Origin of the sequence: Nonomuraea sp. NPDC048826, assembly GCF_043198225.1 — a bacterium.
Taxonomy (GTDB): Bacteria; Actinomycetota; Actinomycetes; order Streptosporangiales; family Streptosporangiaceae; genus Nonomuraea.
Window position 1 is genome coordinate 110,037 of record NZ_JBICUQ010000006.1, and the last position, 57,671, is coordinate 167,707.

General features: G+C 71.6%; 46 protein-coding genes and 1 pseudogene (2 of these 47 cut by a window edge). 21 read left to right on the forward strand and 26 right to left on the reverse strand.

Features of this window, described 5'->3' with window-relative positions:
• A protein-coding gene (locus tag ACGFI7_RS22330) for an alpha/beta hydrolase (RefSeq protein WP_393407418.1) crosses the window boundary here: on the forward strand, positions 1–1,406 show its 3' portion. 166 nt of this gene lie to the left of the window's left edge; the window shows 1,406 of its 1,572 coding nt (coding positions 167–1,572); the start codon falls outside the window, past its left edge; the stop codon is at positions 1,404–1,406.
• An 18-nt stretch (positions 1,407–1,424) separates the two neighbouring features.
• On the opposite strand, the gene ACGFI7_RS22335 is transcribed toward ACGFI7_RS22330, so the two are convergent.
• Complete coding sequence (locus ACGFI7_RS22335) at positions 1,425–2,444, reverse strand: methyltransferase (protein WP_393407420.1); 1,020 nt, start codon at positions 2,442–2,444, stop codon at positions 1,425–1,427.
• 122 nt (positions 2,445–2,566) lie between these two features.
• On the opposite strand from ACGFI7_RS22335, the gene ACGFI7_RS22340 reads away from it, so the two are divergent.
• From ACGFI7_RS22340 to ACGFI7_RS22365, 6 genes are all read left to right on the forward strand, one after another.
• Positions 2,567–3,853: a M16 family metallopeptidase gene (locus tag ACGFI7_RS22340; protein ID WP_393407423.1), complete on the forward strand. Its 1,287-nt coding sequence runs from the start codon at positions 2,567–2,569 to the stop codon at positions 3,851–3,853.
• Positions 3,854–4,060: 207 nt separating this feature from the next.
• Positions 4,061–4,327 (forward strand): hypothetical protein, encoded by a 267-nt coding sequence (locus tag ACGFI7_RS22345; RefSeq protein ID WP_393407426.1) that lies wholly within the window; start codon positions 4,061–4,063, stop codon positions 4,325–4,327.
• Positions 4,328–4,338: 11 nt separating this feature from the next.
• Positions 4,339–4,605, forward strand: coding sequence for a hypothetical protein (locus ACGFI7_RS22350; protein WP_393407429.1), 267 nt, complete (start codon positions 4,339–4,341; stop codon positions 4,603–4,605).
• Positions 4,606–4,639: 34 nt separating this feature from the next.
• Positions 4,640–4,900, forward strand: coding sequence for a hypothetical protein (locus ACGFI7_RS22355; RefSeq protein ID WP_393407432.1), 261 nt, complete (start codon positions 4,640–4,642; stop codon positions 4,898–4,900).
• Positions 4,901–4,966: 66 nt separating this feature from the next.
• Positions 4,967–5,371: a hypothetical protein gene (locus ACGFI7_RS22360; RefSeq protein ID WP_393407434.1), complete on the forward strand. Its 405-nt coding sequence runs from the start codon at positions 4,967–4,969 to the stop codon at positions 5,369–5,371.
• On the forward strand, positions 5,368–5,952 hold the full coding sequence (locus tag ACGFI7_RS22365) for a hypothetical protein (RefSeq protein ID WP_393407437.1): 585 nt from the start codon (positions 5,368–5,370) through the stop codon (positions 5,950–5,952). The genes ACGFI7_RS22360 and ACGFI7_RS22365 overlap by 4 nt, the downstream gene beginning before the upstream one ends.
• Here the strand turns inward: ACGFI7_RS22365 and ACGFI7_RS22370 are convergent.
• From ACGFI7_RS22370 to ACGFI7_RS22430, 13 genes are all read right to left on the reverse strand, one after another.
• Positions 5,909–7,108 carry a cytochrome P450 gene (locus tag ACGFI7_RS22370; protein WP_393407439.1) on the reverse strand — a complete coding sequence of 400 codons (1,200 nt, stop codon included), beginning with the start codon at positions 7,106–7,108 and terminating at the stop codon, positions 5,909–5,911. The two genes, ACGFI7_RS22365 and ACGFI7_RS22370, sit on opposite strands and share 44 nt — an antisense overlap.
• Complete coding sequence (locus tag ACGFI7_RS22375; protein ID WP_393407442.1) at positions 7,105–8,358, reverse strand: NAD(P)/FAD-dependent oxidoreductase; 1,254 nt, start codon at positions 8,356–8,358, stop codon at positions 7,105–7,107. Before ACGFI7_RS22375 ends, ACGFI7_RS22370 begins: the two co-directional genes overlap by 4 nt.
• Complete coding sequence (locus ACGFI7_RS22380) at positions 8,345–8,752, reverse strand: thiol-disulfide oxidoreductase DCC family protein (RefSeq protein ID WP_393407445.1); 408 nt, start codon at positions 8,750–8,752, stop codon at positions 8,345–8,347. Before ACGFI7_RS22380 ends, ACGFI7_RS22375 begins: the two co-directional genes overlap by 14 nt.
• A complete protein-coding gene (locus tag ACGFI7_RS22385; RefSeq protein WP_393407448.1) occupies positions 8,730–9,461 on the reverse strand; it encodes a LuxR C-terminal-related transcriptional regulator in 732 nt (243 codons plus the stop codon). Before ACGFI7_RS22385 ends, ACGFI7_RS22380 begins: the two co-directional genes overlap by 23 nt.
• Positions 9,461–10,012, reverse strand: a complete 552-nt coding sequence (locus ACGFI7_RS22390; RefSeq protein ID WP_393407450.1) for a hypothetical protein — start codon at positions 10,010–10,012, stop codon at positions 9,461–9,463. Before ACGFI7_RS22390 ends, ACGFI7_RS22385 begins: the two co-directional genes overlap by 1 nt.
• On the reverse strand, positions 10,009–10,995 hold the full coding sequence (locus ACGFI7_RS22395; RefSeq protein WP_393407452.1) for an alpha/beta fold hydrolase: 987 nt from the start codon (positions 10,993–10,995) through the stop codon (positions 10,009–10,011). Before ACGFI7_RS22395 ends, ACGFI7_RS22390 begins: the two co-directional genes overlap by 4 nt.
• Before the next feature lie 2 nt (positions 10,996–10,997).
• Positions 10,998–12,743, reverse strand: a complete 1,746-nt coding sequence (locus ACGFI7_RS22400; RefSeq protein WP_393407454.1) for an ABC transporter ATP-binding protein — start codon at positions 12,741–12,743, stop codon at positions 10,998–11,000.
• Positions 12,740–13,609: a hypothetical protein gene (locus ACGFI7_RS22405; protein WP_393407456.1), complete on the reverse strand. Its 870-nt coding sequence runs from the start codon at positions 13,607–13,609 to the stop codon at positions 12,740–12,742. Before ACGFI7_RS22405 ends, ACGFI7_RS22400 begins: the two co-directional genes overlap by 4 nt.
• Before the next feature lie 103 nt (positions 13,610–13,712).
• Positions 13,713–13,970, reverse strand: coding sequence for a hypothetical protein (locus ACGFI7_RS22410; RefSeq protein ID WP_393407458.1), 258 nt, complete (start codon positions 13,968–13,970; stop codon positions 13,713–13,715).
• Between the two features lie 208 nt (positions 13,971–14,178).
• Complete coding sequence (locus ACGFI7_RS22415) at positions 14,179–17,004, reverse strand: thioester reductase domain-containing protein (protein WP_393407461.1); 2,826 nt, start codon at positions 17,002–17,004, stop codon at positions 14,179–14,181.
• Positions 17,004–17,720, reverse strand: coding sequence for a thioesterase II family protein (locus tag ACGFI7_RS22420; RefSeq protein WP_393407463.1), 717 nt, complete (start codon positions 17,718–17,720; stop codon positions 17,004–17,006). The genes ACGFI7_RS22415 and ACGFI7_RS22420 overlap by 1 nt, the downstream gene beginning before the upstream one ends.
• Positions 17,717–18,871, reverse strand: coding sequence for an acyl-CoA dehydrogenase family protein (locus tag ACGFI7_RS22425; protein ID WP_393407466.1), 1,155 nt, complete (start codon positions 18,869–18,871; stop codon positions 17,717–17,719). The genes ACGFI7_RS22420 and ACGFI7_RS22425 overlap by 4 nt, the downstream gene beginning before the upstream one ends.
• Positions 18,868–25,254: an amino acid adenylation domain-containing protein gene (locus ACGFI7_RS22430; protein ID WP_393407468.1), complete on the reverse strand. Its 6,387-nt coding sequence runs from the start codon at positions 25,252–25,254 to the stop codon at positions 18,868–18,870. Before ACGFI7_RS22430 ends, ACGFI7_RS22425 begins: the two co-directional genes overlap by 4 nt.
• 354 nt (positions 25,255–25,608) lie before the next feature.
• On the opposite strand from ACGFI7_RS22430, the pseudogene ACGFI7_RS22435 reads away from it, so the two are divergent.
• Positions 25,609–26,760 (forward strand): annotated as a pseudogene (locus tag ACGFI7_RS22435) (cation:proton antiporter); the annotation flags it as partial.
• A 50-nt stretch (positions 26,761–26,810) separates the two neighbouring features.
• Here the strand turns inward: ACGFI7_RS22435 and ACGFI7_RS22440 are convergent.
• Together ACGFI7_RS22440 and ACGFI7_RS22445 are read right to left on the reverse strand one after the other, a co-directional pair.
• The gene (locus tag ACGFI7_RS22440; RefSeq protein WP_393407470.1) at positions 26,811–27,623 is read right to left on the reverse strand and encodes an ABC transporter permease; all 813 of its coding nucleotides are present in this window, start codon (positions 27,621–27,623) and stop codon (positions 26,811–26,813) included.
• A gap of 12 nt (positions 27,624–27,635) precedes the next feature.
• Complete coding sequence (locus ACGFI7_RS22445) at positions 27,636–28,616, reverse strand: ATP-binding cassette domain-containing protein (RefSeq protein WP_393407473.1); 981 nt, start codon at positions 28,614–28,616, stop codon at positions 27,636–27,638.
• 105 nt (positions 28,617–28,721) lie between these two features.
• Here ACGFI7_RS22445 and ACGFI7_RS22450 point away from each other — a divergent pair, with 105 nt between their 5' ends.
• From ACGFI7_RS22450 to ACGFI7_RS22465, 4 genes are all read left to right on the forward strand, one after another.
• Entirely contained in the window at positions 28,722–29,336 is a 615-nt protein-coding gene (locus ACGFI7_RS22450; protein WP_393408585.1) for a TetR/AcrR family transcriptional regulator, read from the forward strand.
• 213 nt (positions 29,337–29,549) lie between these two features.
• Positions 29,550–30,830: an MFS transporter gene (locus tag ACGFI7_RS22455; RefSeq protein WP_393407476.1), complete on the forward strand. Its 1,281-nt coding sequence runs from the start codon at positions 29,550–29,552 to the stop codon at positions 30,828–30,830.
• Positions 30,831–30,838: 8 nt separating this feature from the next.
• Positions 30,839–31,501, forward strand: coding sequence for a response regulator transcription factor (locus tag ACGFI7_RS22460; RefSeq protein WP_393407479.1), 663 nt, complete (start codon positions 30,839–30,841; stop codon positions 31,499–31,501).
• 41 nt (positions 31,502–31,542) lie between these two features.
• Positions 31,543–32,844, forward strand: a complete 1,302-nt coding sequence (locus ACGFI7_RS22465; RefSeq protein ID WP_393407481.1) for a histidine kinase dimerization/phospho-acceptor domain-containing protein — start codon at positions 31,543–31,545, stop codon at positions 32,842–32,844.
• Here the strand turns inward: ACGFI7_RS22465 and ACGFI7_RS22470 are convergent.
• The gene (locus tag ACGFI7_RS22470) at positions 32,835–33,680 is read right to left on the reverse strand and encodes a TAXI family TRAP transporter solute-binding subunit (RefSeq protein WP_393407484.1); all 846 of its coding nucleotides are present in this window, start codon (positions 33,678–33,680) and stop codon (positions 32,835–32,837) included. The genes ACGFI7_RS22465 and ACGFI7_RS22470 overlap by 10 nt on opposite strands.
• 235 nt (positions 33,681–33,915) lie before the next feature.
• On the opposite strand from ACGFI7_RS22470, the gene ACGFI7_RS22475 reads away from it, so the two are divergent.
• Entirely contained in the window at positions 33,916–35,358 is a 1,443-nt protein-coding gene (locus tag ACGFI7_RS22475; RefSeq protein WP_393407485.1) for a serine hydrolase domain-containing protein, read from the forward strand.
• Between the two features lie 69 nt (positions 35,359–35,427).
• Here the strand turns inward: ACGFI7_RS22475 and ACGFI7_RS22480 are convergent, their stop codons facing one another.
• From ACGFI7_RS22480 to ACGFI7_RS22500, 5 genes are all read right to left on the reverse strand, one after another.
• Positions 35,428–36,783, reverse strand: a complete 1,356-nt coding sequence (locus tag ACGFI7_RS22480) for an FAD/NAD(P)-binding protein (RefSeq protein WP_393407486.1) — start codon at positions 36,781–36,783, stop codon at positions 35,428–35,430.
• Positions 36,784–36,852: 69 nt separating this feature from the next.
• On the reverse strand, positions 36,853–39,333 hold the full coding sequence (locus ACGFI7_RS22485) for an SCO7613 C-terminal domain-containing membrane protein (RefSeq protein ID WP_393407488.1): 2,481 nt from the start codon (positions 39,331–39,333) through the stop codon (positions 36,853–36,855).
• A gap of 844 nt (positions 39,334–40,177) precedes the next feature.
• Complete coding sequence (locus tag ACGFI7_RS22490; protein ID WP_393407490.1) at positions 40,178–41,431, reverse strand: cytochrome P450; 1,254 nt, start codon at positions 41,429–41,431, stop codon at positions 40,178–40,180.
• 201 nt (positions 41,432–41,632) lie between these two features.
• Entirely contained in the window at positions 41,633–43,003 is a 1,371-nt protein-coding gene (locus ACGFI7_RS22495) for a pyridoxal phosphate-dependent decarboxylase family protein (protein WP_393407492.1), read from the reverse strand.
• Between the two features lie 273 nt (positions 43,004–43,276).
• The gene (locus ACGFI7_RS22500) at positions 43,277–43,918 is read right to left on the reverse strand and encodes a helix-turn-helix domain-containing protein (RefSeq protein ID WP_393407494.1); all 642 of its coding nucleotides are present in this window, start codon (positions 43,916–43,918) and stop codon (positions 43,277–43,279) included.
• Positions 43,919–44,150: 232 nt separating this feature from the next.
• Between ACGFI7_RS22500 and ACGFI7_RS22505 the strand changes: the two genes are divergently transcribed.
• The 3 genes from ACGFI7_RS22505 to ACGFI7_RS22515 all read left to right on the forward strand — a co-directional run bounded on the left by ACGFI7_RS22505 (position 44,151) and on the right by ACGFI7_RS22515 (position 47,033).
• Positions 44,151–44,597, forward strand: coding sequence for a hypothetical protein (locus ACGFI7_RS22505; protein ID WP_393407496.1), 447 nt, complete (start codon positions 44,151–44,153; stop codon positions 44,595–44,597).
• 363 nt (positions 44,598–44,960) lie between these two features.
• Positions 44,961–45,590 carry a hypothetical protein gene (locus ACGFI7_RS22510; protein ID WP_393407499.1) on the forward strand — a complete coding sequence of 210 codons (630 nt, stop codon included), beginning with the start codon at positions 44,961–44,963 and terminating at the stop codon, positions 45,588–45,590.
• Positions 45,591–45,728: 138 nt separating this feature from the next.
• Positions 45,729–47,033: a family 43 glycosylhydrolase gene (locus ACGFI7_RS22515; protein WP_393407501.1), complete on the forward strand. Its 1,305-nt coding sequence runs from the start codon at positions 45,729–45,731 to the stop codon at positions 47,031–47,033.
• Positions 47,034–47,040: 7 nt separating this feature from the next.
• On the opposite strand, the gene ACGFI7_RS22520 is transcribed toward ACGFI7_RS22515, so the two are convergent.
• Positions 47,041–48,498, reverse strand: a complete 1,458-nt coding sequence (locus ACGFI7_RS22520; protein ID WP_393407504.1) for an RICIN domain-containing protein — start codon at positions 48,496–48,498, stop codon at positions 47,041–47,043.
• A 286-nt stretch (positions 48,499–48,784) separates the two neighbouring features.
• Here ACGFI7_RS22520 and ACGFI7_RS22525 point away from each other — a divergent pair, with 286 nt between their 5' ends.
• On the forward strand, positions 48,785–50,092 hold the full coding sequence (locus ACGFI7_RS22525) for an RICIN domain-containing protein (protein ID WP_393407506.1): 1,308 nt from the start codon (positions 48,785–48,787) through the stop codon (positions 50,090–50,092).
• Between the two features lie 25 nt (positions 50,093–50,117).
• Positions 50,118–51,575, forward strand: a complete 1,458-nt coding sequence (locus ACGFI7_RS22530) for an RICIN domain-containing protein (RefSeq protein WP_393407508.1) — start codon at positions 50,118–50,120, stop codon at positions 51,573–51,575.
• Here the strand turns inward: ACGFI7_RS22530 and ACGFI7_RS22535 are convergent.
• On the reverse strand, positions 51,558–52,196 hold the full coding sequence (locus ACGFI7_RS22535) for a TetR/AcrR family transcriptional regulator (protein ID WP_393407510.1): 639 nt from the start codon (positions 52,194–52,196) through the stop codon (positions 51,558–51,560). The two genes, ACGFI7_RS22530 and ACGFI7_RS22535, sit on opposite strands and share 18 nt — an antisense overlap.
• Before the next feature lie 125 nt (positions 52,197–52,321).
• Here ACGFI7_RS22535 and ACGFI7_RS22540 point away from each other — a divergent pair, with 125 nt between their 5' ends.
• Together ACGFI7_RS22540 and ACGFI7_RS22545 are read left to right on the forward strand one after the other, a co-directional pair.
• Positions 52,322–53,704, forward strand: a complete 1,383-nt coding sequence (locus ACGFI7_RS22540) for a DHA2 family efflux MFS transporter permease subunit (protein WP_393407512.1) — start codon at positions 52,322–52,324, stop codon at positions 53,702–53,704.
• Between the two features lie 41 nt (positions 53,705–53,745).
• Positions 53,746–54,345, forward strand: coding sequence for a short chain dehydrogenase (locus ACGFI7_RS22545; RefSeq protein ID WP_393407514.1), 600 nt, complete (start codon positions 53,746–53,748; stop codon positions 54,343–54,345).
• A gap of 9 nt (positions 54,346–54,354) precedes the next feature.
• Here the strand turns inward: ACGFI7_RS22545 and ACGFI7_RS22550 are convergent, their stop codons facing one another.
• The gene (locus ACGFI7_RS22550; protein ID WP_393407516.1) at positions 54,355–55,527 is read right to left on the reverse strand and encodes a DUF418 domain-containing protein; all 1,173 of its coding nucleotides are present in this window, start codon (positions 55,525–55,527) and stop codon (positions 54,355–54,357) included.
• An 83-nt stretch (positions 55,528–55,610) separates the two neighbouring features.
• On the opposite strand from ACGFI7_RS22550, the gene ACGFI7_RS22555 reads away from it, so the two are divergent.
• Positions 55,611–56,201, forward strand: coding sequence for a TetR/AcrR family transcriptional regulator (locus ACGFI7_RS22555; RefSeq protein ID WP_393407518.1), 591 nt, complete (start codon positions 55,611–55,613; stop codon positions 56,199–56,201).
• A gap of 19 nt (positions 56,202–56,220) precedes the next feature.
• On the opposite strand, the gene ACGFI7_RS22560 is transcribed toward ACGFI7_RS22555, so the two are convergent.
• Positions 56,221–57,671, reverse strand: partial view of an FtsX-like permease family protein gene (locus tag ACGFI7_RS22560; RefSeq protein WP_393408587.1) — the 3' portion only. The gene runs 886 nt beyond the window's last position; the window shows 1,451 of its 2,337 coding nt (coding positions 887–2,337); its start codon lies off the right edge, out of view; the stop codon is at positions 56,221–56,223.

The window sequence follows — 57,671 nt, forward strand, 5'->3', positions numbered from 1 at the left end:
ACGCCGCGCCGGACGGCGCCACGGTGCGGATCGCGCTGGCGCGCAAGGCCGCCACGGCGCCGCCCGAACAGCGGCTGGGCACCTTGATGATCAACGCCGGCGGCCCCGGACAGGCCGGGCGCACGCTGGCCGCGGCACTCACCGTGCTCATGCCCGCCGACCTGGCGGCCCGCTACGACATCGTCGGCTACGACCCGCGCGGCACCGGCGCGAGCGAGCCCCGGATGAGCTGCGACCCTGACCGCTTCGCCCCCGTGCAGCCCGACACCGTGCCGCGCTCCCCCGCCGACGAGCGGGCCCAGATCGAGGTGGCCCGCGGGTACGCCGCCGCCTGCGCGGCCGCGCACGGCGATCTGCTGCCGTACATGCGCACCGCCGACAACGCCGACGACCTGGACGCGCTGCGCCGGGCGCTCGGCCAGGACCGCGTCTCCTACCTCGGCTACGGGTACGGCTCCTACCTCGGCGCCGTCTTCGCCTCCCGGCACCCCGGCACCGTCGGCCGCATGGTCCTCGACGGCGTGGTCCGGCCGAGTGACGTCTGGTACGAGCACGGCCTGGAGCACGCCACCGCGATGAACGACCGGGCCCGCGACTTCTTCGCCTGGGTCGCCCGCCACGACTCCGCCTACGCGCTCGGCGGCACGCCCGCGAAGGTCGAGCGGGCCTACTACGCCGCCAGGGACCGGGTCCGCGCCCAGCCCGCCGGTCAGGTCGTCGGCCCGCGCGAGTTCGACGGCGCCTTCCTGGCGGCCGGCTACGAGACGACGTGGTGGCCGATGCTGGCGACCGCGCTGTCGTCCTTCTCCCGCGGCGACGAGCAGCCGCTGGTGGACGCCTACCGGTTCCTGGCGCTCCCGGACGACAACGACTACGCCGTGCACAGCGCGACCCAGTGCGCGGACGCGCCGTGGCCGCGCGACTGGAACCGCTGGCGGCACGACGCCCGCCGGCTGCACCAGCGCTCGCCCTTCCTGGGCTGGACGCACGTCTGGTACAACGCCCCGTGCGCGTTCTGGCCGGTCAAGACCCGGTCGGCGGACCGGATCTCGGGGCGGGCGGTCGAGAGCGCGCTGCTCGTGCAGCCCACCGAGGACGCGGGCGCGCCCTGGCCGGGCGCGCTGGAGATGCACGCCAAGCTGCCGGCCTCGCGGCTGCTCGTGGAGCGCGGAGGCAAGAGCCACGCCGTGTCGTTCCTGCGCGGCAACGCGTGCGTCGACGGGCACGTGGCGGCCTATCTGGCCGACGGCACCCTGCCGGGCAGCCGGCCCGGGCCCGACGCCTTCTGCGACACCGTGCCCGAACCGGTCCCGGCGGCCCAGGCCGACGCGGGCCTCGCGGCGAAATCCGCGATCCCGGACGTCGGGACGCCGCTCTCGCCGCACCTGCTCGGCCGCATCCGCTGACGCGGCCGCCCAGATGGTTCACGTACGGACGTACTCGATGACGTGATAGCCGGACAGCGGCGTCCGGCGCGTCTCGACCGGCGTGAGCCCCGCGCGCTCGGCCAGGCGGTGGATCTCCTCCGGCCGCCTGGCCCGCCCGCTCTGCACCACCAACTGGAACAGATCCAGAAATGTCATGACCTTGTCGTCGGCTCCGGCCGTGGCGCACGTGTCCACCACGACCACCCGGCCCTCCGAGGGCACGACCTCGGCGCAGCGCAGCAGGATCGCCACCGCGTCGTCGTCCTCCCAGTCGGGGACGACGTTGGCGAGCAGGTAGACGTCGTACCCCTCGGGGAGCGGCGCGAAGAAGCTGCCCTCGGCGATCACGCAGCGGTCGCCCACCCCCGCCGCGGCCAGCGTCCCGGCCGCGGCCCGCGCCGTCTCGGCCCGTTCCACCAGGGCGGCGCGCAGTCCCGGATGGGCCCGCAGGATCGCGGCGGTCAGCTCGCCGGTGCCGCCGCCCACGTCGGCCACGCTGCCGGCGCGCTTCCACACCTCGTCCTGCGCGATCTCGCCGGCGTACCCGGCGGCCATCGCCGTGGAGGCCGCCGAGGCGCGCCGCGACAGCTCCGGGTCCGCCGCCATGTCCTCGTAGAACGGGCGGCCGAACACGCGGCGGTAGGCGTCGCCGCCGTGCCGGACGGTGTCGATCAGGCGGGCCTGGGCCGCCGCGATCCTGCCCTGCGGGCCGTCGTGGTCGAGCAGCTCGTGCATCCCCCACGGGTGTCCCGGCGACAGCAGCGACGCCGCCCGGTTGACCGCGAAGACGCCGGGCCTGATCTCCTCGAAGACGCCCCGGCTGCTGAGGTAGCGCAGCAGGCGTTCCAGCGCGTCGGGGTCGGCGCCGCGGGCGGTGGCGAGCTCGGCGGCGGTGGAGCCGCCCGGCGCGACCGCGTCGGCCAGCCGCAGCGTCGCGGCGACGCGCACGGCGTAGGGGGCCATCAGATCCAGCGCGGCGGTGACCAGGGCCAGCGCTTCCTCGTCTCGCTCTGTCATGGCCCGAGCGTGACACCGTGGCTCCGGTGAGGGACCGCCTGCCCGGAACGGATTCCGGCGAGCCCGGACGGGCAGCCCGATCGGGCAGTCCCGGGCTCCGGCCGCCGGGTTAGCGTGCCGGTGTGCCGGCCACACCGCATCTGCGCCGTACCGTGCTTCCGAGCGGGCTCCGGGTGATCACCGAAAGGACGCCCGGCGAGCACGCCGCCGCCTTCGGCGTGTGGGCCGCCACCGGCTCGCGCGACGAGTCCGACGCCTGCCACGGCGCCTCGCACTTCCTGGAGCACGTCGTCTTCAAGGGCACCGGCAGCCGCACCGGCGAGCGGATCTCCGTCGAGATGGACGCCACCGGCGGCGAGTCCAACGCGCTCACCGCCAAGGAGCACACCGCCTATTACGCCAAGGTGCTGCTGGACGACCTGCCCGGGACCGCCGACCTGGTCTGCGACCTGGTGGCCGACCCGGTGCTGGACGAGGCCGACCTGGAGATCGAGCGGGGGGTGCTGCTGAACGAGCTGGCCATGCAGCGCGACGACCCGTTCCAGGCGGTGCAGCAGGAGCTGGCGTACGCGCTCTTCGCCGACGCCCGGCTGGCCCGGCCCGCCGGCGGCACGGAGGCCACGGTCGGCGCGATGAAGCGCGACGTGGTGGCCGCCTTCCACGCCGAGCACTACGTACCCGAGAAGCTCGTGGTCGTGGCGGCGGGCGACCTCGACCACGAGCGGGTCGCGGACCTGGCCGCCGCCCGGCTGCTGCGGCGCTTCGGCGACCGGCGGCGCGACCCCGTGCCGCCGCGGCCAGGCTCCGACAGCGTTCCCGCGTTGCCCGCCCGCTGCGTGGTGCTGCCGCGGAGCGTGGAGCTGGCCTCGCTGGTGGCCGGTGTGCCCGGCATCGCGCAGGGGCACGAGGCCCGCTACGCGATGGCCGTGCTGTCCACCGCGGTCGGCGGCGGCATCTCCGCCCGGCTGTTCAAGGAGCTGCGCGAGCGGCGCGGGCTGGCGTACGCGCTGGGCAGCCACGTGCAGACGCACTCCGACGCGGGCGCGTTCGTCGTCCACGGGGTGTGCCGGCCGGCGGACGTGCCCGCCTTCCTGAGCGGCCTGCGTGAGGAGCTCGGCCGGATCGCCGCGGACGGGCTGGACGGGGAGGAGGTCGAGCGCGCCCAACGGCGGACCCGCGGACGGCTGGCGCTGAGCCTGGCCGACCCGCTGGCCCGGGTGAGCGCGCTGGCGAACGCCGAGCTGTCCGGCGAGCCGCCCGAGGCGGTCGGCGAGATGATCCGCGCGGTCGGGGAAACGACCGTTGAAGAGGTGCGCGACCTCGCTTCGCAGCTTTTCTCCGCGCCATTGTCCGTGGCCGCCGCAGGCCCCTTCCCCGCCGATCAGGACTTCCTCTCGGAGGTCAATTAAATCCGCAATATGATGGATGTGCCGGACAAGTCCGTTCCTTAGCATTACAGCGCGGGAGTCTCCGCGGAAAGGGGCGGAAATTGATTCGGAGAATGGTCGGCGAATAAATGCCGACCGGCCGGGCCGACCCGTCCTCCCGTTGCGCAGACAACCCGTTCTCGCGGTTTCACAGCCATTCCGGCACCCCGTGCAGAAAGGGAACGTCCGATGAACCGAGTCGAAGAGCTCGCCCAGAAGTCCATCCCCACCCGCTCCTCCGCCGACTTCCGGCCGCTGGAGCACGCCAAGCCGGTGAGCCCCGTGCTCTACACGCCGGTCGCCGCCTTCGTGGCCGGCTACAACGCGGTGAAGTTCGTCTGCACCTTCTGGGGCGGCGACCACCTGGAGTCCACGGCACTCAAGGGCGGCGCCAACCTGACCGAGCTCGACGTGAGCGAGCTGGCCACGCTGCGCCGCCACATCCTGCACACCTGAGGAGGGATCCGATGAACCGAGTCGAGCGCGTCGCCCAGAGCAAGATCCCTGGGCCCGGCGCGGCCTCGTTCGGGCCGCTGGAGCACGCGCACCCGGTCAGCCCGGTGCTGTACACGCCGGTCGCGGCGTTCGCGACCGGCTACCTGGCGGCCAAGTACGTCTGCACCTTCTGGGGCGGCGACCACCTGGAGTCCACGGCACTGCCCACGGACACGGACCTGGCCGCCCTGAGCGGTGACGACCTGGCCGCGATCCGGCGGGACATCCTGCGCCGCTGACGTCGGAAGCCGAACCCGATCAGAAAGGAAACGCATGACCCGAGCAGAGCGTGCCGTTCGCCGGATGCTTCCCGGCCGGACCGGTGCCGCACTCGAACCGCTGCGCCTGGTCCGGCCGCACACGCCGGCCCTGTTCGCCATCACGACACCGACCTTCATCTCGTGCATCACGAGGGTCACGATCCTCTGTGGCGGCGGCAGGACCGCGCGGGCGTCCGCAGCGGGCGCGTCCGATCTGCACGGCCTCGCCTCCGGAGATCTGCTAGCCGCCCGGAGGGACATCCTGCTCGGCTGAACGCCGAGGGGCGCCTGGTAGCCGGGTGCCAGGCGCCCAACCCCTTTTCCTATGTGGAGGTTCACCATGAAGTTCAGCAGAAGGCTTGCCGTCCTGGGTGTGGCGGTGGCGACCGCCACGGCGCTGACCACGACCTCCGCCGCGGCGGCGGCGGGTTCGTGGTCGACGAGCCACGGGACCGCCACGGCCGCCGGCACCACCACGGTCGTGCGCGATGGGCTGTCCGTGACCATGAAGGTTCAGGGGCAGCTCACCAACACCGGGTCCGAGTGCTACTCGGTCTGGGTGCAGTACGTCTGGGACCTGGCGCCCGGATTCCCGGCCAAGCACGTGACCAAGTGCGGCACGGGCTCGGCCCCGATCGACATCACGTGGGTCCGGACCATCGCTTTCCCGACGCAGAGCATGAACCTGAGGGTGTGCCGAGGCCAGGAGAACACCTCCGACTGCGGACCGGCGATCCGGCCGTGAGAGCGAAACTGACTCCCGCCCTGGTCGGCAGGGGGCTGCTCTACACCTTCCTGGGGGCGTGGTTCGCCGTCAGCACGGTCAAGCAGGAGCCCACCCGCCGACTGGAGTGGTACCGCAAGTTCGACCCCGGCGGGCTGCTGCTGCCGGAGTGGCGGTTCTTCGCCCCGCACCCGGGCACCCACGACAACAACGTGCTCTACCGGGACGAGCTGGCGGACGGCGAGCTCACGCCGTGGAAGGAGATCACCTCCGCGGTGCCGCGCAAGTTCCGCCACATCTTCTGGCTGCCCGAGCACCGTGTCGACAAGGTGATCTTCGATCTGGCCGCCGAGGTGTCCAACACGATCCTGGACGGAAAGCTGGAGAGCCCCGAGGACATCCAGCTCTCGCTCCCGTACCTGTTCCTGCTCAACCATGTGACGCACAACCACCCGCACGACCCGCGGGCGATCAGGACACAGTTCCTGATCGCCCGTTCGGCGGGATGGGACGAGTCCGAGGAACCGCTGATCGTCTTCTATTCCAACCTGCACCCGATCAAGCGGACAACCGTACGGCCAGGCGTGAAAGTCCCCACGTGAAGTTCGAGGCGTTGTAGGTCGGCCGGTCGCGTAGCTCGATGGTCCGCACGCGGCCGGCCAGCTCGCTCAGGAACACGGTCAGCTCCAGCCGGGCCAGCCGGGCGCCGATGCACAGGTGCCGGCCGGCGCCGAAGGTGACGTGCCGGTTCGGGGTCCGGTCCACCAGGAAACGGTCGGCCTGCTCGAACTCCTCCTCGTCCCGGTTGGCCGAGACGTTCCACAGCGTCACCCGGTCGCCGGGGGCGATGTCCACGCCGCCGATCGTGGCCGGGCGGACCGCCGTGCGCAGCGCGTGCACCCCGGGGACGGTCCACCGCAGCACCTCTTCCAGCGCTGCGGGCACCGCGGCGTCGCCGCCCGATCTGAGCTGCTCCCACTGGTCCGGGTGCTCGGCGAAGGCCAGCACCGCGCCGGCGGTGGAGAACCGGGTGGTCTCGTTGGCGCCCGACAGGACGCCGCTGCAGTTGAAGACGATCTCCTCGTCGGTCAGCGGGCGACGGCCGCCGGTCGCGGCCACCCGCTGGTCGGTGGCGATCCGGCTGATGAAGTCGTCCCCAGGCTCCTCGCGCCGCTCGGCCAGCAGTTCGCTGAAGTACAGGAAGATCTCGCTGTGCGCGCGGCTCTTGCCCTCATCGTCGTCGCCCTCGAAGGCGGCGGAGATGGTGTCGCACACCCAGTCCCACTCGCCGGCCGGGATGCCCATGAGCGAGCAGATCACGTGGTTGGTGAGCCGCTTGGCGACCTCGTAGAAGTCGACCTCGCCGCGTTCGAGCACGTCGTCGACGGCGCGGGCGGCGGCCGCCCGCGCCAGGCGCTCCATCCGGGGCAGTTCGGAGTGGCCCAGCGCCTTGGAGATCACGCTCTTGATCCGGTTGTGCTCGGGCGGGTCGGAGACGATCAGCATCCGCTGGGAGACGGCCGCCACGGCCTTGTCCACGCTGCCCAGGCGCATGCCGTGGCGGGAGCTGAAGGTCTCGCTGTCGGTGTAGACGCGGGTCACGTCGCGGTGCCTGGTCACCACCCAGAAGCCCGGCCCGCCGGGCTCCGGGTGCCGATGGACCGGGTCGTGCCGCCTGAGCCAGGCGAACATGGGCCAGAAGGCGTTGCGGCCGAACAGCGACGCGTCCGTCACGTCGACCAGGGTCTGCTCGGTCATACGACGCTCGCCTCCTCGGCCGCGTCGGGGATGGGGAACACGGCGGCCAGGGCCGACACCCCGGTGACCACGGTGACGAACGCGGCCCGCGCGTCCACGTTCCGGGCGTCCAGGTCGGTCATGGCCTGGGCCTGCTCGAAGTAGTCCTCGCGGTCGCGGTCCGGGTTGTAGAAGAAGCGCACGTACTCCAGGAAGCTGGTGAGCAGCTTGCGGTGGCCGGCCTGGTAGCCGTCGAAGGCGCGGCCCTCCATGTCCGGGCTGCGCAGGGCGACGTCGATCGCGCGGGCGGCCGGGTGCGCGGCCAGGATCGCCAGGCACACGCCGCCGGAGAACAGCGGGTCGATGAAGGCGGCCGAGTCGCCCACCGACAGCCAGCCGGGGCCGACGCTGGACTCGGCGAGGTAGGACCAGTCGCGCGTGGTGCGGAACTCGGACACCCGCTCGCTGCCCTCCAGCAGGGTCTTGACGACCTTGCTGGCGGCCAGGTCGGCGTCGTGCAACTCGCGCAGGGTCTTGTCCTTGCCGAGCCGGCTGGTGGGGGTCACGTACCCGATGCTCAGGGTGGATGGGTCGGTGTCGACCGGGATCGCCCAGAACCAGCCGTCGGGCACCCGCTCGACGAGGATGTTGCCCTCCTGGCCCTCCGGCAGGTCACGGGTCGGCGCCCAGTAGGACCAGTAGGCGACGCTGCGCAGGTCGTCCTGCCACTGCACGGGCGTGAGCGTCCGGCTCAGCACCCGCGCCTGACCGGACGCGTCCACCACGGCCCGCGCCCGCGCCACCCGCTCCTCACCGTCCACGGCGTAGCGGACGCCGACCACCCGGCCGTCCTCGAGCAGGGGCTCCTTCACGGTCGCCTCTTCCCGGACCACGGCCCCCAGCTCCCCGGCCCGGATGAGCAGCAGGTGGTCGAACTCGGCGCGGCGCACGTGGTACGAGTAGTCGAAGGGCGCGCCGACCGCCTCGGAGAAGTTGATGTTCCACAGTTGCCGTTCCCTCCCCCACACCAGGCTGAGCCCGACCTTGCGCGGGAAACCCATGCCGGCCAGCCGGTCGATGAGGTCGAGCTCCTCCAGCACCGTCATCATGCCGATGATCAGCGACTCGCCGATGTGGTAGCGGGGGAAGCGCTCCTTCTCCAGGATCAGCACCCGGTGACCGCGCTTGGCCAGCAGCGCGCCGGTCACCGAGCCGGCCGGCCCGCCGCCCACGACCACGGCGTCGAACTCTTCGTACTCAGGCCCGTCCATGGGGCTCCTCCTCGTCACGCGACGGGACCGCGCAGGCGGCGGTCCCTCCGGGCAGGCGGTATCGGTTGGTGGCGACCAGGCGGTAGACCGCCAGGGCGATCCAGCGGATCGGCGGCGTCGCCAGCAGCAGGCCGGCGATCCGCCAGGCCGGGGCGGCGGTGCCCAGCAGCGCGGCGAACGCCTGGACGCCGCCGCGCACGGCGGTGCGGCCCCGGGCGTCCCTGGTCACCCAGAGCGCCTCGTGCCGGGCGCGGGCGGCGGTGGTGCCGAAGGCGGCCAGGTCCGTCCGCTGGTACGGCCTGGCCTGAGCGGCCGGTCGGGCGCGGTCCAGCAGCCAGGTCACCGATCTGGTGCAGAACCCGCAGTCGCCGTCATAGATGAACAGGGACTCCATCCGACTGGTCCGCTCCTCTCGGTTCGTGGTGGGCGGCGGGGACGTACGGCAGCGGCCCGAACAGCCCGCGCTGGTGGGCGATGAAGACCGCCTCGGTGCGGTTGCGCACGCCCAGCTTGCGAAGGATCTTCAGCACGTGCGAGCGGACCGTGGCCTCGGTGATGACGAGCTTCTCGGCGATCTCCTCGTTCGGGCAGCCGATCGCGAGCAGGCGCAGCACCTCCTGCTCGCGCGCGGTGAGCGTGCCCGTCGCCCGAGGGTCGTCGCGCCGCTCGGCCAGCCGCACCGCCAGCGGCAGCATGGCCAGCGCGATGTCGTTGAGCATGGCCGGCGGGATGTAGGGATGCCCGGCGGCCACGGCGCGCACCGCCGTCACCACCTCCTCGACGGGGCTGCCGTCGAAGATCACCCCTCGGAACCCGGCGTGCAGCGCCACCTGGAGCCGCTCGCGGTCCTCCGGCCCGGTGACGACGGCGATCAGCCCGCCGCGCATCCCGGTGCCGGGGAAGTGCCGCTGGGCCGCCTCGGCCAGGTCGACGCCGGGGACGTCGAGCGAGAGCAGGATCACCAGCGCGCCGTGCCCGGCCGGACGGTTCTCCGGCGGGCGGCCGACCGCGGCCACCTTGTCGATGCCGACGGCCCGGCGCAGGGCGCCGGCCAGCCGCTGCCGCCGGACGGCGTCACCATCCACCACCAATGAGGTGATCATTAGCTGAGGGGGTGAACGTTGGACAGGAAGAGAGCCAGGGGTTGCTCCGAATCGTCCCGCCCGGTCGAGCGGGAGATGAAGAACTGGGTGTTCTTGGCGTGCCGGTGGTGCGGCTGCCGGTGGATCACGTAGTTGAGCAGCAACAGGTAGGGCGTGGTCACCTGGATGTCCCTCGGTCTGGTGAACTCGGGGTCGACCACCGTCCTGGCGATCTGGCCCACCAGGTCGAACAGGGCCTTCTCGTCACGGCGGTCCGGGTACCACAGGATGTGCAGCCAGAACCGGTCGCTCGTGGACAGGACCTCCTTCCACGGTGTCACCGTGCCGTCGTCCAGCTCGTCCCGGTACAGCAGGTGGTTGTCCCACATCCCCGGATTGGGGGCGAAGAAGCGCCAGTCCGGGAGCAGCATGCCGTTGCCGTCAATCTTGTCGATCCAGTCCAGCTTCAGCTTCCGCGTCGGGTCCTGTTTCACGAAACTCAGCGCGAACCACGTGCCCAACAGCCCGTAGAGCGTCCCGCGCCCGATGCGCGCACCCCACGTTCCGGTCATGTCTCGTCCTCCAACTCGGATAAACGGGCCACCTTCTCGATCACATGCGCGACCTTCGCCGCGTGGATCTCCTCCGCGATGAGCTCCACGTGCCCGGACTCCTCGATCTCGTGGACGCCGCCGCGCCCGAGCGCGGCCAGCTCGCGTTGCAGCTCCATGTGCATGGGGTCGTCGTCGGACGAGGCCGTGGCGGTGAGCACGGCGACCGGGCAGCCGGGCGGCGCGGTCGTGGCGCGGACGGCCGCCTCGACGTTCTCCAGCCAGGCGCGCAGCTCGGCGTAGGTGCCCGCGGAGACGGAACGCCGGTGGTACTGGGCCATCGCCACCGACCGTTCCGGCTCGGGCAGCCCGGCGATCCGCATCAGGGCCGCGTCGGCGGTCAGCCGCATCACGCCGAAGGTCGCCTTGGTGATGGAGGTCCGCAGGTCCTGCTCCACGAAGTGCAGGCCCATCCGCTGCCGGTGTGACCTGTCGAGCTGGTCGGGGTGCGAGGAGTCGAGGAAGACCAGCCCGGCCACGTCCTCGGGGTGCTGGTGGGCGAAGTGCCTGATGAGCAGGCCGCCGTAGGAGTGGCCGGCCAGGACGTACGGCCCCGGCATGCCCAGGGCGGTGAGCAGCGTCTTCAGGTCGCGGGTGGCCAGGGCGGCCGAGAGCGGCTCGTCCGGCGGGTCGCTGCGGCCGACGCCGGCCCGCTCGTAGCACAGCACCGGGGCGAACTCGGCGACCTTGCGCCGCACCCAGGTCCAGACCTCCAGCGGGCAGCCCATCCCGCTCTCCAGCACGACCAGCGGGCCGGGCTTGTCGGTCCCGTCGAGCACCGCGTGCAGCAGCCTGCCGCCGCCCACGTCGACGAACTGTCCGGGTGCGGGGAAGCGCTGCCGGTCACGACGCTCCATGACGGACTCGAAGAAGGCGCCGGCGGACAGCGCCAGCCCCGTCGCGGCCACACCCAGGCCGAGCACTCTCGGCAGCGTCACCTTCATCGTCACAACTTCCCTTCCGTCAGCTCGGGCGCGAACTGGGTGTGGACCAGGCGCCGGTAGAGGTCGTCGGAGGCCATCAGGCACTCGTGGGTGCCTTCGCCACGGACGCGGCCGTCCTCCACCACGATGATCTTGTCGGCGTCGACGACGGTGGAGAGCCGGTGCGCGATCACCACGACCGCGCGCTCGGCGGCCTGGGCCCTGATCGAGTCGCGCAGGGCCTGCTCGGACTCGGCGTCCAGGTGGGCGGTGACCTCGTCCATCAGCAGCACGTCCGGCCGGGCCAGGAGCATGCGGCCGATGGCCACCCGCTGCCGCTGCCCGCCGGAGAGCTCGGCGCCCTCCTCACCGACCTGGCCCTCCAGCCCGTCCTCCAGCCCGTCGACCCACCGGTGCAGGTGGGCCGCGTCGATGGCCTCGGCCAGCTCGTCCTCGGTGGCGTCGGGGGCGGCGTAGAGCAGGTTCTCCCTGATCGTGCCGTCCATGACCGGGGCGTGCTGCTCCACGTACCCGACGCGGGCGCGCAGCTCGGTCAGGTCGACGTCGTGGATGTTGCGGCCGTCCAGCAGGATGGCGCCGTCGTCGGCCTCCCACAGCCGCTCGACCAGCGAGAAGATCGTGGACTTGCCCGCGCCCGACGGGCCGACGATCGCCGTGACGCCGCGTACCGGCACCGAGAACGAGATGCCGCGTAAGACATGACGCCCTGGCTGGTAGGCGAACCACACGTCGTCGAGCCGGAGGATCTCGCTCGCGGGCCGCGGCGCGACGGGCGCCACCGCGCCCGGCCGCGACTCCTCCATCGGCAGGGTCATGATGTCCTGCAGCCGCGCCACGGAGGCCAGCCCCTGCTGGAACTGGGCGGCCGAGGCGAAGAAGTTCACCAGCGGCGTGATCATGTAGAAGAGGTAGAGCAGGAAGGCGGTGAACGCGCCGATCGGCAGCTCGCCGTCGGCCAGCCTGAACGCGCCGACGATGAAGACGACGGCGTACGAGGCCTGCAGGCCGAGGTTCACCGTGGGCAGCAGGGCGGCCACCAGCCGCACCACGCGCTGTTGCGCCTCGTAGGCGTCACCGGCGTGCGCGTTGAGCCGCGTCGCCTCCCGCTCCTCCGCCCGGCTGATCTTGATGGTGCTCAGCGCGGCGAGCGCCCGCTCCACCGCCGAGCCGAAGTCTCCCACCCGGCCCTGCAGCTCGAAGGTGGCCTTGCGGACCCGCCCGGCCAGCGTCAGGCCGAGACCCGCCGCGAAGACGAGGCAGAGCGCGGTGACCCCGGCCAGCACCGGATCGATGATCACCATGAGGGTGACGGCGCCGAGGACCGTGATGGCGGCCAGCAGCATGCTGGCCAGGCTCTGAGTGAGCGCCCCGGAGATCATCGAGGTGTCGGAGAGCACCCGGGCCATGGTGTCGCCGCGGCGCCGTTCCTGGTGGTCGCTCATCCGGCCGCGCAGCAGCCGGTGCACGATCGTCTCGCGGACGCCCAGCACGATCCGGTTGCCGGTCCGCCCGACGATGAACGCCTGTGCGGCGGCCACCGCGCCCTCGGCCGCGAACAGGCCGAGGAGCAGCAGCAGCGTGCCCGACTGGAAGGAGCCGGCGGTCACGTGGCCGACCAGCGAGCCGATGACCACCGGCTGCGCCAGCGAGGCCGCGGTGGCGGCGACGCCGAGGCCGAGCGCCACCAGCAGGCTGGTGCGGTGCGGGCGCAGCAGGGCCATGGCGCCGTTGAGCGGGCCGGCGGTCATCGCCGCTTCCGCAGGGCGTTCAGCAGCTTCTTGGGCGAGATGTCGTCCATCTTCATGTTCTTGGACATGTAGATGACCGCCGGGTAGGTGCCGACGAACGACCACAGGAACCTGTTCAGGCCCATGAACGCGGCGTTGCCCGCGTGAAAGGCGACACCCGTGCCGAGCATGGCCCAGGCCGACTTCTTGGGCAGGACCAGGGCCAGCGGCAGGATCGACTCGCCGACGATCACGCCCCAGCCGGCCAGCTTCGAAAGTGTGGGCCGGTCCTTGAAGATCTTGTAGATGCGTTCGTCGCCGTACACGTAGGTACGGAAGATGCCCGGCATCGCCTGGCCTTGACGCCAGGACGGGCCGGCGGCCTTGGCCAGGCCCGCGGCGAGGTACGACAGCATGCACTGGCCGCCGATGAACCAGGCGCTCGCGGCCCGCGCCTTCGGGTCGTTCGGGAAGAAGCGGGTGGCCAGCAGCGCGAGGTAGGTGAGCTGCGACATGTGCTCGGTGCCGTCCGTGCCGGCCCGGATCCGCACGGCCAGCATGTAGTTCGTCACCGCGATGAAGGCCACCGCGAAGTCGCGCGTGGTCTTGTCGGTCCGCGGGTTGACCAGGGTCAGCGCCGCCACGAGGCGCAGGTTCAGCATGATGTGGATGCCCGGCGGCTTGAAGATCACGTTCAGCCAGTCGGCCTTCTTGCCGGCCAGCATCCTGATGCGGAGCCGCTCGACCTCCCAGCTCATCAGGCCGGTGTCCTCGAACATCTCGGGCCTGGCCAGATACTCCATGGAGGCCAGCGCGAGTCCTACGGCGCTGACGGTCTCCACCTGGCGAAGTACTTTGTCGACGGGTTCAACTGCCTTGGTCGTCATCGTCACTCCTTTGCCATGCGGTGGACGCGCGGCCTGGCCCCTGCCTGGGCGGCGGACCTTCACGGTGCCGGCGGCGGACCGCCGGCACCGTGAAGGCGACCTGTCAGACGAGCAGCCCGGACCGACGGGCCTCGACGAGGCGCTCGGCGGTCAGGGGACCCTCGGCCTCGAGGACCACACCCAGGTCGGCCTTGTTGTTGCACGCCTTCTGCGCGACGCAGATGGTGGCCCCGGCCGCCACCGCGACCAGGATGACCGGGGTCAGGGTGGGGGGAGCCACCTTGTTGTACTCCAGCGGACCCAGGACACCCTGCCCCATCGCGGGAATGTCAGCTTGTGCCGCCTGCTCGATTCGGTTCATGCCAACCTCCTCGTAGTTCTTACCGGACACATTGAGCGTAATTCCCGGGGCTTCTCCGCCACATCCACCAAAATATTGGTTGTTGGAATTATCTTGTCCCACATGACGCGGGACCTGAGAAATAGCCACCCGCACTCGCCACATGACTACTCCATCGGAGTAACCACAAGGGCATGCCGAATCAGCGACGGTCGTCCGATCGAATTAATTACGGGGCCGCGATATGGCCGGCCCGCTGGAAATGCTTTATGCAGCCCGCCAGGAAATCGGCGTCGATCGGCGGGAAGTCGAGCCGGTCGCCCAGCGCTCCGGCCGTCCGTTCGCACGAGTACGCGGGCTCGCGCATGCCGCCCAGCACACCGCGTACCCACGGCCCGAGAACGGCGATGGCGGTGTCCCAGCCGCCGGCCGGGTCGCGCCGCGACAGGCGCACCAGCTCGGCGTACCAGGCTTCCAGCTCCATCGAGCGCACGTCGTAGCCGCACGCCCCCATCGCCTCGCCCACGTCCAGGAACGTGAACGGGCGCGGGCTCACCAGGTGGAAGATGCCGCCCAGCGCGTCCTTGTCGCGGGCCAGCGCCGCCATGGCGGCCGCCACGTGACTCACCGGGGAGGCCGTCATCTCCACGGCGCAGTCAGGGAAGGCGTTCAGCCGGGCGCAGACCCGCAGGATCTCGCTCGTGCCGTCGCCGAGCTTCCAGTGTTCCTCCCCCGGGCTGCCGATCAGCCGGGACGCCCGGTACAACGCGACCGGGACCTCGCGTTCCTGGGCGAGCGTCATCATCCGGTCGGCCACCCACTTGGCCTGCATGTAGCCGCTGCCGCCCGCGGGGACCTCCGGGTCGAGCGGCAGTTCGAGCCCGGTCCTGGACGGGTCGGGGTGGTGGGTGAGCGCCGCCGCCGACAGGTAGTGCACCGGCACGGTGCGTCCCTCGGTGGCCAGCTCCAGCACCTCACGGGCGCCTTCCACGTTGGTCCGCATGACGCGGCGGTACGACGACATGATGTTGACCACGCCGCCGACGTGGTAGATCTCGTCGACCGAGGTGCCGAGGTCGGCGAAGAGGCCGTCGTCCAGGCCGAGGCGCGGCTTGGCCAGGTTGCCCGGGACGATCTCGATCCGCCCGGCGCGCTCCTCCCGCCACAGACCGGCCGCCCGGAGCGCCTCGCTCACCCGGGTCCGGCCCTCGTCCTCGCTCTCGCACCGGACGAGGCAGGTCACGGTCGCCTCGGTGTCGCGCAGCAGGCGGGCCAGCAGCGCGGTGCCGGCGTAACCGGTGGCGCCCACGAGCAGGACCCGCTCCGGGTCGGGCACCCAGCCGGGCTCGCCGCCGGGGGTGACGCCGTCGCCGAGCGTCGTCTCGGCCACCAGGTCGAGCCGGCCGCGCACCTGGGATCCCGCGTCGTCGGAGCCGCCGCCCTCGATCAGCCGGGCCAGCCCGGCGACGGTGGGCTCCTCGAACAGCGCCCGCAGGGACACCGGCGTCTTCCACTGCTCCATCACCCGGTTGACCACCTGGGTGCCGAGCAGCGAGTGCAGCCCGGCCTCGACCAGGTTGTCGTCGACGCCCAGCGGCCCGGTGCCCAGCAGCTCCGCCATGAGCTCGGCCACGGCGGCCTCGGTCTCGTTGCGCGGCGCGCCCCGCTCGGTCGTGGACTCCGCCGCCGGGCGGGCCGTCTCCGCCCCGCCGGCCGGCAGCCCCAGCCGCTCGGGATCGGTGAGCGCGCCCACCGGCTCGGCCGGGCCGCGCACGATCGTCAGCAGCGCCTCGCGTACGGCCCCGAGCAGCTGCCGCGCCCCGTCGACGCCGAGCCGCCGCCGGTCGTAGACCAGCCGCAGCGGGAAGTCGGCGCCGGGCAGCACGGCCAGCGAGAACGGCACGTGCGGCCGGCTGTCGAATGAGTACCCCTCCAGCTCCAGCCCCACCTTGGCCAGCGAGAACTCCGGCAGCGGCACGTTCTGGAAGGCCACCAGGCTCTCGAACAGCTCCTCCGAGCGGGGCACCCCGCTCCAGGCGTGGATGTCGACCAGCGACACGGCCGAGTGCTCCCGTACGGCCATCACCAGGTCCTGCACCTCGCGCAGCCACTCCACCACCGGCTGGTCCGGCCGGATCACGGTGCGCACCGGGACGGTCGAGACCATGCAGCCGACGGTGGCGTCGGCGTGCGCCATCTCCTGTGGCCGGTGCGCGAACGTGATGCCGACGACGACGTCGTCGGTGGCGGTGCAGGCGGCCAGCACCAGCGCCCAGGCCGACTGGATGAGCGTGTTGGCGGTGAGCCGGTGCTCGCGGGCGAAGGCCCGCACCTCATCGGCGACCTCGGCCAGCGACAGGTTCTCCCGCTCGTGGGAGACCTCGCCGTCCAGCGACTCCGCGCCCCCGAGGCGGATCGGCGGCGGCGGGCGGTGACCGGCCAGCTGCTCGCGCCAGAAGGCCTCCGCGTCGTCCGGGCGCTGCCGCTTCCACCAGGCCACATAGTCGCGGTAGCGGCCGGGCAGCGGGAGGTTCGCCGGCCGCCCGGCCACGCCCGCCTGGTAAAGGGTCATGAACTCCGACAGCACGATGCCGACCGACCAGCCGTCCAGGATCAGGTGGTGGAAGCGGAGCGCCACCTTGTAGCGGTCGCCGCCCAGCCGGTAGAGCGTCACCCGCATCGGCGGGGTGGCCTCCAGGTCGAAGCCGCCGCGCCGCTCCTCCAGGAACCCGCCGTGGATCACCTCCGCCTGCTCGGCGGGAGAAAGCCGGCTCAGGTCCCGCTCGTCATGCTCCAGCGCGCCCCGGCGGTGCACCGCCTGCACGGGCTTGCTGATCTCGTCCCAATGGAAGGTGGTGCGCAACGCTCCGTGCCGGGCCACCACCGTGTCCCACGCCGTCCAGAAGGTGGGCACGTCCAATCGGCCCGTCAAGGTCAGCAACGACTGCTCGATGTAGTTGCCCGCCATCGGGGCGTACAGGTTGTGGTACAACATGCCGTGCTGTAGGGGGGAGAGCTGGTAGACGTCCTCCAGCTCAGCTGCTTTGACCGGCATCAAGACACCTCACTCAGGGATGAAAGGGTTCGCGCGAGCCGTCTCAGCAGCGGTTCGCGCGCGCTGCGCAGGAAGAAGTGGTCGCCCGGCAGCTCGTGCAGGGCGAAGTCGGATGCGGTGCACTCCGCCCAGGCCTCCATCGAGGTCCTGCTCACGACCGGGTCGTCCGTGCCGCAGAAGGCGGTGATCGGGCACGACGGCAGCGGCCCAGGCCGATACTGGTAGCGCTCGGCCGCGGTGAAGTCGGCGCGCACGACCGGCAGCATGATCTCCATGAGCTGCCGGTGTTCCAGCAGTTCCCGGGGGGTGCCGTTCATCAGCCGCAGCCCTTCGAGCAGCTGGGCGTCCGGCAGGTCGCCGAGCCGGTTGAGCGGGCCGGGCCAGATGGGCGCCCGCGCGGCCGCGACGATCAGGCACACCGGCCCGGTGCCGCGGCGGCGCTCCAGCCGCCAGGCCAGCTCGAACCCGAGCAGCGCCCCGTAGCTGTACCCGAAGATCGCCAGCGGCAGGTCGTCCTCGGCGGACACCGTCTCCAGCAGGTCGGTCACGACCGTTTCCAGCCGGTCCTGCGGCGGCTCCGAGAAGCGCAGTCCCCGGCCGGGCAGTTCGAGCGGGCGCACGTCCACGAAGTCCGGCAGGTCGTCCCGCCAGTCCTGGAAGATCCTGGCCGACCCGCCCGCGTACGGCAGGCAGAAGAGCCGGACCGCCGCGCTCACCGCCGCACCTCCTGCGCGCCGAGCAGGATCGAGGCGATGCCGCGCAGTTGCATGTGGGACGTCCCTTCGTAGATCTTGCCGACCTTGACGTCCCGGTAGAACCGCTCGGCCGGGTAGGCGGTGGAGAAGCCGTTGCCGCCGTGCAGTTCCAGCGACCTGGAGGCCACCCGCTCGGCCACGTCGGAGGCGAAGAGCTTGGCCATCGAGCAGGCCCGCAGCCGCTCGGCCGCCGACGCGCCGCCGGTCACGGCCCGGACCGCGTCGCCGAGCAGCGCGCTCGCCGCGGCCACCTCCGTCGCCATCTCCGCCAGCGCGAACTGCACCCCCTGGAAGGCCGCGATCGGCTCGCCGAACTGGCGGCGCCGCTGCGCGTAGCCGATGGCGCCCTCCAGTGCGCCGCCGGCCAGGCCGACGAGCTGCGCGGCGATCCCGATCTTGCCGAGCGCGAGGGTCTCGATGGCCAGCATGTCGCCCTCGCCCACCGCGCCGAGCACGGCGTCGGGCCCGACGCGGACCCCGTCGAGGATCACCTCGCAGGTCGAGGTGGCCCGGATGCCCATCTTGGACACCCGCGGCCCGATCGTCAGCCCGTCGGCCGGCGGCTCGACCAGGAACGCGGTGGGACGCGGGGTGGCGTCCCCGTCCCTGACCTTGGCGATCACCAGGATCAGGCCGGCCTCGGCGGCGTTCGTGATCCACTTCTTGCGGCCGGTGAGCACGAACCCGCCGCCGTCCGCGGGCGTCGCCGTCGCCGCCATCGCGAACGCGTCGCTGCCCGCCTCCTCCTCCGACAGGGCGAACGCGCCCACGGTGCCGGAGGCCAGGCGCGGCAGGTGGCGGCGGCGCTGGTCACCGGTGCCGTACCGCAGGACGGCCCCGGACACCAGCACGTTCTGCACGTCCACGAACACCGCGACGGCCGGGTCGACCCGGGCCAGCTCCTCGATCGTGGCCGCCGCGTCCGCCAGGTCGCGGCCCGCGCCGCCGTACCTCTCGGGGATCTCCACGCCCATCAGGCCCTCCTCGAACAGGGCCTTGACCAGGTCGGGGTCCAGGCGTTCGCGGGTGTCCATCTCGGCGGCCAGCGGGCGCAGCCGGTCCTCGGCGAAGGACCGCACCCTCTGCCGCCACTCCCGGTCTCCGGTCGTCACAGGACCTCCAGGATCGTCTCGAGCTCACCGTCGTCGAGTCCGGCGAGCGGGAAGTCGGCGGCGCTGACCCGGGCGCCGTTCCGGTCCGCGCAGACGTCCTCGACGGCTGTACGGAAGCGTTCGGCCACGGCGGCGACGATCCGCGCGGGCTCCTCGCCGGCCGGGTGCCGCCAGGTGACGGTCATCCGGTCGCCGCACACGGCGGCGCACACGTCCAGCCGGTGACCGCCGCCGTCCCTGCCGACCGCCGACCCCTCGGGGAGGTCCAGGCGGCCGGGCGAGCGCAGGAGCACCTGGGAGGCGCGGCCGGTCGCGTCGGGGCCGTGGTACCGCTCCTTCACCAGCCGGAGCAGGTCGGCCACGTCGCGTCCCTCGTCGGCGGCGACCCGCAGGCGGACCAGCGACGACACGGGCCCGGCCACGCCGTGCGCGCCCAGTTCGTCACGTTCGTCGCGTTCGACGTCCACCGCGACGGCCGCGTCGTCCCCGAGCTGCCCGCGCAGCGCGATCACCAGAGCCGGCAGCACCACCTCGGCCAGGGACGCCCTGCGGGCGTCGGCCGTGTCGAGCAGGGCGGTGGTCTGATCAGGCGCGAGCACGGTCACGTGCTCGGCCTCACCGGAGCCGTCCGGCAGCAGCACGCCGTCCTCGGTGCCGGCCGGGGCGTCGCCGGTGTCCACCACGGGGTCGGCGGTGGTGAGGTGGCCGGCCCAGGCGGCGATCGGGTCCTGGACCGGTGGCGGGGCGGTGGCCGCGGGGTCGGCCAGGGCCAGCAGTTCGGCGGCCAGGATCGCCGGCGACCGGGTGTCGGCGACGAGCTCGTGGACGAGCCAGACGAGCAGCCGGCTGTCACCCAGATCGAAGATCGCGGCCTTGCTGACGGGGCCGCCCGCGACGTCCAGCTCGTCCCGCATCTCGGCGGTCATCTCCCGCATGGCGGCCGTCCTGCGGGCGGCCGACAGCGGGCCCAGCTCGATCACCGGCAGGGACATGTCCTCCTCGCCGTTCACCGTCTGCGCCACCTCGTCGCCCGTACCGGCCAGGCGCAGGCGGAGCGCGGGCTGGCGGCGCGCCATCTGCGTCATCGCCGCCGCCACGTCCGCGGTGGCCACCGTCTCCGGCAGCGGCACCTCGATCCGGTGCACGCCGTGGTCGTCCAGGCGGCGGCGCTGGAAGGCGGTCAGCGGCACGGCGCGTCCGGCCGCCTGGCCCGGCCCGCCCTCGGCCGCGCGCCGGTCCAACTCGGCGGCCAGCTCGGCCACCGACCGCGTCTCGAACAGATCCTGGAGGTTGAGCTCCAGCCCTTCGGCGGTGGCCCTGGAGATGATCTGCACCCCGCTGATGGAGTCTCCGCCGATCTCGAAGAAGTTGGCCGAAGGGTCGACCCGCTCGACGCCGACGACCTCGGCGACGATCTCGGCCAGGCGCCGCGCGGTCTCGCCCACCTCGACGGGCGCGGCCGCGACGGCGGCGGAGGGCTGATCCACGAGTCCATCCAGCGCGGTTCGGTCGATCTTGCCGTTGCCCGTCAACGGCAACGCCTCCACCACCTGAATCACCGACGGCACCATGTACGCCGGCAACAACTCCTCCGCCCGCGCCCGCACCCGACCCGCCAGATCCTCCCCCTCCGACCCATCCGGCACCACGAACACCACCAACCGGCGATGATGCCGATCCCGCCCCACCGCAGAAGCCACCACCGCACCCACCCCCGGCACGGCCCCCACACACGCCTCCACCTCACCCAGCTCGATCCGGAACCCGCCCACCTTGACCTGGAAATCCTCCCGGCCCAAGAACTCGATCGTCCCGTCCGGCCACCGCCGCCCCAGATCCCCCGTCCGATACAACCGCTCACCCGTCACCGGATGCTCCACGAACCGCTCCGCCGTCCGCTGAGGATCAGCCCAATACCCCTGCGCCAACCCCTCCCCCGCGATGAACAACTCACCCACCACCCACGCCGGACACTCCTGCATCCGATCGTTGAACACATGCCAGCGCTGATTACGCAACGGCCACCCGTACGGCACCGACTCCCAGCCCGGATCCACCTCACCCACCGGATAGAAGATCGACCAGATCGCCGCCTCCGTCGCCCCGCCCAGACTCACCACCTCAAGCCCCGGAAACACCTCCCGAGCCCGACCCGGCAACCCCAGCGGAATCCAATCCCCGCTCAGCAACGCCACCCGCAACGCCACCCCAGCCGCCTGCGTCCCGGCGTAGTCGACGAGCATCTGCAACAGCGCCGGCACCGAGTTCCACACCGTCACCCCATGCGCCCGCATCAACTCCAGCCACCGGCCCGGATCCCGACGCGCCGAACCCTCCGGCAACACCAGCACCCCACCCGCACCCAACACCCCGAACACGTCCCACACCGACAGATCGAAACTCAGCGACGACAACCCCAGCACCCGATCGCCCGCCGAGATCCCGAACCGCTCGTTGATGTCGACACACGTGTTCAGCGCCGCCCGATGCGACACCATCACGCCCTTCGGCTCCCCCGTCGACCCCGACGTGTAGATCACATACGCCAGATCGTCGGGAACCGAGACCCGCACCGGCGGGTCCGACGCGACGCCGCACTCCTCGATCCCCACCCGCACCACCGACGCCGGCCAGCCGCCTTCCGGCACCGGACCGGCCGTCACCGCCACCCGCACCCGGCCGTGACCCAGCAGCCACTCCCGCCGCGCCGCCGGGACATCCGCGTCCACCGGCAGATACGCGCCACCGGCCAGCAGCACGCCCAGGGCCGCGACCACCTGGCCGGCGGACTTGCCGGAAACCACTCCGACGAGCTGGCCAGGGCCCACGCCCAGTTCGCGCAACCGCCACGCCAGCCCGCAGGCCCGGCCCCACAGCTCGCCGAACGCCAGCACCTCGTCGGCGGCCACCACGGCCGGCCGGTCCGGCTCCCGCGCGGCCCACTCCCCGATCCCGTCCTGCAGCAGCCCTTCCGGCACCGGACCGTCGGTGGCGTTCATCCCCGCCACCACCTGCCGCTGCGCCTCCGGCACCACCGCAGGCAACACCGACCACGCGTCCGTCCCGGACAACCCGGACAGCACCTGGCAGAACCCGTCGAACATCTCCTCCACCACGCCCACCGGGAACAGCGCCTCGACGTGGTCCCAGTGGAAGAGCAGTTCGCCGTCCTTCTCGTAGATCTGGTTGTCGAGCCAGACCTGCGGGGTCTGCGAGATCGCGTACACGGTCTCGCCCATCCAGTCGTGGGGCAGGTGGCCGGTGCCGCCGGGGCCCTGGTCGCGGGCGCTGGCGAAGACGACGGGGGCCAGGGCCTGGGTGGAGCCGCGACGCCGGCGGGCCAGCTCGCGCAGCACCTCGACGCCGCTGTACTCGCGGTGCTCCAGGTCCGCCCAGAGCTGCCGCTGCAGGTTCGCGGCCAGCTCGGCGAAGCTGTCGCCGCGGGTGAGGTCCACCTCCAGGAGGGTGACGGAGGTGAAGTCGCCGATGACCGCGTTGACGTCGGGGTGCAGGTCGCGGCGGTTGAACAGCGGCAGGTTGAGGGTGAACCGCCCGGTCCTGCTCCAGGCGCCGACGGCCACCGCGTAGGCGGCGATCAGCACGGCCGACGGGGTCACGCCGTGCTCGGCCGCCCGCGCCCTGACCTGGTTCCACCGGTCGGGGTCGAGCGAGCCGGGCCGCCGGGTGAAGCGGGGCCGGTCCTCGCGGGCCGCCGGCGGGAGGACGGGCAGCTCGGGGCCGGGCGGCAGGGTGTCGAGCCGGTCCATCCAGTAGGCGCGGGCGCGCTCGTACGCCTTGCCCTGCTTGGCCCGCTCCATGGCCAGCACGCAGTCGCGGAAGCCGATCCCGACGGGCGGCAGCTCGGCCTGCTCGTCCTCGTACAGCGCGCCCCACTCGTGGAAGAGGATCTGCAGGCTGCGCACGTCGGCGATCAGCAGGTCGATGCCGACGTGCACGCGGGCGCGGCCACCGGGCAGGCGGGACACGACGACTTCCCACAGCGGGCCGGCGTCCAGCGGCATGACCTTGTGCGACATCTCCTCGCGCAGCTCGGCGAGGCGGTCGCCGGGCTTGGGGTCGCCGGTCAGGTCGAGGACGCGTACGGGGAGCGCGGTGAGCCTGGGCAGCACCCACTGCACGCCGTGCGCGGAGACGACGGCGCGCAGCATCTCGTGCCGGTCGGCGAGCAGGCGCAGCGCGCCGAGCAGGCGGTCGACGTCGAGGTCGGGCCGCTCGAACTCGGCGTAGTAGTGGGTGGAGACGCCGCTGAGCTCGTAGGGTCCGCTCCGCCCGACCAGGTAGGCGCGCTGCAGGTCGGTGAGCGGGAAGGGCTCGTGGGGGCCGCCGGTCTCGTGGGCGTTCTCCTCGGCGGGGGTGTGCCGCAGGATGTTCTCCTCCACGGCGCCGGAGACGCGGGCGGCGAGCTCGTCGATGCTGGAGGCGAGGAACTCGCGCAGCGGGATCTCGGTGCGGAAGTCGCGTTCGAGCGCGGCGTGCAGTTCGAGCGCGCGCAGCGAGTCCACGCCGAGCGCGGCCAGCGACTCGTCGCCGGACAGCAGCTTCTCGTCGACCTTCAGCGCGGCGGCCACGTGCCGGCGGATGCGGGCCTTCGCGGTGGTCGTCAGGGTGGGGACGTCGTCCTCGGCGGCGGCGGTGACGCGGCGCAGCTCGCCGTCGAGATAGCGGCGGCGCATCTCGCCCCGGCGGATCTTGCCGGTGCCGGTGACGGGGATGTCGGACGGCCGGACCAGCACGATGTCGGCGGGCTCGACCTCGTGGGCGCGGGCGACGGCGCGCCGGATGCGCTCGCTGACCAGGGCGGGGTCGAGGTCGGCCGTCTCCGGCAGCGACTGCACGAGGATCAGCCGCTCCTCGTCGCCGTCGTCCACGGCGAAGGCGGCGGCCGGGGCGGAGGTCAGCTCGGGTGCGGTGCTCTGCGCGGCGGACTCGACGTCCTGGGGGTGGATGTTGCGGCCGCGGATGATGATCAGCTCCTTGAGCCGACCGCAGATGACGAGCTGGCCGTCGCGGACGAACCCCAGGTCGCCGGTGCGCAGGAAGGGACCCTCGCCGGTGTCGTGATAGGCGTCGAAGGTGTCGCGGGTGGCCTCGGGCCGCCGCCAGTAGCCCTGTGTCACCACGTCGCCGCTGACCCAGACCTCGCCGACCCGGTTCTCGGGCAGCTCGGCGCGGGTCGCGGCGTCGGTGACGGCCACGCGGACGCCGGGGGCGGCCGGGCCCACGCCGGTGAACACCTGGGTGCGCAGGTTCTCCCCCGTGACGGGCGGGACGCAGGCGGTGCCCCGCTCCAGTTCGGCGGCGTCGACCTCGAACGTGCGGATCCCGTAGCCGCCGCTCACCATCAGCATCGTCTCGGTGAGCCCGAAGACGGCGAACATGGCGGACCTGGAGAAGCCGTAGGGCTCGAAGGTGCGGCAGAACCGCTCGATCGTCTCGGGGCGGATGCGCTCGGCCCCGCTGATCGCGCAGCTCCACCCGCTGAGGTCGAGCCCCTCGCACTCGGCCGGGTCGAACGCGGTGACGCAGCGCTCGTACATGAAGTTGGGCGCGGCGCTCAGCACCGGACCCTCCACCTGGGCGATCTCGCGCAGCCAGGCGAGCGGCCGGCCCACGACGTCCTGCGGCGGCATGAACACGCCGAGGCCGCCGGTGAGCTGGGCCAGCAGGAGGTGTCCTGCCAGGCCGAGCGCGTGGTGGACGGGGATCCAGCAGACGGTGTTCGCCCCGTCGGGCATCCGGGTGCCGGTGCGGAAGGTGGTCAGCTCCGCCATGAGGTTGGCGTGCGAGACCATGACGCCCTTGGGGTCGCCGGTCGAGCCGGAGGTGTACTGCAGCAGCGCCAGGTCGGAGCCGTCCGGGCGGCCGGGCGTCCAGCCGTCGCCGTCCGAGGGCGTCACGCTCTCGGCGACGATCCAGGCGACCGGGTGGCCGCCGGCGGCCGTCCACAGCTCGCGCAGCGACTCCTGGTGCTCGGCGGCGACGACGATCGCCGCCACCCCGGCGTCGCGGCCCGGGCCGGTGAACGCGGCGGACTTCAGGTCGGCCGGGTATCCGGGCTCGGGGGCGGGGAACGGCACCGCGCACACCCCGGCGTAGAAGCAGCCGAAGATCGCCGCCACGTAGTCCAGGCCGGGCGGCACCAGCACCAGCACCCGGTCGCCGCGCGACGTCACCCCCGCCAGGCGGGCGGCGTAGGCCAGCGCGCACGCGTCGAGCGCGCCGCGGCTGAGCGCGCCGCCGGCGCCGCGCGCCCGTGACGCGAACCGGACGGCCAGGCGACCGGGGTCGCGCTCGGCGTTGTCCCGCAGCAGATCCACGACCGTGGCGAAACCGGTGCGAGGGGCGACATCGGCGTAGGACATACCCGTACCTCACCTTCGACCTGAGGGTGTCGCTTGCCATATTTGGCCGCGTCCGCCGGACGGGTAAGGCCACGCGGGGTGCCCCAACGGGCATGCCCATCGGCGAGGTGACAGGGGGAATCCCCAGGTGAAAGCAGGCGGGCGGGGCGGGCAACGGCCGGTCTAGCCGATCGGCCCCGTCGATCGGAGCGGGCGGGCGAGCATCGTCCGGCGCGGGCCGCCGTATCTAGCGTGACGGCGGTGACCCCGCGCCCATCGGGGGGTCAGGACGGAGGCTGAGAGCACATGGTCGTGTCGATGAGCACCGCTTCCGAGGCCCTGGCCGGCGGCGGCCTGCTGAGCGCGCTCGCGGTGATGCTGCTGGTGGGGTTCCTGCTCGCCAAGCTGGCCGTACGGATCAGGCAGCCCGCGGTGATGGGCGAGATCGTCGCCGGGCTGGTCCTGGGCCCGAGCCTGCTGGGCCTGCTCCCCGGCGATCTCACCGAGGTGCTCTTCCCGCAGGAGATCAGGCCCTCGCTGCGCGATCTGGCGCAGTTCGGTCTGGTGCTGTTCATGTTCGGCGTGGGCTACCAGCTGGACTTCGGCCATCTCCGGCAGGCCAAGGGCCGCATCGCCGCGGTCTGCGCCGGGTCGGTGGCGCTGCCGTTCGCGCTCGGCGCGGGCATGGCGGCCCTGCTGTACCCGTGGTTCGACCAGGCGCAGCTGCGGGACGAGCGGATGCTGCCGCCGGTGCTGTTCCTCGGCGTGGCCATGTCCATCACCGCGTTCCCGGTGCTCGCCAGGATCGTGGTGGACCGGGGGCTGCAGCGCGAGCGGGTCGGGACCATGGCGCTGGCCTGCGCGGCCGTGGAGGATGTGATCGCCTGGTGCCTGCTGGCCGGGCTGGTGCTGCTCTCCACCACCAGCGGCGCCGGCCCGCTCGCGCTGACGCTGGTCGCGGTGGCGGCGCTGACGCTGGTGCTGGGCTACGTGGTGCGGCCCGGTGTGAACGCGCTGCTGGCGCCGGGCCGGCGCCGGCCGGTCAGCCCGGCCGGCGTGCAGGTGCTGCTGGTGGTCGGGGTGCTGCTGTGCGCCTGGACGACCGAGATGATCGGCCTGCACGCGATCTTCGGCGCGTTCGCCTTCGGCGCGATCCTGCCGCGCGACCGGGTCGAGGCACTGGCCCCGGACGCGCCCAAGCTGATCGAGGCGTGCGCCACGCCGCTGCTGCCGATCTTCTTCGTCGTGACCGGCCTGTCGGTGGACCTGCCGGGCCTCGGCCCCGAAGGGGTGGTCATGATGATCCTGGCGGTCGTGGTGGCCTGCGCCGGCAAGTTCGCCGGCGCGACCGGCGTGGCCGTCCTCACCGGGATGCCGGTCCGGGAGGCGACCACGCTCGGCGTGCTGATGAACACCCGCGGCCTGACCGAGCTGGTCATCCTGAACGTGGGCCTGTCGCTGAAGGTGGTCGACAGCCGCATGTTCACCGCCATGGTGATGATGGCGCTGGCCACCACGTTCATGGCCGCTCCGCTGCTGCGGCTGTCGCGCGGCGCCGCCGGTCATGGCACCCCGCCTCAGGACCTGGAGGTGCGCCCGCGCAGCGCCGCCAGCGCGAGCGGGATGGCCACCAGTCCGACCACCACGATCGCGCCCAGGCCGCGCAGCGTCGCCCCCGCGTCCCAGCCGCCCGAGACGTAGGAACGCAGCGCCTCCAGCATGTAGGTGACGGGGTTGACGGTGGCGACCGCGGAGAGCCAGCCGCTCAGCTGGTCCTGCGGCATCAGGGAGCTGGTCAGGAAGACGAAGGGGAAGAACAGCATCGTGCTCTGGGCGACCACGGTGGCGTTGCCGGTACGCAGCGCGATCGCGTACGAGAACCCCGCGTAGACCAGCCCCCAGAGGGCGGCCGTCAGCACGAACGCCACCAGCCCCAGCGGCCCGGTGACGAACCGCACGCCGGTGGCGAACCCCAGCAGCAGCACCGGGAACGTGAGCAGCACCGCGACCACCAGGTCGGAGATCATCAGCCCGAGCAGCATGGCCAGCCGGTTGGTCGGCGTGACGAGCATGCGGTCGAAGTAGCCGGAGGTGATGTCGCTGACCAGGGCGGGCGCCCGGGTGACGCCGGTGACGGCGAAGATGGTGGCCACCGGGAGCTGGAAGGCGCGGAAGTCCGTCATGCCGCCGGCCCGCGCCACCCCTTCCAGCGCGGCGACGAAGATGACGAAGAAGAACAGCGAGATGACCACCGGCTGCACCAGGTTCTCCGGGGTCCTGCGGACCTGGCGCAGGGAGCGCCCGGCCACGCTCGACAGGTCCCGCATGAAGCCGGCGGGCCGCGCGAGCAGTTCGTTCCGGTGGCGCGTCGCCACCGCGGTCTCGGTCATGGCTCTCCCCTTTCAGACCTGCTGCGCGGGCATGTGATGGCCGGTGAAGGACAGGAAGACGTCGTCGAGCGTGGGCCGGCGCAGGGTGATCGCGCGTACGTCCACGTCGGGCACCTTCGCGAGGGTGAGGGCGACGACGCTCAGCGCGGCGGGTCCGTCGTCGACCGCGACGCTGATCTCGTCGTCGAGCACGTCGACGGAGCGCGTCAGCGGCTCGTCGGCCAGCGCCCGGTGCGCGGCCACGAGGTCGCCGCTGACCTGGGCGACCACGAGGTCGCGGCCCACGCCGCTCTTCAGCTCCTCGGCGGTGCCGTCGGCGACGATGACGCCCTGGTCGATGATGCCGATGCGGTCGGCGAGCTGGTCGGCCTCCTCCAGGTACTGGGTGGTGAGGAAGATGGTGGTGCCGTGCTCGCGGTTGAGCCGTCCCACCTCCTCCCACAGCCGCATCCGGCTCGCCGGGTCCAGGCCGGTGGTCGGCTCGTCCAGGAAGAGGACCTCCGGGTTGTGGACCAGGGCCATGGCCAGGTCGAGGCGGCGGCGCATGCCCCCGGAGTAGGTGTCGACCCGCCGGTCGAGCGCGTCGTCCAGGACGACCAGCTCGCGCAGCTCGTCGACGCGGCGGGCGATCTCCTGCTTGCGCATGCCGTAGAAGCGGCCCTGGCACCACAGCGACTCCAGGCCGGTCTGGGTGTCGTCGAGCGCCGTCGACTGCAACGCCACCCCGATGCGCAGCCGCACCTGCAGCGGGTCCTTCATCACGTCGTGGCCGCCCACGACCGCGCGGCCCTCGGTGGGGGCGAGCAGCGTGCACAGCATTCTGACGGTGGTCGACTTCCCTGCGCCGTTGGGACCGAGGAAGGCGTAGATCTGCCCGGCCGGTACGGTGAGGTCGACGCCTGCGACGGCCCAGGTCGAGCCGAACCTCCGTTTCAGGCCCTCGCAGCGTATGGCCGCCTGCTCATCGGGATGGGTTAATGATGAAACAACCATGCCAAACTCTCCTTGAGCCTGGGCAGTCACGTTTCGGGATTGCCAGCAATTCTCGTAGGCACTCTGACTCGTGTCAATACACTGTGTATTAGGAGGCTGGTGGAGATGGATTGGGACGACGCGCTGGACGAGCACCGGTCCCGCTACCGCGAGCGGATCATCGACGCCGCGATCGACCTCGTGGCCGAGCAGGGCGCCGCCAAGTCCTCCATGTCCGCGCTGGCCCAGCGGGCCGGCGTGGGGCGCGCCACGGTCTACAAGTACTTCCCGAGCATCGAGCACGCCCTGCTCGCGCACGTCGAACGCGAGGTCGCGGCGTGCAGCCACCGGCTTGAGGCGATCTGCGCGCAGTCCGGCGACCCGCTGCACCGCCTGCGCGGCTACATCGACACCCAGCTCGACCTGTTCGCCGAGCAGCGGCACCGGCTGAGCTGGGCCACCATCGACCAGGCCGACCTGTCCGCCGCCGCGATGTCGTCCTTCCGCGAGCACGTCGAACGGTTGCAGGCACCTCTCGTGGAGATCCTGCGGGGCGGGGTGGCTCATGGCGCGTTCCGTCCCGACGTCGAGCCGGGGCTGCACGCGAGGATCATCATCAAGGTGCTCGGAAGCCTGCGCGAGGACATCATCATGGAGAAGCTCGCGCCCGCCGAGGCGGCGGACGCGGTCTGGAAGCTCGTCACGGGAGGACTCCTCGCCCCGGTTGACCTCTCACGCTAGGAGCCGGACAGGAATGGCGGCATAGCCGACGCAGGAGTCCGTTCGGCCAGGGTGAACGGTGACATTAACCCGGCATGATTTCACGCGTTAAAGGTGTGTTAGATCCGGGTTCCCCTCTCAGACCCCAGGCTAAAACCTCCCTGGAATGTCGATTTCTGGGCCGCCTGGAGGGTCGCATTGAGCACAGCAGCAGGGAAGACACCGTGGAAGGCTGTGATCGGCGGCTCCGCCGGCAATTTGGTCGAATGGTACGACTGGTTTGTCTACAGCAGCTTCGCCGTTTACTTCGCGGCCTCCTTCTTCCCTGAAGGAAATGTCACAGGGCAGTTACGCAATGCGGCCGTGATTTTCGCCGTGGGCTTCTTCATACGGCCGGTCGGCGGGTGGTTGTTCGGCCGTTTCGCCGACCGGAACGGCCGCCGGGCGGCGTTGACGCTCACCGTGACGCTCATGTCGGTCAGCGCCCTGCTCATCGCCGTGGCGCCCTCGTACGACACCGCCGGCTATCTCGGCGCGGCCGTCCTGGTGGTGGCCCGGGTACTCCAGGGGCTCTCGGTGGGCGGCGAGTACGCGGCCAGCGCCACGTACCTGACGGAGATCGCGCCGCGCGGACGGCGCGGGTTCGTCTCCAGCTTCCAGTACGTCTCCATGACCGCCGGCCAGCTCGTCGCCCTCGGCCTGCAGCTCGTGCTGGTGAACGCCATGTCCGAGGAGGCGCTGGCGTCCTACGGCTGGCGCGTCCCGTTCGTCGTCGGCGCGCTGGGCGCGGTCGTGGTGCTCCTCATGCGGCGCACCCTGCTGGAGACGGACGCGTACGGCGAGGAACGGGAGTTCGGCGCCGAGCGCGAGCGCGGCAGGCTGCGCGCCCTGTGCCGGCACAAGAAGGAGGTGCTGCTGGTCATCGCCCTGACCATGGGCGGCACGGTGGCGTACTACGCCTGCACCTCCTACCTGACCGGCTACCTGGTCGACGCCGCGATCCTGACCAAGGAGACCGCCTCGCTGGTGAGCTTCGGCACGCTGCTCGTCTTCATGTGCCTGCAACCGCTTGCCGGGGCGCTGTCCGACCGGATCGGCCGCCGCCCGCTGCTGATCGCCTTCGGCGTCGGCGCCGCGCTGGGCACCGTGCCGCTGATGACGGCGCTGCCGGCCGTCACCGGCGCCGGCCAGGCATTCCTGCTCTCCCTGACCGGGCTCGTCGTCGTCACCGGCTACACCTCGATCACCGCGGTGGTGCAGGCCGAGCTGTTCCCCACCCACGTCAGGGCGCTCGGGATCGCGCTGCCGTACGCGATCGCCGCCGCTCTGTTCGGCAGCACCGCCGAGCGTGTGAGCAGGTGGTTCAAGGGCCACGGCATCGAGTCGGGCTTCTCCTGGTACGTGGCCGGCTGCGCGGCGGTCTCCCTGCTCGTGTACCTGACGATGCGGGAAACCCGTGACGTACCGCTATCCCGGCAGGAAAAGGCCTCAAACGAAATAGCGGCTCGTGCTTAACTGAAATCGTGCGTGTTCTCCTCGTAGAAGACGATGACCGGTTAGCCGCGGCGCTGACCACCGCACTCCAACGGCACGGGAACGTCGTCCAGCGCGTGGCCCGCGCTCACGGCTGTCTCCGGCTGGCCGGAGAGAACGACTTCGTTCTCCTCGACCTGGGGCTGCCCGACATGGACGGCATGGAGGTGCTGCGGCAGTTGCGCCGCGCGTCAGCCGTCCCCGTCATCGTGCTCACCGCCCGCTCGGGCGAGCGCGACGTCCTGCGCGGCCTGCGCGGCGGGGCCGACGACTATCTCGTGAAACCCTTCCGCACCGCCGAGCTGCTGGCCCGGATCGAGGCGGTGGTGCGCCGCGGCACCCGTCCGCTGCCGCCGGGCGACCAGGTGGTCGAGGTCGGCGACGTGCGCATCGACCTGGCCGCGCGGCGGGTGACCGTGGCCGGCGAGGCGATCTCGCTCACCCGGCGCGAGTTCGAGGTCCTGGCGCTGCTGGCCCGCCAGCCCGGCGTGGTGCGCAGCCGTGAGGAGATCCTCGACGAGGTGTGGGGCGACCCGTTCCTGTCGGCCTCGCGCTCCCTCGACGTGCACGTGGCCTGCCTGCGGGCCAAGACCGGTCGTCCCGAGCTGGTGGAGACCCTGCGCGGCACTGGTTACCGCCTGGGCGTACGGTGAGACGCAGGCTGGTCGGCACCTTCACGACTCTGATCGTCCTCATGATCGCGTCACTGGCGGTGCCTCTCGGGCTCGCCTACTCCACCCACCGCACCAACCGGCTCCTCCTCGACCGGCGGGCCGACACCCACCGCATCACCGAACTCGCCGACTCCGCGATCCGCCTGGGCGACCTCAGGGTCCTGGTCGAGGAGATCAACCGCTACGCCGACCTGTACGGCGCCGCCGTCGAGGTCCTCGACCGCGAGGGCAACGTCCTCGCCAGGGCCGGCACGATGGTCACCGGCGACCGCGAGGCGGTCAGGGTGGCCCTGTCCGGCAGGATGACCGAGAGCCTGCCTCCCATCACCCCCTTCGGCCCGAGCACCGTGCTCATCGCGCAGCCGGTCGGCAGCGGCTCGCAGCTGTCCGGAGTCACCCTGCTGCGTGCCCCCGCCGCCCAGGCCATGCGTGACGTGACCGTGATGTGGGGCACGCTCGCGCTGGCCGCGCTGATCTCCCTCGGGTACGGCGTGCTGGCCGCCAGACGCCTCACCCGGTGGATCATGCGTCCGGTGATCGAGCTCGACCGGATGACCCAGGCCATCGCCGAGGGCAGGCACGACACCCACGCCGTGCCCGAGGTGGGCCCTTCCGAGCTGCGCGAGCTGCAGGAACGCTTCAACGCGATGGGCGACGCGGTCGCCTCCGCGATGGAGCGGCAGCGCGCGTTCGTGGCCGACGCCTCGCACGAGCTGCGCACCCCGCTGACCGGGCTGATCCTGCGGATCGAGAACCTGGAGCCCTACCTGGCGGACGAGGGCAAGGAGGAGTACGAGGAGGCGCTCTCCGAGGCGTCACGGCTGGCCCAGCTTGTGGACGACCTGCTCGCGCTGGCCAGGACCGAGGCGGTCGGCGTGGTGAAGAAGATCGACGTGGCCGCGCAGCTCGCCGTCCGGCTGAGGACCTGGCGCGAGGTGTACGCGGCCCAGGACATCGACCTCGTCGCCGACCTGCCGTCGTCCTGGACGGGACCGACGGCCATGATCCGGATCGCCGACATCGCACTCGACAACGCGCACAAGTTCGTACCGGAAGGCGGGCGCGTGTCGGTGACGCTCTGCGGCGGCACGCTGCGCATCGAGGACAACGGGCCGGGGCTGACCACCAAGGAGCGCGGTGAGGCGCTCGGCCGGTTCTGGCGGTCGGCCGAGCACGTCAACGTGCCGGGCAGCGGGCTCGGGCTGGCGATCGCCGCCGAGCTGGCCCGGCTCAGCGGCGGCACGCTGCGCCTGCTGCCGGCCGACCCGCAAGGCCTGGTGGTGGAGTTCGCCCAGGCCAAGCCGGCGGCCGCTCAGCCGTAGTCGGCGCGGTAGTAGCGGGCCGCGCCCTCGTGCAACGGCACCACACCGGTGGTGATCGCGTACCGCTTGACCAGGACCATGCCCGGCGCGTCGGGCGCGCCCAGCTGGTCGCGGCTCTCGAACAGGATCCTGGTCACGTCGTAGGCGACGTCCTCGGGCAGCCCGACGCGGCAGACCAGATAGCTCGGCGTGCCCACGGTCTGGACGGGCCGCGTCGCCCCGTACACGCCGGTGGGCACCAGGGCGATCTCGTAGAACGGCCCGTACGCCCGGCGCAGCGGGAGCACCACGTCGTCCAGCGGCACCAGCCGCAGGCCGCGGCGGGCGGCCACGGCGGGGGTGGGGACGCCGCCCGACCAGAACAGCGCGTCGATCGTCCCCTGCTCCAGGGCCTTGAGCGAGCCGTCCAGGTCGAGGTCGCTCTCGGTGACCTTCAGCCGCAGGACCTGCAGCACCCTGAGCGCGGTGAGGTGCGTCCCCGAGCTCTCGGGGCCGACGGAGACGCGCTTGCCCTCCAGGTCGTGCGCGGAGGTGATGGGCGAGGAGGCCAGCACGACCAGGTGCACGTAGTTGAGGTAGATCCGGGCCACGGCGGAGACGGGCCGGCCCTGCCGGCGCACGAAGAAGTCGGCGCTGTCGGCCAGCGCGAGCCCGAGGTCGGCCTTGTTCTCGGCCAGGCTGGTGAGGTTCTCGATGCTGCCCGTGCTCGGCATCGGCGTGGTCGGGAACCCTCTTCGGGTCAGCTCGGCGGCGAACCGGTTGCCCAGCGCGTCGTACAGCCCGCCCGCCGTCCCGGTCGCCAGCCTCAGCCGGCGCGTGGTCGGCGGCCTGCTCACGCAGCCTGCGGCCCCGAGTAATCCCAGCGTCACAAAAGCTCGGCGCGATAAGGACACGCGCTTAGGCTGACACGCCGGTCGACTTTCGCCAAGAGGCCGGGTAACGTCGCCGACCCGAGCGTGAAACGCGGGGTAGTGTCGGAGCACGACGACGATCGGCCGAGGAGGGGCCCGCGCTGATGGTGATGGTGCTGGTTGCAGACCTGTCGGCGCGCGGCGGGGCCTTGACCGGCCCATGCTGACGTTACGCCGCACGCGCCCCGGCGCGAAGAAGTGGTGGGCCCTGGCCACCGCGCTCGCGGCCGGCGCGCTCGCGATGCTGATCGCCCCGCGCCCGCCCACGCTCGGGCCCGAGAGCACCGGCGACCCGGAGCTGGCCCGCGCGGTCCGGGAGGCCGCGGGCGACGGCGCCTTCCGCGGGCTCGCCGTGGCCCGGATCGACGGCGGCCGGGTGCGGCTGGCGGGCCTCGGCGTCACCGGCGGGCCCGACTCCGCGCCCGTGACCGCCGACACGCCGTTCGAGATCGGCTCCATCACCAAGACCATGACCGGCATGCTGCTGGCCGACCTCGACGTGCCGGTCGACGCCAAGGTGCGCGACGTGCTGCCGGACGCCGGGTTCGAGGGGCGGGAGCTCGGCGACGTCACGCTCGCGGAGCTGGCCTCACACCGCGCCGGGCTGCCGCGCGTGCCGCTCACGCCGAAGCTGCTGGCGCTCAGCTACCTGTCCAACCTCACCGGGCTCGACCCGTACGCCGGCACCGGCCGCGAGGAGCTCCTGGCCGACGCGGCGGCCACCTCGCCGTCCGGGAGGGGCGAGGTCTCCTACTCCAACATCGGCATGGCCGTGCTCGGCTTCGCGCTCGCGCACTCCCAGGACATGCCGTACGAAGAACTGCTGCGCACCCGGATCATGGGCCCTCTCGGCATGTCGTCCACCACGGTGCTCCGCTCCGACGACCCGCTGCCCCCGGGCCGGGCTCACGGTTCCAAGGCCGGCGGCCTGGCGATGGACCCGTGGCGCGGCGACGGCTACCTGCCGGCCGGCGTCGGCGTCTGGTCCACCGCGCGCGACCTCGCCACCCTCGTGGACGCCGTCAGGAAGGGCACCGCCCCGGGCGCGGCGGCGGCCGAGCCGCGCTTCACCGAGACGAGCAAGCAGCGGATCGGCTACGGCTGGTACACCACCGTCTTCGGCGACTCGACCGTCACCTGGCACAACGGCGGCACGGGCGGCTTCCGCAGCTTCGCCGGCTTCGACCGCGGCACCGGGCGCGTGGTGGTCGTCCTCGGCAACACCGACGCCGACATCGAGCCGATGGCGCTGCGCCTGCTGGGCGCCGACCCCACCGACCGGGAGGGCTCGCTACCCTTCCTCATGCTGGCGATCACCCTGGTGCTGATCTTCAGCCCCGGTGCCGAGGCGTGGTTCGGGCACCGTCCCTACGAGGTGACGGCCGGGGTCGCCAAGCTGATGTGGGGCGTGTTCTCGCTGGTCCTCGCCTGGGTGGTGGGCATCTGGGCGATCATCCCGCCGGTGGCGTGGGCGCTCGGCGCCGGCCTGCTGCTGGCGTCCGTCCTGCGCTGGCGCGGCGTGCCGTTCACGCCGCGCGGGGCGCGGTCGTGGGTGCGGATCGCCATCCCCGCGCTGCTGAGCGCCGCCATCCTGATCATCTAGCCTGACCATCTGACCTGACCATCTGACCTGACCGTCCGGCCTGATCATCTGGGCTGATCATCTGGGAGGTCACGCCGTCAGCCGTGCGCGTGGGACGCGGGCGGCTTCGAGAAGGCGCGGCGCGAGGGCCGCCGCCTGCGCGCGGATCTCGGGCACGGCGGTCGTCTCGTACAAGCTGCCCCGCAGCAACGGCCCCACGGCGAAGACCCGCTCACCCGGCCGGCCCTTCGCGTCCCTGACCGCGCCGTCCGGGCCCGCGTCCAGGCCGAGGCCCAGTGCGTCGCGCCGGGCCGCCCCGGTGGACACGAGACCGGCGAGGAAGGGGTCGGACGTCACGTCAGGGCGCGGCCCGGTGGCGTTGACCAGCCAGCCCACGTCGAGCTCGCGGACCGTGCCGTCCAGCTCGGCGCGGACCCGCAGCCCGGTCCCGGCGGGCACGGCCCCGGCCAGGCCGCCGCGCAGCAGCCGCAACCGGCCCGAGTCGCGCAGCTCGGCGAGGGCGGCCGCCGAGGCGGGCGGGATGCGGTGCCGGTGGACCTCCCAGTAGCGCGCCACCCGGTCCAGGAAGATCCGGCGTTCGCCGGGGCCGAGCCGGGTCCACAGCTCCTGCGTACGCGGGCGCAGCCCTTCCATGACGCCGTGCCAGTCGCCCGCGTTCGCCCGTACGGCTCGACGCACCGCGCGCAGCAGGTCGGCGACCCGCAACGGCCCGTCGGGCAAGACCACCGGGACGGGCGTCGCCGGGACGGGCGGGTGGGCGCGCGGGAGCAGCCCGCGCCGCGACAGCGCGTACACCACGGTGCCGGGATGGGCCCTGGTCACGGTCAGAGCCACGTCCACCATGGTCAGCCCGGTGCCCAGCACCAGCACGGACGCGCCGTCGCCGACCCCGGCGAGCGCGCCCGCGGCCCACGGGTCGGCGACGTGGCGGGCATGCGCGGGCACCCCGGGCAGCGGGGCGGGGGCCCGGTTGCCGAGGGCGAGGACGACCGCGTCGGCGGCGACGCGGCGGCCGTCGGCCAGGCGTACCGCGCGGTCGCCTTCCAGGCCGGCGGCCGTGCCGGTGATCAGGTGGAGCGCGCGGGCCGGGGGCTCCGCCGAGGCGGCCAGCACCTCGCGCAGGTAGCGGCCGTAGACGGCTCGCGGCAGGAAGCCGGCCTCGCTCGCGTCCAGGCCGGCGGCGCGGGCCCAGCTCACGAAGTGGCCCGGCGCGCCCTCGACGGCGCTCATCCGGTCGGCCCGGGTGTTGAGCAGATGGTACGGATCGGTGGTCGCGTACGCCTGGCCCAGCGCGTGCCGGCCGTGCTGGTCGATGAGCGTGACGGCCACCCGCGTCCGCCGGGCGCGGGCGAGCCGCAGCACGTGGATGGCGGTCAGAGCGCCGCTCGCGCCGCCGCCGACGACAGCGATCGATGAGGTGTCCACCTAACCCACACTACCTGTAGGTAATGAAGATTTGGCTGATCACCCGCCCTTCTTCGCTCCGTCGCGTCGTCACTTCATCGCGCCCAACGTGTCACGCAGTCGGCGCAGGTTCCGGATGCGCGCCTCGTACGTCGCCCCGACCACCACGAGCAGCAGCCCGCCCACCGCGATCGGCACCCAGCGCGGCACCGCGAGGAACATCTCCGACACGTACGGACCCAGCTCGCGCACCGCGACCCCAGCCACCACCACGGCCCCGAGCACCGTGGGCGCCTGGAGCCGGGACCGGATCCCGGCCAGCAGCACCACCAGCGCCACCACACCGAGCGCCAGCGACCGCCGCCACTCGGCATCGGCGTAGACCGCCAGCAGGCTGGGCAGCATCGTGAAGGACAGGCCAGGACCGTACGCCGCCCACGACGACACCGGCGCGTCACCGCGCCGCCGCCGCCAGCCGAAGCCCAGCAGGACCAGCGAGCACGGCACCGTGTACGCCTCCACGACCGTGACCTCGTCCGCCGCCAGCCGCAGCCAGGACGCCAGCAACAGCAGGGCGATGCCCGTGTACCTGAGACCGCGTGCTCCCGGGCCCGCCCACAGCGACCTGACCAGCACCAGCACCCCGGCCACCGCGACCCCCACGCTCACCGCGACCAGGACGCGCAGGCCCAGCGAGAACCCCGCCGCCACCGCCTCCAGCCCCAGGAACACCGCCGCGCCGCCCAGCCCCCAGGCCCGCAGCCCCCGCACCCTGGCCGGCAACGCCATCGCGACGGCCGCCCCGGCCAGGATCGGCAGCACGACCAGCGTCGCCGGCTCACTGCCGAACGCGTACGCCACCGCCCGCGCCGCGGCCGCCCCGGCCACCAGCGCGCACGCCACCGCCCACCACGCCGCCCGGCCCAGCGTCGCGGCCACCACCAGCCCGACGGCCAACCCGACCTGCACCGCCACCGCGACCGGGTAGGGCATCCCGAAGGCCTCAGGCAGAACGGCGACCATCAGCGCCCCGGCCACCAGCGCCCCCCACACCGCCACCTTCACCAGCCAAGCTCCGGTGTGGACGTCACCCCGACCCCCGCCATGGCCGAACGTCCAACCAGCGCCCGGCGCCCCGCCGACGCCCTGTGGCCCGGCAGCCCCGTAAGGACCGGCAGCCCCGTGCGATCCGGGAGCCTCGTGGGAACCGGAAGCCCCCTCGGAACCGGAAGCCCCGTAGGGACCGGGAGCGCCGTGCGGACCGGCACCCTGCGGACCGGCACCTTGCGGACCGGCACCTTGCGGACCAGCAGCCCCATGTGGCGCGGCAGGGCCGTGCGGGCCTCTGTCGCCGTGCGGGGCGGCAGCCCCTTCCGGGCCTTCCGGGCCTTCCGGGCCTTCCGGGCCTTCCGGGCCTTCCGGGCCTTCCGGGCCGACAGCCCCATGCGGGCCGCTGTCGCCATGGGGGGCGGCAACTCCTTGCGGAGCGGCAGCGCCGGGCGCGGGGGTGTTGGGCCGGAGTTCCGTTGCCGGGCGTCGCAGAAGTACGGCCGTGGTCAGGAGGGCGGCGGCCAGGGCGCCCAGGACCACCGTGTCCGCCGGTGACGCCATCGCGAACGGCCGCCACTGCTCGCCGTGCCACGTGCCCGTCCAGAGCACGTCCAGCCAGGCCAGCGGTGACGCCAGGGTGACCGCGAGCCGGGGCACCAGCGTCAGCGTCACCACCAGCGCCACCAGCCAACCGGTGGCCACGCACGCCGACCGTGCCTTCCGCCAGGGCAGCCACATGGCGGCGAGCGCCACCGCCAGAGCCGGTACCAGATAGGCCAGGGAAAGCCAGCTGGCGGCCGGGCCGACGAGCGCCGCCTGCACCAGCGCGGCCGGGACGACGATCACCGTGAGCGCGGTCCCGACGGCGACCGCGGCGGCCCCGATCTCCTGCTCGGCCTTACCCTGCCTGACCAGCAGCCACGTCACGACCCCGCCGAGCACCGCCAGCGCCGCCAGCGGCACCACCCTGACCGCCGCATCCCCCACCGACGGCGCGCTCAGCGCGTACGTCCCACCGCCCAGCAGCGCGAAGGCGGCGACCCCGCCCCCGCACACGGCCGCCGCCACCCGTACCGCTCCCCGGGCGTAACGGACCACCACGACGTCCAGCGTCGCGGTGGCCACCAGCACCGTCACCAGCCAAACCCCCGACACCTCGAGGACCAGCAGCGGCAGCACCGGCTGTGCCAGCACCACGGCGACCGGAGCGGGCCCGCGAAGCCGGGTGACCCGGGCGTAGCCCACCAGGATGAGCGCGACGAGCCCCAACACCCCCGCCGTGTAGTGCAGCCCGTCGAGAGCGTCGACGGCGAGGAATCCCACCTGTCTGGCCGCGTACCCGTCGAGCAGCAGGAGCACCACCCCGAACCCCGCCACGGTCTCAGCCGTCGCCGTGAGCTTCCGCCGTACCAGCAGGACCGGCGCCAGCATGACCAGCGCGGTGAACACGGCCAGCACCGCCGCCCGCCCGCCGATCCCCAGCCGACCCCAGCTCACCACGGTGAACACCACCGCGGCCACGGTCAGCAGCAGCCCACCGAGGATGAGCAGGACGTTCTTCCCGGCAGCCGCGGAAACCTCCCGCCCCGGATCCCCGGCCCCGGGATACGACCCCCCGGGATACGGCCCACCGGCGTACGGCCCACCGGGGTACGGCCCACCGGGGTACGGCGGCCTCGGAACCTGCGGCCCTCCTGGGAAACGCGGCCCCTGGTGGAGCTGCGGCGCCCCCGGAACCTGCGGCGCACCCCCGTGCGGAGGCACCCCACCCCCAGACGTAGGCACCGGACCCCCGGACGGAGGCGTCGCACCCGTAGAGGACGGCACCCCACCCCCCGCACGCAGCACCGCGAGCAGTTCCGTGCGGCGGGTCTGCAACCGCGTCTGCTGATCCCTCAGCCCGGTGAGCGCCTGGTCCACCTGCCAGAGTTCGAACGCGGCGGGCCCCTGCAGAGAGAGCCCACAGTTGGGGCACCTGGACACCGGCTCCTGAGGTCCCGGCCCGGACACCACCATCGCACCACAGTCCGGACATGTCGTACTTCCGCGCACGATCCTCCGCCTTTACGCCTGTCGAGATGACCCATATTTCACCCTGGCCCCCTTGCGAACCACTGTCACGGGCCGCCCGAAACGCACCCACCCCCACCAAGCGGAACCCCCACAACCCCGACGTCGACCCCGGATCCCCGCCCAGGCCGGGCTTTCGGGGCGAGCGACGACCACCACCCCAGCGGGCTCTCCTTCCCCCCGCGCTTCCCCGGACGCCGTTTCCAGGCTCGTGGTGGACCTCGCGCACCCGGACGTCGACCGGCCGGCCGGCACCGCCTTCCAGCTACCTGTGCAGCGACTTCGAGCGGTGCCCCTAGTTCTGCCGGGCTATGTCGAGGGGCAGCGACGTCATCCCGTGGAGGAAGTTCGACCGCAGCCACCGCGCTTTCCCCGCCGCCCCGACGCTTTCGATCCGCTTGACCGCCTCCTGGAGGAAAATCGTCAGTTCCAGCCGGGCGAGAGCGGCGCCGAGACAGACGTGCCTGCTTCCGCGCCCGAAGGCCACATGACCGCGATAAGGCCGATCGAACCGCACCTCATCAGCCTCGGGAAACACCGCAGGATCCCGGTTGGCGCTCGCCAGCCATATCACCACTCTGTCCCCGGCCGAAATGCGCTGACCATGGAGCTCGACGTCCCGGGTCGCCGTTCGGCGGAAGTGGTAAACGGGAGAACTCCACCGCAGGAACTCCTCCACCGCGGCCGGAATCCGGTCCGGGCGCGCGCGGAGCGTGGACAGCAGATGGGGGCGCTCACTCATGGCGTGCAGCACATGGGTGATGGCGTGCCGCGTCGTTTCGTGGCCTGACGTCAGAAGGAGAATGAAATAGTTGTCGTAATCGACGTCGGTCAGCAGGGCGCCGTCAGCGGGAATGCGGAAGAGCAACCGGCTGATGAGGTCGTCGCCGGGGTGCCGCCGACGCTGCTCGGCGAGGGCGCGCCCGTACGCGATCGCCTCGTAAGCGGCCGGCCGGCCGTAGGGCAGCAGGCGTCGGTCCACGTCGAGGCGGCCCTCCTCGAGCCCCTCCCCGTCCGGGGCGTCCACCGGCCCGAGCATCTGGCTCGTCCACGACAGGATCATCGGAATGTGCTCATCAGGGATACCGAGAAGATAGGCGAGCACCCGCAGCGGGATCCTGTCGGAGATCCGGGTGACGGCGTCGACGGTCTCGTGCTCGGGAAGGTCGTCGAACGCCTGGCGGACCATGGCCCGTACCGTCGGCGCGTGCGCACGCAGCGCGGCGGGTGAGAAGTCGGCCTGGAGAAGGTGACGCAGCGCCCGGTGCCGGGAGCCGTCGGTCTCGATCATGGAACGGCGGGCCCGGAGTTGTTCGTCGTCCAGATCTTCCAGATGCACGCCGCGACGCGCCGACGAGAAAAGCTCCGGATCCCTATTGATACGATAGACATCCGTATATCGCGTCACCGCCCAGAAGCCGCCCCCGTGCAATCTGTCACGATTCCAATATACTGGTGCCTCGCGCCTGAGAATATCGAACATGCCCCACGGCGTCCGTCCATCAGTGAAGTTGTCCGGATCGGCCAGGTCGACTTGTCGCAAGTCCATGGCATGCTCCACACTGATACGCCGACAGGCTCAATGATGAGAGCGGCTCAGCAGACCAGTCAAGGCATTGTTCAGGGCCCCGGATTTGTCGCGCGTAAAACGCGATATTCGACCGTGAAGAGCGACGCGACAGTGCGGAAGAACCGGCACAGCGGCGACTGTGGTTGCCCTGAGTCACACTGTCCCCGGCGAAAAGAACTCTCAGCCGACCACGTCGGCGGCCAGCCGCTCGACGCGCGTGTGGAGGTCCTCGATGTGCTGTTCGGCCTCGGGTTTCATGAGAACACTCCGGAGAATGCGCGCGTCCGGCCTGTCGCGGACGACGGGCCGGCCCCGCTTGGCGAAATCGTCGGCGCTCACCCGCAGCGTGCTGAGATATATCGGGGATTCCCGGTCCGACATCCCCTCCGCCAGCATGCGGTGGGCCACCTCGTCGATCGCGGACATGCTTTCCACCCGCGGAAGATAGGTGACGATGTCGAGATCGGGCTCCTGATAAAGCGACAGGCGCGGGGAGTGCTCGATCGCCTTCGCCCACAGCGACGCCGCATTGCGGGTGGCGGCGAGCACCGCGCCGAGCCCTTCCCGGACGGGCGGCAGCAATTGGAACGTCAGCCACAACGCCGCAGCCGCGGCGCCGGCCCGCGAGCATTCCAGGCTTATCTCGCCCAGGTGGAGTTCCTGCGAGGTGAAATACGTGTACGGGGAGTCGTGCGCGTAGAAGCGCCCCACCGTCGGGTCCGCGAAAATCACCGCCCCGCAGCCATAGGGCTGGAGTCCGTGCTTGTGCGGATCGATGACCACCGAGTCGCACGACGCGATGGCGCGCCAGTCGTCGGCCGGGAGCTCGGCGCCTGCCAGAAGCGTGAAGAATCCCCCGTACGCCGCGTCGATGTGCAGCCGCACCCCGTAGCGAGCGCGGAGCGCGAGGGCCTCATGGATGGAGTCCACCGATCCGAGACCGGTGGTGCCCGCGCTCAGGACGACCGTGCCGACCCGCCCGGTCCGCAGCAGCGTCTCCAGCGCGTCGAGGTCCATCCGCCCGTAGGCGTCGACCGGCACTTTGTGGCCCTCCATGCGGAGCACCTGGCACATGCGGCCGTGCGTGTAGTGCGCGTCGGCGCTGTAGGCGACGCCGCGGTCTGGATGCAACTCTCTGGCGACGAAGAGCGCCTCCAGGTTGGCGATGGTTCCGCTGCTGGTGAGATGCCCCAGATGTGACCCGAAGCCGAACATCTCGGCGAGTTGGACGATGGACTCCTTCTCCATCTGGGCGGTCGCGGGACCGGCGTCCAGAGCATGGTTGTTCGGGTTGATCATCATGGCGGTCAGATAACCGACGATCGCGGCCGGGTGCGGCGGCTTGAGCATTTGGCCGGCATACGTCGGGTGAAAATAGGGGTAGTTGTTTTCAAGCCGCGTGCAGAAGTCGGAGAAGACCGCGGCGAAGTCGGCGTCCGTGACGCTGAGAGAGGGGTGCGGGCGATAAGGGCCGAACGACGCTTCCCATTTGTCTATCGCCGCGGACGCCCGCTCCAGCCAGTCAGCCCTATTCATGATCAGCACCCCCATGGAGCAGGACGGAAGCATCGACGAAGCGACTCGCCCACGTGATGTCTGCCTCTCCAGTCGACCACGACGAGCTTGATCGTCTCAGCGATTCAAAAGAATCCCATTAGCGTCGCAGCTTTGGTGAGATTATCTCACTTCAATGGCGGGTGCGCCAGGGCCCCCTATTCAGCGCACGGACGACCTTTTGCGGGAGTCTCCTCGCAGGTGAAAAGCATTCCCCGACACCACACCAATCCGACAATTCTCGCGTCTCCGGCGAAGAGGGCGCGCGCTTCAGTGGGCCGCCTGAGGTTCCGGATCGCTTGCGCCCCGGGGATTGGGCCATACCACGGTGAGGCTGTAGCGCACCGGCTCCGCCGACGGGTTCAGGTAAGCGTGATGCTGATCCCCCCGGAAGGCCGCCGCGTCGCCGGTCTGGAGCGTGTAGGCGACTCCCCCCACGTCGATCGTCAGCTCTCCTTCGACCACCAGCAGGAGCTCACGCGTGCCGGTCGGATGCGGGTCGGAGTGCAGAGCGTCACCCGAGGCGATGGTGTTGTCCCAGAGTTCGGTGTTGTCGGCGCCCTGGCTGGAGACCAGCAGCTTCCCCACCGTGCCCGGCTGCCCCGTCCAGACCTTGACCCCTTGCTCGGCGGTGACGATCTGGGCGGTCTCGGGCGGCTCTGACTCGACCAGAGTTCCGATGTTCACGCCGAGAGCATTCGCTAATCGGGCAAGAGTGGCAATGCTCGGGTTGGTCTTACCCTGCTCCACTTGGGCGATCATCCCTTTGCTCACCCGGGCCCGGGCGGCAAGCTGATCAATGGTCCACTGAAGATTCGTCCGATAGGTTCGCACGTTCCGGCTTACGGCCGCGGCGACGGCGCTTATAGGGTCGGCCGATGAGGTGTCGGATACGCGTTCATTTTCCTGCATTGACCGCCTCACAATCCTGACATACAGTTTATTACACAGAGTGATCAATATATCGAACTTCCCGCACGAAGGGGAGAGGGGGTAAGCAACACCAGTACTCGGCGACTCTGCGCTCGCATCGTGCAGAAATCGTGCAGAAAGGGCAACGCCGCCTTTCATACGTCGCGGACCGCTCCGGCGGTCAGGACGTTATTGATCTCGGGGGGGACGACCCCACGCCCATCCGGAAAGCATGATGATGACGAAGCAAGAGCCAACGCAGCCGGAGTCCGTCCCGGCTCTGTGGCGGGCCAGTGTGCTGGCCAAATCCCTCGGCGTGATCGGACTGGCCGTCCTGGGCAGCTACTCGGTCCTTCAGCTGGTCAAGGCGAACACTCCCTGGGCGCAGATCATGCCGGCCGCAGGTCCGGTGCTGATCTCCATAGTCCTGCTCGCCGTCATGGCACTTCGCGAGATCTTGGGACTGTCGAAATATCGAGTGTTCTGCCGGGTCGCCCAGCAGGGCGTTTTCATCCGCTACGAACGCGGTCCCGGCGGATCGGAGAAGCTCACCGCCCTGCGGCTGACCCATCCAGAGGATCTGCCGCTCCAGGAGGATCTCCGGCGGCTGGAGGAATGCGGGGAGGCACCGGACCCGCCCGATCACGAGCGCGTGGCCGCCCCTCTCCAGAACGTGTGAAGAACCGCGCCACCCGTCCACGCGACGGCCCGGCCGCCGACCCCGGCGCCGATCGGCCGTCGTCGTGGACGCGGTCGACGCCGGTGAATTGTCCTGACGAGTCATCATGATGACGACACAAAGGATGTGACCGCACAACACCCGCTTATCCGGTCATCATTCTTCCGGAATTAACGCCTTGGCTTCTTTGTCGACCATTCTTTCCAGGCACCAAAAGAAAGCGGCGGCGCGCCGCCGGGTGACGACTCGTGTCCGCTGCGAGCATCGTACGGTCCCGGCCTGAAAGGAATGTTCACCCTTATGTTCACGCGCACATCAGGAACCGCCCGCACAGCACGACGTCGTACGGTCCGGAGATCGGCGATGATGATCGTCGCAGGCTCGGTCTCGACGGTCCTCGTCGCCTCCCTCTCCCCGGCGGCCGGCGCCGATCCGACGCCCGCCCCGACCGCCACGACGACGCCGTCCCCGGCCGTACGGGTGAAGTGGGGCTGGGACGACGACGATCACCACCACCATCACCGGATCTGCAAGCCGAGGACGTTCTACAAGATCCACCGGCTCTCGCCGCGCAACTTCTTCATCCCGCACACCCGTTTCATCGACGGGCCGGGCGGCTCGATGACGGTGAGCGTGACGCGGGAGCACGAGGTGCTCGCCTTCCTGGAGACCGAGAACGAACGGCAGATCTCCATCACCACCGGGGACGTGGTGCGCAACCTGCGCCGGCTGGGCATCCCGCACCTCGAGGAACGGCACATGGTCTTCGCCGGCCATGAATACACGCAGGAAATCAGCAAGGGCAGGTACGGCAACATGCGGTACCGCGTCTTCGGTTACCGCATCGGCTGGTCGGCCTGGTCGGTGCTCGGCAGTTGCCGTCACCGTTTCATCGACCGCGGCATCGCGAACGTGCCCGCGCGGGTGGAGGGCTGGCGTTACTGGGAGACCAAGCACCCGAGGTTCAGGGGCCGCATCCTTTCCCGCAAGTGACACGTTCCCCGGCCGGTCCGCGGGAGGCCGAGCCCGTCCGGGTGCGTCCGAACCCCTGTTGGACACCGCGGCCGGGAATTTTCACTCGTGACTGAACGGCTCACCCGCCGCTTCCGTACCTGTGATCGGAGGCTCCTCATGCGACTGCTCGGCCGGCTCTTCCTGACGTTCGCCGCGGCCACCGCCTGCCTGCCCGCCATCGGCGCGAACCCGGCGGCGGCCGCCGTGGCTCCGGCGCCCGTGATCCGCTCCGACTTCCCCGACCCGGATGTCATCCGCGTCGGCTCGACCTTCTACGCCTACTCCACCAGCAGCCGGAGCGGACGCATCCCGGTCGCCAGCGCGCCGACCGCCACCGGCCCGTGGACCGTGCGCGGGGACGCCCTGCCCGCCAAGCCGTCGTGGGCGGGCGGCGGCGGGTTCTGGGCGCCCGACGTCTCCAGGCTCGCCGACGGCCGCTACCTGATGTACTTCACCGGGCCGAGCACCGCCACCGGGCGCATGTGCATCGGCGCGGCGACGTCGGCGGACCCGCTCGGCCCCTTCCGGCCCACGAGCGGATCGCCGCTGGTCTGCGACGCGGGCGAGGGCGGCGACATCGACCCGTCCAGCTTCGTCGACACCGACGGTAAGAGATACCTGCTCTACAAGAACGACGGCAACGCCGTCGGCCGGCCCACGATCCTCTGGCTGCAGCAGGTGGGCCAGGACGGCGTCACCTTCGTCGGCGGCCGCACCGAGCTGATCCGTAACGACCGGCCCGAGGAGGCCGGCGTCATCGAGGCGCCGGTGCTCGTCAAGCGGCCCTCCCAGTACGTGCTCTTCTACTCCGGCGGCTCCTACACCGGCAACAGCTACTTCACCGGCTACGCCGTCTCACCGACGCTCACCGGCCGCTACACCAAGGCGTACCGGCCGCTGATGACGACCGCCACCTTCGACGGCGCGGTGCGGGGACCCGGCGGGACCGACGTGCTCGGCGGCCGTGCCTTCTTCCACGGCTGGGTGGGCGACGCCCGCCACCTGTACACCGCGGCGCTGGGGTGGGCCGGCGACTATCCGGTCGTCCGCGGCAGCAGGGTCCGGTACGAGGCGGAGCGCGGCACGCTCTACCGTGCCGTCGTCCGGAGCGGCGTGCCCGGGGCGTCGCAGGGCGCCGTCGCAGCCAAGATCGACCACGCGGACAGCTGGGTCGACGTCCGGGTGTTCGCGCCGGTCGCCGGGGCCTACACCGCGCACGTCACCTACGCCGCCGGTTACGGCGACGCGCAGCACCTGGTGACGGTGAACGGGAGCACGCGGTTCACCCTGAACTACCCGGACCGGGGCTGGGACCACTGGACGGAGGTCTCGGCCCCGCTCACGCTGACCGCCGGCTGGAACATCCTGCGCCTGCAGCATCAGACGCGCTGGGCCGAGCTGGATCACGTCGAGATCGCCTGATCCCCGGTCAGGATTGGGTACGCGACCACTGCTGATTGGTGCCGCCGCCGCAGGCGTACTGCTGGATGTCGGCACCGTCGGCCGTGGAGGCGTTGACCACGTCCAGGCACTTGCCGCTGTGCCGGGCACGGAGCTGGAAGTAACCGCCGGTGGCGACCCACTGCCACTGCTGGTTGGCGCCGGAGCCGCAGGTGTACTGGATGACGTTCGCCCCGTCGGCCGTCGACGCGCTCGCCACGTCCAGGCACTTGCCGCTGTTCTGGTTGACCAGCCGGTAGTAGCCACCGCTGACGTCCTGGAACTCCCACTTCTGGTTGCCGCCGCCGTTCCACGCGTACTGCTTCACCTCGGCGTTGTTCGCCGTCGACGAGCTGACGACGTCCATCACCTTGCCGCTGCCGCGCCCGGTGATCCGGTAGTACGGGGTGGTGCCGCTGCCCGTGATGACGCCGGTGGCGGTGTCGACGGTGATCTGGGGGTACCAGGTCAGGCTCATGCTGGTGGCGGACGGGAACGTGATCGGCAGCCAGACGTACTGCGAGTCGTTCACCGGCCCGCCCCATGCCCCGGCCCACCGGTCCCCCATGTAGAGATATCCGGTGGTCGACGAGCCCTGGATCGGCAGCACGTACGTCGGCTGGGAGTTGAACGTGGTGCCGTTGCCGACGTTGGTCCATCCGGACCACGGGCCGGAGATGGCGGAGGCGGTGGCGTAACGCGCCTGGTTCGGGCTCCACCCGGTGGCTCCCGAGGTCAGCAGGAAATAGACGCTTCCCCGTTTGAACATGGCCGGGGCCTCCCGGTGGGCGTCGTTCCAGAAATTGCCCACCAGCGTGCTGACATTCAAATAGTCCGGCGCGAGCCGGTAGATGTGCAGGTCGTAGTTCTCGTCGGCGGCCGAGATCATGTAGGCGGTGCCGTTGTCGTTGTAGAGCGTGATGTCCCGCGACATGTGCCCGAGCGGACGGAAACTGCCGTGGTAGGTGTAATTGCCGTCCACGGTCGCTGAGGAGGCGACGGCGGCGCGGGCCTCGCTGTAATTGGAGCCGTTCTCCTTGTGCATCCACATGACGTATCTGCCGGTGGAGCTGTTGTAGATCACCTTCGGTCGCTCGATGTTGGCGACGTTGAGCTCGGAGTGCGACGACTGGGTGAGGACGTTGTTGCGGAACTCCCAGTTCTTCAGGTCCGTGGACCGGTAGACCGAGACCGCGCGGAAGGTGCTGTCGGGATTGCGGTTCTCGCCGAACCAGTAGTAGTAGCCGCCTTCCCGCAGCACGCCGCCGCCGTGCGCGTGCAGCACGTTGCCGCCGGTGTCCAGGAACTGGGTGCCGTTGGTGATGGTCATCGGAGCGGCCCCGGCCGCCCCGGCGGGGGCGGTGGCGGCGGCCTGGCCGACGAAGGCGCCGGCGAGCAGAAGGGCGGCCGCGATCGAGCGGCGCAGGCTCACGAGCCGGGGGTTCATGCTGGTCGACTTCCCCTCTGATCCGGCGGCCGGGCATGGGACCAAGGCGGGATGTTGACGTTAACACCCGCTCCTCGGAGGTCACATGTGTGTTTACAGCGTGTTTCCGCAGATCGTTGACCTTGGCGGCCGGAATGTCAATACCCGGCCACGAGACGGGCTCCGACCTCGGTATTGACCGGCTCGATCAGCGCGAACACACTGAGGTTACGCCGACGTAACGCCGATGAATTCGGCGGCCTGATGTTAGCGCTAACAAGAATGTCCGGAGAACGCGGAGTCGCCCGTGAACAGACAGCTCGGAGTCAGACGATGGCTGGCGCGGCTCTGCCTCGTGGCGCTCACCTCCGCCACCGGGGTCGCGGTCGCGACGCCCGCGCAAGCCGCCCCCGGCTACGTGTACACCACGTTCAAGGGAGACGCCGCGGCCGACCAGGAGCTCTGGGTCTACTCCTCGGCCGACGGCACGAACTTCGGCGTGCTGGCCGACACGAACTACCGCGGACCGTCCGGTGTGCTCCGCGACCCCAGCGTCATCCAGCACAACGGCCTTTACTACATCGCCCACACCGTGCAGTCGTGGACCACGAACTCCACCTCCTTCAACATCGCCTCCAGCCCCGACCTGGTCAATTGGACGCACGTGGCCAGCGTCGGCTCCGGCGTCGCCGACACGCGGTTCACCTGGGCGCCCGAGTTCTACGTCGAGGGCGGCACCGTCCGGATCATCGTGAGCATCGCCCAGACGACGTGCTCCAACTGCTTCCGCCCGTACGTCTTCACCGCCCAGAACAGCTCGCTCACCTCCTGGAGCGGACCGGTGCAGATGGGCGGACTCGGCCACAACTACATCGACACCTACGTGGTGAAATCAGGCAGCACCTACCACGCCTTCACCAAGAACGAGACCTCCAAGTACATCGAGCACTGGACCAGCGCGAGCCTCACCAGCGGCTGGAGCAACCAGGGCCAGCTGTGGACCTCGGGCTACGAGGGGCCGGCCGTGCTGCGGATGGGCGACGGCTCCTGGCGCATCTGGATCGACAAGTACACCAACGGCGGCATCTGGACGGCCACCAGCGCGAACCTGAACTCCTGGTCGGGCCTGAGCCAGATCGCCTGCCCCGGCTGCCGGCACGGCACGATCCTGCCCGTGGCCGACGTGCCCGCCCCGGCTCCGGCGTACCGCGTCACCAACCGCAACAGCGGCAAGGTGATGGACGTCATCTCGGCCTCCACCGCGAACAACGCCGAGATCAAGCAGTGGAGCTGGAACGGCGGCGGCAACCAGAAGTGGCAGTTCCAGGACGCCGGCGGCGGCTACTACCGCGTCGTCAACCAGAACAGCGGCAAATGCCTGGACGTGGCGAACGCGTCGACCGCCGACGGCGCGAACGTCATCCAGTACACCTGCGGCTCCGGCGCCAACCAGCAATGGCAGTGGCAGGCCGTCGACGGCCATTTCCGGCTCGTCGCCCGGCACAGCGGCAAATGCCTCGACGTCGTCGGCTCCGGCACCGGCGACGGGGCCGACATCCAGCAGTACGCCTGCGGCTCCGGCGCCAACCAGCAGTGGAGCCGCACCCAGGTCTGAAGCACCCGGCTGATTGGACCCCCTCATGAGTCGCATCCGATCGTCACTCCCCGCGCTGGCCGCCCTCGTGGTGGCCGCCGCGAGCCTCGTCGTCGCCGCACCGCCCGCCCAGGCCGCCACCAGCCAGTTCCGCGGCATGAACTGGGCCGTGCTCGGTGACAACTTCAGCACCGGCCCGCTCGTCCTGCACGGCCTGAGCCAGTCAGACAGCAACGCGACCGTGCGGGCCAAGGCCGACGCCCTCTACGACGACATGGCCGCCACCATGGGCGTCAACACCGTCCGGCTGCCCGTCAACACCCACACCGTGGCGAACACGACCTGGTGGAACGCCTATCGTGGCGCCATCGACGCCGCCACCGCCCGCGGCTTCAAGGTCATCCTCGCCTACTGGGAGGACGGCGCCGCCTCCGGCGGCCGGATCACCGACCTCGCCGCGTGGCACGCGATGTGGGCCGGCGTGACCTCCGCGTACGGCTCGAACGGCAACGTCTACTTCGAGCCGATGAACGAGCCGCACGGCTACTCCTCGGCGGAGTGGCGCGACGTGGCGGCGAACTGGCTCGCCCAGCACCCCTCGGCACCGCCGGGACGGGTGCTCATCGGCGGCACCGGCTACAGCCAGGACCTGCGGGACGTCTGCGACGACAGCCGTTTCGCCTCGACGCTGCTGTCCTTTCACCACTACGCCTTCTTCTACAGCGCGATGACCTACGACGCCTTCCGCGGCCACATCCAGACGCGCCTGGGCAACTGCGCCTCCCGCGCGGTCGCGACCGAGTTCGGCGCGCCGATGGCCACCGGCCTCGACTACGCCGACGCGGCGAGCACCGACAACTTCGTCCGCCACATCCGCGCCATGGCCCAGGTCATGCGGGACAACCAGATGGGCGGCACCTACTGGCCCGCGCTCGGCGGCAAGCCGACCGGCAGCTCAGGGTACGACCACTACTCGATGTACTCGCTGACCGGCAGCGGCACCGACCTCAACCTGACCGTGCGCAACCCGTCCGGCTCTGACCGGATCCGCTACGCCTGGGGCGACACCATCGGCACCACCCCGACCACCTACTACCGGATCGACGTGCGGCACAGCGGCAAGGCCATGGACGTCCAGCAGCCCAACACCGACAACGGCGCGCGCGTCGGCCAGTACGCGTACAACGGCGGCGCCTGGCAGCAGTGGCGGTTCCAGGACGCGGGCGGCGGCTACTGGCGCGTCATCAGCCGCCACAGCGGGAAGTGTCTCGACGTGGTCAGCGCGTCGAGCGCCGACGGCGCCGAGCTCATCCAGTACACCTGCGGTTCCGGCACCAACCAGCAGTTCCAGATGGTGACCGGCGGCGCCTACTTCCAGCTGCGGGCCCGGCACAGCGGCAAGTGCGTGGACGTGCCGGCGGCGTCGACCGCGGACGGCGCGATCCTCAAGCAGTATCCGTGCAACACCGGCACCAACCAGCAGTGGTCACGCACGGCCGTCTGACTCCTCGGCGCCGAAGGCCTGGAGGAAGGTGCGGGCGGCGGCGTGGGCGATGTCGCGTAGCTCGGCGTCGCCGAGCGGGCGGGTGCCCATCCGGGAGCGCGCCTCCAGCGGGCCGACGAGCAGGGCGAGGAAGTGCTCGGCGGCCTGGTCGGGGTCGGCGGCGTGGAGCCGTCCGGCGAGGATGAGCCGCGCCATCCGGTCGGCCAGCGCCTGGCTGAGACGGTGCGGGCCGCTCTCGACGACGACGTCGAGGATGTCGGGGAAGTGCGTGAGCTCCGCGTACAGCAGGCGGCGCAGCGCGCAGGCGCGTTCGTCGGCGTGCAGGCGCACCAGCTGGTGGCCGACCTCCTCCAGGGTGGCGAGGAGGTCGGGGCCGGGCTCGCCGAGCGGCGTCAGCGCGGCGAGCCGCTGGTCCAGCACGCTGTCGGCCGCGGCCTGGATCGCGTGCCTGAAGAGGGTCGCCTTGTCGGTGAGGTGGTTGTAGACGGTGGGCTTGGCCACGCCGGCCTCATCGGCGATCTCCTGCACGCAGGCCTGGGCGTAGCCCTGCCGGGCGAACACGGCGAACGCGCCGTCGAGGATCGCCTGCCGTTTGTCGATGCGTCCGCGTGCCGTGGCCATGCCTCGATTGTACTCACTGGTTCAAGCGTCTGAACGAGCCGGTTGCGCTGAATCCACGGGATCACTAGTTTGAACCCGTGAGTTCAAATTCTCCGGATGACCGCCTGGACAGGTCACTCCTCGCCTTGATCGGTGTCGTCCTGCTCGGCGGCTTGCTGGGCATCCTCAACAGCACGATGGCCGCGGTCGCCACCGAGACCCTGGCGAGCACCCTGGACGCCTCGCTCAGCACGGTCGGCTGGGCCTCCACCGGCTTCCTGCTCGCCGTCACCGCCACCATCCCCTTCACCACCTGGGCCGTCGACAAGTACGGCGGGCGGCGTCTGTGGCTGGTCGGCCTGGCCGTGTTCATCGCCGGGTCGCTGGCCGCCGGCCTGGCCTGGGACGCGGGCAGCCTGATCGCCTTCCGCACCCTGCAGGGCTTCGGGGCCGGGCTGCTCGACCCGCTGGTGCTGATCCTGCTGGCCCGCGCGGCCGGACCGGCGCGCGCGGGCCGCGTCATGGGCCTGATGGGCGTGGTGCTGTCCCTCGGCCCGGTCCTGGGGCCGATCGCGGGCGGCGCCGTCCTGGGCAGCCTGTCGTGGCGGTGGATGTTCCTGCTCAGCGTGCCCGTCGGCCTGGTCGCGTACCTGCTGGCCGTCCGCGTGCTGCCCGCGGACCCGCCGGCCGGCGGACAGCCGGCGGTCCGGCTCGACGTGCTGGGGCTCGCCCTGCTCGCGCCGGGGTTCGCCGCGCTCGTCCTGGCCCTGTCGCAGACGGCCGAGCACGGCGCGTTCACCGCCTGGCAGGCGCTGCTGCCGCTGGCCGCGGGCCTCGTCCTGATCATCGGCTATCTTCTGCGTTCGCTCGGCCCTCGCCGCACGCCGCCGCTGATCGATGTGCGGTTGTTCGCCGGCCGGGGGTTCAGCGCGAGCGTCACCATCATGGGCCTGGGCGGGCTGGCCAACTTCGCGGCCCTGTTCGCGCTCCCGCTGTACTACCAGCAGGCCCACGACCTCGGGGTGCTCGCCGCCGGGCTGCTGATGGCGCCGGTGGGCCTGGGAGGCGCGATCGCCATGCCGCTCGCGGGACGCCTGTCGGACCGGATCGGGGCGCGCGGTCTGGCCGCCGGCGGCGCGATCGTGGCCGCGATCAGCGCCCTGGTCTTCACCCAGGTCGCCGCCGGCACGAGCCAGGCGTGGCCGGTGCTGGCGGCGCTGACCATCGGCCTGGGCATGGGCTGCTTCAGCGCGCCGACGATGGGCTCGCTCTACCGGAGCCTGCCCGGCCCGCTGGTCGCGCAGGGAAGCTCGGTCCTCTACATGCTCAACCAGCTCGGCGCCGCACTCGGCATCGCCCTGGTCACCCTCATCCTGCAGACCTCCGCGGACGTGGTGACCGGCTTCCACGGGGTCTTCTGGCTCGTCACCGTGCTCCTCGTGACCGTGCTCGCCGTGACTCCGCTGCTGCCCGGCCGCGCCCCGGCCGCCCACCCCGGACCCGCCGCCTCCACCAGCGCCTCCCGCTGACCATTTCCCAGTCGGCGCCCGGTCGCCGTAACGTCGGCGCCATGAAGATCCTCATCATCGGCGCCGGCGGCACGCTGGGCACCGCCGTCCGCGAGACGCTGCTCGGGCGAGGCCACGACATCCTCTCCGTCGGCCGCAGCAGCGGCGACCTCCGCTACGACATCTCCGACCCCGCGCGGATCGCCGAACTGTACGCCGAGGTGGGCACGGTGGACGCCGTGGTCAGCGCCGCGGGCGAGGTCCCCTGGAAGCCGTTCCCCGAGATGACGCCGCAGGACTACCGGGCGGCCTTCGACGGCAAGGTGCTCAGCCAGATCGAGCTGGTGCGCCAGGGCCTGCCGCACGTGTCCGAACGCGGTTCCTTCACCCTCATCACCGGCGTGCTGGCCCGCGACCCCGTCGTCACGGGCAGCGCCGCGTCGATGGCGAACGGCGCGGTGGAGGCGTTCGTGCGCGCGGCCGCCGTCGAGATCGCGCCCCGGCGCATCAACGCCGTCTCCCCCTCGGTCTTCACCGAGGACCTCGACAAGTACGGGGACTTCTTCCCCGGCTTCCCACCGGCCGGTCTGCGCGAGGTCGCCGCGGCGTACGTCCGATCGGTCGAGGGCGCGCAGACCGGCCAGGTCTTCGTCCTGCCCTGACCCTTCGGATCAGCGGCGGCCGTAGGTGAGACGCCGGAGCAGGACCTCCGCCGGCCCCCGGCGGCCGCCCGGGGCCAGGAGGGCGGCGAGCACCACCGTGGCGAGCCAGGTCAGCGCGGCGATGCCGGAGGCGGCGGCGTCGCCGACGCGGGTGCTGAGACCGCCGAAGTACGGCGTGAACACCGCCACGAAGATCACCGACTGCAGGAGATAACAGGTCAGCGACCATTGGCCGCAGGCCGCCAGCGCCCTGACGACCGTGCCGGGCCGGTCGGCTCGCGCACGGGCCGCGACCAGGCCGACGACGGCCGCGTACGCGAGCCCGCCCGCGATGCCGGTCAAGCTGTGCAGCGCGTACGCCGACACCGCCGTCAGGTCGCCGGGCGCCCACACCTGGGTGTCGATCAGCGTCAACGGCACCCCGCCGACGATCGACAGCCCGGTGCCGACGACCGCGACCCGGGAGAGCAGGCCCCGGTGCGTCACCGGGTCCTCCAGCAGGCGGCGCCTGGCGGCCCAGATGCCGAACAGGAAGGCCGGGACAACACTGGCCGCGAAGTAGGTCGGGGTCATGCCCATCCAGCCGATCAGCCGCGTCACCGTGGCCTCGATCGGGTCGGCCATGGCCGCCGGGGTGTCGCCCTTGGGACCGGAGACCGTGAGCAGGCCGAAGGCCGCCATGACCGCCACGTGGGCGACGAGCCCGGCGACGGCGGCGCGCAACACGGTGCGGTCCGCGCGCTGGACCAGGCCCACGAAGATGAGCCCGACCAGCCCATACGCTCCTAGGATGTCCCCGAAGAACAGGAGCAGCGCGTGGCAGAACCCGAACGCCAGCAGCCACAGGCTCCGGCGGCGCAGCACCTTACTCACCTGGGGCCAGGTCCGCCCGGCGGCGAGCTGCCGGTTCGCGAGCTGGACCAGGCCGTAGCCGAACAACGCGGCGAACATGGGCAGCGCCCGCCCGTCCACCAGCAGGATCTGGATCCCGGCGACCAGGCGGTCCAGGGCGCCGCCGTCGAGGGCGTAGCCGCGGAAGCCGACCGGGTGGCCGCCGAGATACATGTGCGCGTGCGCCAGGGCGATCAGGAGCAGCATCAGCCCCCGGGCGAGGTCGGGCGCGAGGGCCCGGTGAGTGACGGGAGTGGCTCCCTGAACGGGTGCCGGTGGGGCGGTGGGCATGGGCGTCCCTTCGATGTTAGCTACACGGCTGTAGCTAATCCTGAAGATAAGATACACCGATGTAGCTATACAAGGGGGCACCGATGAGCGGGCGCACGCGCCGGCGTGGCCAGGAACTGCTCGACGCCATCCACGACGCCGTGCTGGAGGAGGTGCTGGAGGTCGGCGTGGCCCGCCTCACCATGGACGGCATCGGCCGGCGGGCCGCGACACCGCGCACGACCCTCTACCGCCGCTGGTCGAGCCCGGTCGAAGTGCTCCTCGACGCGCTCTACCACCAGCATCCGGTGGAGGAGCCGACCGCCGGGGCCGACGACCTGCGCGGCGACCTCGTGCGCGCCCTGCGCCTCATGTCCGACTGGGCGTTCAGCCGGGCGGGCCGGGCGGTGGCCGCCATCCTCACCGACCCGAAGAGCGCGGCGCTGATGTCGGACGCCCTGCACCAGCGCGTCTTCGCCGACCGGGGCGGCTCGTTCACCCGCACCGTGCTGCGGCACTACGCCGAGCGGGGCCACTTCCGCGCCGAACTGATCACCCCGGTGGTGGCCGACCTCGGCGAGGCCCTCGTGACCAAGCACCTCATCGACAAGGGCCGGCCGCCCACGGACGAGGAGCTGGAGGCCATCGTCGACCAGGCCATCCTGCCCGCCATCGGATTCGGCCCACGAACCTGAGCCGCCGGTCCGCGGCAGGTCACTCGCGGGCGGCGAGAGCCTGTGCCGGGTGGGCCCGCAGGGCGAACCTGGCCGGGACCGCGGTGGCGAGCAACGCCAGGGCGACGGTCGCCGCGATCACGCCGAGATAGCCGAGCGGCGGCAGGTAGGGCGTCGCCGAACCGGTCATCCCGACGCTGAACGCGGTCAGCGTCAGCAGCGCGATCCCGGTCCCGATCGTCACGGCCACCGCGGCGGCGACGGCCGTCTCGACGCGCAACATCCGCAGGACCTGCCGCCGGGTGGTGCCCACCAGGCGGAGCAGAGCCAGTTCGCGGGTTCTGGCCGAGGTGGACATGGCCAGCGTGTTGACCACGGCGATGGCGCAGAAGGCGATGATCAGACCCATGGCCACGTAGGTGACCTCCGCGTTGGAGGCGCCCGCCTCCAACGCCTCCGCCCGATCGCGTACGGTCACGCCGGGCAGCGCGCGTTCCAGCGCGGCGCGGTCGCCGCCGGAGACCAGGACGGCGCCCCGGGGGTCGTCCACGTGCGCGGCGACCAGCGCGTGCGGCAGGGTCAGGTCGGCGAAGCCGAGACCGCGGGCGTAGATGGCCACGACCCGCACCTCGGCGGGCGTGCCGTCGCCGAGCGTCAACTCGATCCGGTCGCCGACGCCGACGCCGAGCCGCTCGGCGGCGGTGCGGCTGACCGCCGCCGACGCGCCGCCGAGGCCGGTCAGCGAGCCCGCCGTCACGCCCAGGTCCATGGTCCGGTCCAGACCCTCGGACGTGACCGCCTGCGCGCCGTACTTCTCCAGGTCGATCCGGACGGAGGTGCGCAGCACCTCGGTGGCCGCGCGCACGCCGGGCACCTCGCGGACGGCGGACGCGGACGCGCCGGGGCCGAGCACGTGGTCGGCGGTGACGCCGGCGTCCACCTCCCGCTGGGCCGCCTGCCCCAGGGTGGTCTGGGAGAACAGGATCGTGCACGTCATCGCGGTCATGAGGGTGAGCGGCGCCATCACCGAGGCGAGCCGTCCGGCTCCGGCCCTCAGGTTCCGGTGCGCCAAGTAACCACCGGCACCAGGCGCGCGCAGCGGAAGCGCGGTGATCACCCGGGCGATCAACGGGCCGAGCAGGATCACCGCGACCGTCCACAGCAGCGCGGTCAGCATGGTGACCGGGCTGGAGGCCGCCTCGGTGGCCAGTCCGGACAGCACGATCGTCAGCACCACGCCGCCCGCGAGAGCGAGCACGCCGGCGGCCGCCCGCGCCCACGGCAGCCGGGCGCCGGGCAGCGCAGCTTCGCTGAGCGCCTCCACCGGCCGGATCCTGGCGGTGCGGCGGACGGACAGGCGGGCGGCGGCCCACGCGGCGCCCAGGGTGGCGAGCAGCGCGGCCAGCGGCGGGAACGGGCTCACGACGAGGTCCAGGTTCTCCGGTACGGCCCCGAGCTCGACGAAACGGGCACGCAACCAGAGCCCCAGCA

What these genes read in the sequence shown, in the direction of transcription:
- ACGFI7_RS22335 (WP_393407420.1), bottom strand. Translation starts at nt 2,444, where the DNA reads ATGACAGAGCGAGACGAGGAAGCGCTGGCCCTGGTCACCGCCGCGCTG.
- ACGFI7_RS22345 (WP_393407426.1), top strand. Translation starts at nt 4,061, where the DNA reads ATGAACCGAGTCGAAGAGCTCGCCCAGAAGTCCATCCCCACCCGCTCC.
- ACGFI7_RS22350 (WP_393407429.1), top strand. Translation starts at nt 4,339, where the DNA reads ATGAACCGAGTCGAGCGCGTCGCCCAGAGCAAGATCCCTGGGCCCGGC.
- ACGFI7_RS22355 (WP_393407432.1), top strand. Translation starts at nt 4,640, where the DNA reads ATGACCCGAGCAGAGCGTGCCGTTCGCCGGATGCTTCCCGGCCGGACC.
- ACGFI7_RS22360 (WP_393407434.1), top strand. Translation starts at nt 4,967, where the DNA reads ATGAAGTTCAGCAGAAGGCTTGCCGTCCTGGGTGTGGCGGTGGCGACC.
- ACGFI7_RS22370 (WP_393407439.1), bottom strand. Translation starts at nt 7,108, where the DNA reads ATGACCGAGCAGACCCTGGTCGACGTGACGGACGCGTCGCTGTTCGGC.
- ACGFI7_RS22375 (WP_393407442.1), bottom strand. Translation starts at nt 8,358, where the DNA reads ATGGACGGGCCTGAGTACGAAGAGTTCGACGCCGTGGTCGTGGGCGGC.
- ACGFI7_RS22380 (WP_393407445.1), bottom strand. Translation starts at nt 8,752, where the DNA reads ATGGAGTCCCTGTTCATCTATGACGGCGACTGCGGGTTCTGCACCAGA.
- ACGFI7_RS22385 (WP_393407448.1), bottom strand. Translation starts at nt 9,461, where the DNA reads ATGATCACCTCATTGGTGGTGGATGGTGACGCCGTCCGGCGGCAGCGG.
- ACGFI7_RS22390 (WP_393407450.1), bottom strand. Translation starts at nt 10,012, where the DNA reads ATGACCGGAACGTGGGGTGCGCGCATCGGGCGCGGGACGCTCTACGGG.
- ACGFI7_RS22395 (WP_393407452.1), bottom strand. Translation starts at nt 10,995, where the DNA reads ATGAAGGTGACGCTGCCGAGAGTGCTCGGCCTGGGTGTGGCCGCGACG.
- ACGFI7_RS22400 (WP_393407454.1), bottom strand. Translation starts at nt 12,743, where the DNA reads ATGACCGCCGGCCCGCTCAACGGCGCCATGGCCCTGCTGCGCCCGCAC.
- ACGFI7_RS22405 (WP_393407456.1), bottom strand. Translation starts at nt 13,609, where the DNA reads ATGACGACCAAGGCAGTTGAACCCGTCGACAAAGTACTTCGCCAGGTG.
- ACGFI7_RS22410 (WP_393407458.1), bottom strand. Translation starts at nt 13,970, where the DNA reads ATGAACCGAATCGAGCAGGCGGCACAAGCTGACATTCCCGCGATGGGG.
- ACGFI7_RS22415 (WP_393407461.1), bottom strand. Translation starts at nt 17,004, where the DNA reads ATGCCGGTCAAAGCAGCTGAGCTGGAGGACGTCTACCAGCTCTCCCCC.
- ACGFI7_RS22430 (WP_393407468.1), bottom strand. Translation starts at nt 25,254, where the DNA reads ATGTCCTACGCCGATGTCGCCCCTCGCACCGGTTTCGCCACGGTCGTG.
- ACGFI7_RS22440 (WP_393407470.1), bottom strand. Translation starts at nt 27,623, where the DNA reads ATGACCGAGACCGCGGTGGCGACGCGCCACCGGAACGAACTGCTCGCG.
- ACGFI7_RS22445 (WP_393407473.1), bottom strand. Translation starts at nt 28,616, where the DNA reads ATGGTTGTTTCATCATTAACCCATCCCGATGAGCAGGCGGCCATACGC.
- ACGFI7_RS22450 (WP_393408585.1), top strand. Translation starts at nt 28,722, where the DNA reads ATGGATTGGGACGACGCGCTGGACGAGCACCGGTCCCGCTACCGCGAG.
- ACGFI7_RS22465 (WP_393407481.1), top strand. Translation starts at nt 31,543, where the DNA reads ATGATCGCGTCACTGGCGGTGCCTCTCGGGCTCGCCTACTCCACCCAC.
- ACGFI7_RS22475 (WP_393407485.1), top strand. Translation starts at nt 33,916, where the DNA reads ATGCTGACGTTACGCCGCACGCGCCCCGGCGCGAAGAAGTGGTGGGCC.
- ACGFI7_RS22490 (WP_393407490.1), bottom strand. Translation starts at nt 41,431, where the DNA reads ATGGACTTGCGACAAGTCGACCTGGCCGATCCGGACAACTTCACTGAT.
- ACGFI7_RS22495 (WP_393407492.1), bottom strand. Translation starts at nt 43,003, where the DNA reads ATGGGGGTGCTGATCATGAATAGGGCTGACTGGCTGGAGCGGGCGTCC.
- ACGFI7_RS22500 (WP_393407494.1), bottom strand. Translation starts at nt 43,918, where the DNA reads ATGCAGGAAAATGAACGCGTATCCGACACCTCATCGGCCGACCCTATA.
- ACGFI7_RS22505 (WP_393407496.1), top strand. Translation starts at nt 44,151, where the DNA reads ATGATGATGACGAAGCAAGAGCCAACGCAGCCGGAGTCCGTCCCGGCT.
- ACGFI7_RS22510 (WP_393407499.1), top strand. Translation starts at nt 44,961, where the DNA reads ATGATGATCGTCGCAGGCTCGGTCTCGACGGTCCTCGTCGCCTCCCTC.
- ACGFI7_RS22515 (WP_393407501.1), top strand. Translation starts at nt 45,729, where the DNA reads ATGCGACTGCTCGGCCGGCTCTTCCTGACGTTCGCCGCGGCCACCGCC.
- ACGFI7_RS22520 (WP_393407504.1), bottom strand. Translation starts at nt 48,498, where the DNA reads ATGAACCCCCGGCTCGTGAGCCTGCGCCGCTCGATCGCGGCCGCCCTT.
- ACGFI7_RS22530 (WP_393407508.1), top strand. Translation starts at nt 50,118, where the DNA reads ATGAGTCGCATCCGATCGTCACTCCCCGCGCTGGCCGCCCTCGTGGTG.
- ACGFI7_RS22535 (WP_393407510.1), bottom strand. Translation starts at nt 52,196, where the DNA reads ATGGCCACGGCACGCGGACGCATCGACAAACGGCAGGCGATCCTCGAC.
- ACGFI7_RS22545 (WP_393407514.1), top strand. Translation starts at nt 53,746, where the DNA reads ATGAAGATCCTCATCATCGGCGCCGGCGGCACGCTGGGCACCGCCGTC.
- ACGFI7_RS22550 (WP_393407516.1), bottom strand. Translation starts at nt 55,527, where the DNA reads ATGCCCACCGCCCCACCGGCACCCGTTCAGGGAGCCACTCCCGTCACT.
- ACGFI7_RS22555 (WP_393407518.1), top strand. Translation starts at nt 55,611, where the DNA reads ATGAGCGGGCGCACGCGCCGGCGTGGCCAGGAACTGCTCGACGCCATC.